The 57,671-nt window shown below is 71.7% G+C and carries 41 protein-coding genes and 1 pseudogene (1 of these 42 running past the window's edge); 19 read left to right on the plus strand and 23 right to left on the minus strand.

The genetic code is table 11. The annotated features are described in order from the left end of the window. The coding region (locus ACRDTB_RS08505; protein ID WP_431429465.1) for an MFS transporter at positions 1 to 446 on the minus strand (446 nt) is incomplete at its 3' end. Between the two features lie 103 nt (positions 447 to 549). Between ACRDTB_RS08505 and ACRDTB_RS08510 the strand changes: the two genes are divergently transcribed. After that, positions 550 to 1,407, plus strand: coding sequence for a sugar phosphate isomerase/epimerase family protein (locus ACRDTB_RS08510; RefSeq protein WP_431429466.1), 858 nt, complete (start codon positions 550 to 552; stop codon positions 1,405 to 1,407). Between the two features lie 111 nt (positions 1,408 to 1,518). Further along, positions 1,519 to 2,880 (plus strand): M20/M25/M40 family metallo-hydrolase, encoded by a 1,362-nt coding sequence (locus ACRDTB_RS08515; RefSeq protein ID WP_431429467.1) that lies wholly within the window; start codon positions 1,519 to 1,521, stop codon positions 2,878 to 2,880. Between the two features lie 59 nt (positions 2,881 to 2,939). Here ACRDTB_RS08515 and ACRDTB_RS08520 read toward each other — a convergent pair whose 3' ends face one another. Beyond that, positions 2,940 to 3,386 (minus strand): FxsA family protein, encoded by a 447-nt coding sequence (locus ACRDTB_RS08520; RefSeq protein ID WP_431429468.1) that lies wholly within the window; start codon positions 3,384 to 3,386, stop codon positions 2,940 to 2,942. A 411-nt stretch (positions 3,387 to 3,797) separates the two neighbouring features. Between ACRDTB_RS08520 and ACRDTB_RS08525 the strand changes: the two genes are divergently transcribed. Then, positions 3,798 to 4,235 (plus strand): hypothetical protein, encoded by a 438-nt coding sequence (locus ACRDTB_RS08525; RefSeq protein ID WP_431429470.1) that lies wholly within the window; start codon positions 3,798 to 3,800, stop codon positions 4,233 to 4,235. Between the two features lie 265 nt (positions 4,236 to 4,500). Here the strand turns inward: ACRDTB_RS08525 and ACRDTB_RS08530 are convergent, their stop codons facing one another. The 3 genes from ACRDTB_RS08530 to ACRDTB_RS08540 all read right to left on the minus strand — a co-directional run bounded on the left by ACRDTB_RS08530 (position 4,501) and on the right by ACRDTB_RS08540 (position 7,633). After that, positions 4,501 to 5,391 carry a hypothetical protein gene (locus tag ACRDTB_RS08530; RefSeq protein WP_431429471.1) on the minus strand — a complete coding sequence of 297 codons (891 nt, stop codon included), beginning with the start codon at positions 5,389 to 5,391 and terminating at the stop codon, positions 4,501 to 4,503. Between the two features lie 258 nt (positions 5,392 to 5,649). After that, on the minus strand, positions 5,650 to 6,558 hold the full coding sequence (locus tag ACRDTB_RS08535) for a GNAT family N-acetyltransferase (RefSeq protein WP_431429472.1): 909 nt from the start codon (positions 6,556 to 6,558) through the stop codon (positions 5,650 to 5,652). 160 nt (positions 6,559 to 6,718) lie between these two features. Further along, entirely contained in the window at positions 6,719 to 7,633 is a 915-nt protein-coding gene (locus ACRDTB_RS08540) for a Kelch repeat-containing protein (RefSeq protein ID WP_431429473.1), read from the minus strand. 71 nt (positions 7,634 to 7,704) lie between these two features. Here ACRDTB_RS08540 and ACRDTB_RS08545 point away from each other — a divergent pair, with 71 nt between their 5' ends. Continuing rightward, positions 7,705 to 7,914: a hypothetical protein gene (locus tag ACRDTB_RS08545; protein ID WP_431429474.1), complete on the plus strand. Its 210-nt coding sequence runs from the start codon at positions 7,705 to 7,707 to the stop codon at positions 7,912 to 7,914. Between the two features lie 609 nt (positions 7,915 to 8,523). Here the strand turns inward: ACRDTB_RS08545 and ACRDTB_RS08550 are convergent. The 8 genes from ACRDTB_RS08550 to ACRDTB_RS08585 all read right to left on the minus strand — a co-directional run bounded on the left by ACRDTB_RS08550 (position 8,524) and on the right by ACRDTB_RS08585 (position 15,271). After that, entirely contained in the window at positions 8,524 to 9,363 is an 840-nt protein-coding gene (locus ACRDTB_RS08550; protein ID WP_431429475.1) for a PaaX family transcriptional regulator, read from the minus strand. Positions 9,364 to 9,420: 57 nt separating this feature from the next. Further along, on the minus strand, positions 9,421 to 9,966 hold the full coding sequence (locus ACRDTB_RS08555; protein WP_431429476.1) for a methylated-DNA--[protein]-cysteine S-methyltransferase: 546 nt from the start codon (positions 9,964 to 9,966) through the stop codon (positions 9,421 to 9,423). Positions 9,967 to 10,013: 47 nt separating this feature from the next. Then, positions 10,014 to 10,253: a helix-turn-helix transcriptional regulator gene (locus ACRDTB_RS08560; RefSeq protein WP_431429477.1), complete on the minus strand. Its 240-nt coding sequence runs from the start codon at positions 10,251 to 10,253 to the stop codon at positions 10,014 to 10,016. 152 nt (positions 10,254 to 10,405) lie between these two features. After that, a complete protein-coding gene (locus tag ACRDTB_RS08565) occupies positions 10,406 to 11,260 on the minus strand; it encodes an ABC transporter permease (protein WP_431429478.1) in 855 nt (284 codons plus the stop codon). Continuing rightward, on the minus strand, positions 11,257 to 12,180 hold the full coding sequence (locus tag ACRDTB_RS08570) for an ABC transporter ATP-binding protein (protein ID WP_431429519.1): 924 nt from the start codon (positions 12,178 to 12,180) through the stop codon (positions 11,257 to 11,259). The genes ACRDTB_RS08565 and ACRDTB_RS08570 overlap by 4 nt, the downstream gene beginning before the upstream one ends. Positions 12,181 to 12,310: 130 nt before the next feature. Further along, positions 12,311 to 13,120: an enoyl-CoA hydratase/isomerase family protein gene (locus ACRDTB_RS08575; protein ID WP_431429479.1), complete on the minus strand. Its 810-nt coding sequence runs from the start codon at positions 13,118 to 13,120 to the stop codon at positions 12,311 to 12,313. Between the two features lie 10 nt (positions 13,121 to 13,130). Beyond that, on the minus strand, positions 13,131 to 13,958 hold the full coding sequence (locus tag ACRDTB_RS08580) for a siderophore-interacting protein (RefSeq protein ID WP_431429480.1): 828 nt from the start codon (positions 13,956 to 13,958) through the stop codon (positions 13,131 to 13,133). Next, positions 13,955 to 15,271: a lysine N(6)-hydroxylase/L-ornithine N(5)-oxygenase family protein gene (locus ACRDTB_RS08585; protein ID WP_431429481.1), complete on the minus strand. Its 1,317-nt coding sequence runs from the start codon at positions 15,269 to 15,271 to the stop codon at positions 13,955 to 13,957. The genes ACRDTB_RS08580 and ACRDTB_RS08585 overlap by 4 nt, the downstream gene beginning before the upstream one ends. Before the next feature lie 71 nt (positions 15,272 to 15,342). Here ACRDTB_RS08585 and ACRDTB_RS08590 point away from each other — a divergent pair, with 71 nt between their 5' ends. Further along, complete coding sequence (locus ACRDTB_RS08590) at positions 15,343 to 16,347, plus strand: methionyl-tRNA formyltransferase (RefSeq protein ID WP_431429520.1); 1,005 nt, start codon at positions 15,343 to 15,345, stop codon at positions 16,345 to 16,347. Here ACRDTB_RS08590 and ACRDTB_RS08595 read toward each other — a convergent pair. The 3 genes from ACRDTB_RS08595 to ACRDTB_RS08605 form a co-directional block, all read right to left on the minus strand. Continuing rightward, positions 16,266 to 16,493, minus strand: coding sequence for an MbtH family protein (locus tag ACRDTB_RS08595; protein WP_431429482.1), 228 nt, complete (start codon positions 16,491 to 16,493; stop codon positions 16,266 to 16,268). The two genes, ACRDTB_RS08590 and ACRDTB_RS08595, sit on opposite strands and share 82 nt — an antisense overlap. A gap of 1 nt (position 16,494) precedes the next feature. Beyond that, complete coding sequence (locus tag ACRDTB_RS08600; RefSeq protein WP_431429483.1) at positions 16,495 to 32,421, minus strand: amino acid adenylation domain-containing protein; 15,927 nt, start codon at positions 32,419 to 32,421, stop codon at positions 16,495 to 16,497. Between the two features lie 245 nt (positions 32,422 to 32,666). Further along, on the minus strand, positions 32,667 to 33,899 hold the full coding sequence (locus ACRDTB_RS08605; protein ID WP_431429484.1) for a glycoside hydrolase family 18 protein: 1,233 nt from the start codon (positions 33,897 to 33,899) through the stop codon (positions 32,667 to 32,669). 172 nt (positions 33,900 to 34,071) lie between these two features. Between ACRDTB_RS08605 and ACRDTB_RS08610 the strand changes: the two genes are divergently transcribed. From ACRDTB_RS08610 to ACRDTB_RS08630, 5 genes are all read left to right on the plus strand, one after another. Beyond that, the gene (locus tag ACRDTB_RS08610; RefSeq protein ID WP_431429485.1) at positions 34,072 to 35,232 is read left to right on the plus strand and encodes an iron-containing alcohol dehydrogenase; all 1,161 of its coding nucleotides are present in this window, start codon (positions 34,072 to 34,074) and stop codon (positions 35,230 to 35,232) included. Further along, positions 35,219 to 36,448, plus strand: coding sequence for a histidine kinase (locus ACRDTB_RS08615; protein WP_431429486.1), 1,230 nt, complete (start codon positions 35,219 to 35,221; stop codon positions 36,446 to 36,448). The genes ACRDTB_RS08610 and ACRDTB_RS08615 overlap by 14 nt, the downstream gene beginning before the upstream one ends. After that, positions 36,441 to 37,052 carry a response regulator transcription factor gene (locus tag ACRDTB_RS08620; RefSeq protein WP_431429487.1) on the plus strand — a complete coding sequence of 204 codons (612 nt, stop codon included), beginning with the start codon at positions 36,441 to 36,443 and terminating at the stop codon, positions 37,050 to 37,052. The genes ACRDTB_RS08615 and ACRDTB_RS08620 overlap by 8 nt, the downstream gene beginning before the upstream one ends. 160 nt (positions 37,053 to 37,212) lie before the next feature. Next, positions 37,213 to 38,427 carry a formaldehyde dehydrogenase, glutathione-independent gene (fdhA, locus tag ACRDTB_RS08625; protein ID WP_431429488.1) on the plus strand — a complete coding sequence of 405 codons (1,215 nt, stop codon included), beginning with the start codon at positions 37,213 to 37,215 and terminating at the stop codon, positions 38,425 to 38,427. A gap of 183 nt (positions 38,428 to 38,610) precedes the next feature. Then, positions 38,611 to 39,681: an MBL fold metallo-hydrolase gene (locus ACRDTB_RS08630; RefSeq protein ID WP_431429489.1), complete on the plus strand. Its 1,071-nt coding sequence runs from the start codon at positions 38,611 to 38,613 to the stop codon at positions 39,679 to 39,681. 24 nt (positions 39,682 to 39,705) lie between these two features. Here the strand turns inward: ACRDTB_RS08630 and ACRDTB_RS08635 are convergent, their stop codons facing one another. From ACRDTB_RS08635 to ACRDTB_RS08655, 5 genes and pseudogenes are all read right to left on the minus strand, one after another. Beyond that, positions 39,706 to 39,915, minus strand: a complete 210-nt coding sequence (locus ACRDTB_RS08635; protein ID WP_431429490.1) for a hypothetical protein — start codon at positions 39,913 to 39,915, stop codon at positions 39,706 to 39,708. Positions 39,916 to 40,236: 321 nt separating this feature from the next. After that, the gene (locus ACRDTB_RS08640; RefSeq protein ID WP_431429491.1) at positions 40,237 to 41,046 is read right to left on the minus strand and encodes an SWIM zinc finger family protein; all 810 of its coding nucleotides are present in this window, start codon (positions 41,044 to 41,046) and stop codon (positions 40,237 to 40,239) included. A gap of 147 nt (positions 41,047 to 41,193) precedes the next feature. Continuing rightward, positions 41,194 to 43,635: a DEAD/DEAH box helicase gene (locus tag ACRDTB_RS08645; RefSeq protein ID WP_431429521.1), complete on the minus strand. Its 2,442-nt coding sequence runs from the start codon at positions 43,633 to 43,635 to the stop codon at positions 41,194 to 41,196. A gap of 56 nt (positions 43,636 to 43,691) precedes the next feature. Then, positions 43,692 to 44,447: an ABC transporter permease gene (locus ACRDTB_RS08650; RefSeq protein ID WP_431429522.1), complete on the minus strand. Its 756-nt coding sequence runs from the start codon at positions 44,445 to 44,447 to the stop codon at positions 43,692 to 43,694. 186 nt (positions 44,448 to 44,633) lie between these two features. Beyond that, positions 44,634 to 45,572 (minus strand): annotated as a pseudogene (locus ACRDTB_RS08655) (ATP-binding cassette domain-containing protein); the annotation flags it as partial. A 69-nt stretch (positions 45,573 to 45,641) separates the two neighbouring features. On the opposite strand from ACRDTB_RS08655, the gene ACRDTB_RS08660 reads away from it, so the two are divergent. The 5 genes from ACRDTB_RS08660 (at position 45,642) to ACRDTB_RS08680 (ending at position 52,853) form a co-directional block, all read left to right on the plus strand. Next, positions 45,642 to 46,454, plus strand: a complete 813-nt coding sequence (locus ACRDTB_RS08660; protein ID WP_431429492.1) for a TetR/AcrR family transcriptional regulator — start codon at positions 45,642 to 45,644, stop codon at positions 46,452 to 46,454. A gap of 77 nt (positions 46,455 to 46,531) precedes the next feature. Then, on the plus strand, positions 46,532 to 47,416 hold the full coding sequence (locus tag ACRDTB_RS08665; RefSeq protein WP_431429493.1) for a bile acid:sodium symporter family protein: 885 nt from the start codon (positions 46,532 to 46,534) through the stop codon (positions 47,414 to 47,416). Between the two features lie 147 nt (positions 47,417 to 47,563). Continuing rightward, entirely contained in the window at positions 47,564 to 49,849 is a 2,286-nt protein-coding gene (locus tag ACRDTB_RS08670) for a heterodisulfide reductase-related iron-sulfur binding cluster (protein WP_431429494.1), read from the plus strand. A 56-nt stretch (positions 49,850 to 49,905) separates the two neighbouring features. After that, entirely contained in the window at positions 49,906 to 51,804 is a 1,899-nt protein-coding gene (locus ACRDTB_RS08675; RefSeq protein ID WP_431429495.1) for a 2-oxoacid:acceptor oxidoreductase subunit alpha, read from the plus strand. Continuing rightward, positions 51,801 to 52,853 carry a 2-oxoacid:ferredoxin oxidoreductase subunit beta gene (locus ACRDTB_RS08680; protein ID WP_431429496.1) on the plus strand — a complete coding sequence of 351 codons (1,053 nt, stop codon included), beginning with the start codon at positions 51,801 to 51,803 and terminating at the stop codon, positions 52,851 to 52,853. Before ACRDTB_RS08675 ends, ACRDTB_RS08680 begins: the two co-directional genes overlap by 4 nt. Here the strand turns inward: ACRDTB_RS08680 and ACRDTB_RS08685 are convergent. Next, positions 52,846 to 53,040 carry a hypothetical protein gene (locus ACRDTB_RS08685; protein WP_431429497.1) on the minus strand — a complete coding sequence of 65 codons (195 nt, stop codon included), beginning with the start codon at positions 53,038 to 53,040 and terminating at the stop codon, positions 52,846 to 52,848. The genes ACRDTB_RS08680 and ACRDTB_RS08685 overlap by 8 nt on opposite strands. Positions 53,041 to 53,247: 207 nt before the next feature. On the opposite strand from ACRDTB_RS08685, the gene ACRDTB_RS08690 reads away from it, so the two are divergent. From ACRDTB_RS08690 to ACRDTB_RS08705, 4 genes are all read left to right on the plus strand, one after another. Beyond that, positions 53,248 to 53,787 (plus strand): aromatase/cyclase, encoded by a 540-nt coding sequence (locus ACRDTB_RS08690; protein ID WP_431429498.1) that lies wholly within the window; start codon positions 53,248 to 53,250, stop codon positions 53,785 to 53,787. Beyond that, positions 53,784 to 54,605, plus strand: coding sequence for an AMP-binding protein (locus ACRDTB_RS08695; RefSeq protein ID WP_431429499.1), 822 nt, complete (start codon positions 53,784 to 53,786; stop codon positions 54,603 to 54,605). Before ACRDTB_RS08690 ends, ACRDTB_RS08695 begins: the two co-directional genes overlap by 4 nt. After that, on the plus strand, positions 54,602 to 55,105 hold the full coding sequence (locus tag ACRDTB_RS08700) for a flavin reductase family protein (protein ID WP_431429500.1): 504 nt from the start codon (positions 54,602 to 54,604) through the stop codon (positions 55,103 to 55,105). Before ACRDTB_RS08695 ends, ACRDTB_RS08700 begins: the two co-directional genes overlap by 4 nt. 94 nt (positions 55,106 to 55,199) lie before the next feature. After that, on the plus strand, positions 55,200 to 57,005 hold the full coding sequence (locus tag ACRDTB_RS08705) for an AMP-dependent synthetase/ligase (RefSeq protein ID WP_431429501.1): 1,806 nt from the start codon (positions 55,200 to 55,202) through the stop codon (positions 57,003 to 57,005). Positions 57,006 to 57,220: 215 nt separating this feature from the next. On the opposite strand, the gene ACRDTB_RS08710 is transcribed toward ACRDTB_RS08705, so the two are convergent. Further along, positions 57,221 to 57,671, minus strand: partial view of an enoyl-CoA hydratase-related protein gene (locus tag ACRDTB_RS08710; RefSeq protein WP_431429502.1) — the 3' portion only. The gene runs 380 nt beyond the window's last position; the window shows 451 of its 831 coding nt (coding positions 381–831); its start codon lies beyond the right edge, outside the window — the gene reads right to left on this strand; it ends in the stop codon at positions 57,221 to 57,223.

A 57,671-nucleotide genomic window follows, 5' to 3' on the forward strand; every position in this document is an offset into this window, starting at 1 on the left:
GCGTTGCCGCCCAGGCCGACGAGCGAGTTGGCCGCCGGCAGGTCCTCGTCGCGCACGAGCGCGGGCACCGCGGCACGCGAGGCAGGCAGGAACACCTGCCCGGCGGCCGCCCGCAGGCCGACGAGCACGAGCAGGACCGGCAGCGGCGGCAGGGTCAGCGCGATCGCCACGATGAGTCCACCTTGGACAACCTCGCTCACGATCATGACGCGGCGTAGGTCGAACCGGTCGGACAGCGCGCCGGCGAGCGGGCTCAGGAGCGAGGGGGCGAAGTCGCCGACGAGCAGCAGCAGGGCGACCGCGAGCGCCTCGCCCGCGGTGCTCGCCGTGTACACCATCAGCGCGACGAGGCTCAGCGCGTCACCGGTCAGCGAGACGACCCGGGCCAGCGCGAGCGCGCGGAAGGCACGGTTCGCGCGCAGCAGGGCAACGGGTCGCGTCGGCACGCGCGCACGATAGCCCAACCGTGATCCGGCAGGCTCGACTATAGCAGGAAAGCGCTTTCTCCGGTACTTTCCCAAACGGACACCCGAGGAACGGAGGCATCGCATGGGATCGACGAGACGAAGAGTCCTGCAACTGCTCGGCGTCACGGCGCTCGCCACCTCGGCCGGCGCCGCGCTGCCCGGGCCTGCCGCCGCGGACACCGTCGGGAGCGGCAGGGGGATCCCGGCCGGCGGCATCGGCATGCACCTCTACACCGTCCGCGACATCCTCGCCGCCGACCCGCTGGGCACGCTGCGTGCGCTCGCCGGGATCGGCTACAAGTGCGTCGGGGTAAGCGCATTCCCTCGCTCGGCTGCCGAGATCCGGGACATGTGCCGCGAGGCCCGGCTGAACCCGGTGATCCTGCACGTCGGGCATGGCGACATCGTCGGCGACTGGGCGGGCAAGGTGGCCGACGCGAAGACGATCGGCGTCCGGTGGCTCGTGCTCTCCTCCTTCCCGGGCGACATGTACACGGTCGAGGGCATGCGGCTGGGCGCGCGGCAGCTCAGTGACGCGGGCGCGGCGGCCCGGGAGCTGGGCATGGGCGTGCTGCACCACAACCACGACACCGAGTTCCGCGTGGTCGACGGCCAGGTGCTCTACGAGATCCTGCTGCGCGAGACCGACCCGCACGCGGTCGGCTTCGAGCTCGACATCGGCTGGGCGCACCGGGCGGGGGCGGACTCGCGGCGGCTGTTCGACGAGAACCCCAAGCGGTTCCCGGTGCTGCACGTCAAGGACCACGACGGTGCCGGCCACTGGACCGACGTCGGCGCCGGCGTGGTCGACTTCCCGCACATCTTCGAGAAGGCGGACCGCGGCGGCGTGCGGTACTGGCTCGTGGAGCGCGACGACCAGCCGGCTCCGCTGGACACCGCGCGCAACAGCTTCGCGTACCTGGACGCCGTCCGTTGGTGAGGTCTGTACCACGCCCGCCGGGCGGTGTATGCAGAAGTGATGACACAGAATCCCGAGCAATCCAGGTCATCACGGCGAACGTTCCTTGCCGCCTCGGTGGCGGCCGGCGGTGTGTCAGTCGTCGGGGTCCCGGGCGTCGCGGGCGCTGAGCCCGGCCGCGGCGGCGACTCGGACCGGCCCCCGCTGGCCCAGCGGCCGAGCAAGGAGCTGTTGCGCGTCCTGCGTGAGATCGACCAGCGGCGGATCGAGGCGACGGTCCGCAAGCTGGTGTCGTTCGGCACCCGCCACACGCTGTCGTCGCAGGACGACCCGGCACGCGGGATCGGCGCCGCACGCGACTGGATGTTCGCCGAGATGTCCACGTACGCGGCGGACTCCGGTGGCCGGATGACCGTCGAGCTGCAGTCCTACATCCAGGAACCGGACGGCGAGCGGATCCCCGTGCCCACCAGGATCACCAACGTGGTCGCGACCCTGCGCGGCTCGGTGACGCCGGACCGGGTGTACGTGATCACCGGGCACTACGACTCGCGGGTCAGCGACGTCATGAACGCCACCGACGACGCGCCCGGTGCCGACGACGACGCGTCGGGCGTGGCGGTCGTGATGGAGCTGGCGCGCATCATGGCGAAGCACGAGCCCGAAGCGACCATCGTGTTCGCGCCGGTGGCCGGGGAGGAGCAGGGCCTGTACGGCTCCGCCCACATGGCTCGGCTGTTCAAGGCGGCCGGCACCGACGTACAGGGCATGTTCACCAACGACATCGTCGGCGCCAGCACCGCCGACGACGGCACCCGCGACCCGCGCACGATCCGGCTGTTCGCCGAGGGCGTGCCCACCGCGGAGACCCCGGAGGAGGGGAACATCCGCCGGGCGGTCGGCGGGGAGAACGACTCGCCGGCGCGCCAGCTGGCCAGGTTCGTGCGGGAGGTGGCCGACAACGACGCGACCGGCATGCGGGTGCGCGTGATCTACCGGCGCGACCGGTACCTGCGCGGCGGCGACCACATCTCGTTCCTGGAGCAGGATTATCCCGCGGCCCGGTTCACCGAGCCCAATGAGGACTTCGCGCACCAGCACCAGGACGTCCGGGTGGAGGACGGCAAGCAGTACGGCGACCTGATCCAGTTCTGCGACTTCGCGTTCATGACACGGGTGGCCAAGGTGAACGCGGCGACACTGTGGTCGCTGGCCAACGCACCGGGCACGCCGAAGAACGTCGGCATCCTCACCGCGGCCCTCACGAACAGCACGGACCTGGTGTGGGAGCGGGGGCCCGAGCCCGACCTCGCCGGCTACGAGGTGGTCTGGCGGGAGACGACGGATCCGGAGTGGACACACGCCATTCCGGTCGGCGACGTCACGTCGACGACGATCGACATGTCGAAGGACAACGTGTTCTTCGGCGTGCGGGCGGTCGACCGGGCCGGACTGCGCAGCCCGGTCGCCTTCCCGACTCCGCGGTTCTCCTAGCGTCTCCTGGAACCACACGAGCCCTGCTCTCGTGTGCGGGAGCGGGGGACTCGCGGGATTTAGGGGCGGTCCTCGCGGGTGGAGTCGATCACGATCGGCTCCGGGGGCTCGGGGTGGACCACCTCGGAGTCGACCACGAACACCTGCGTCGGCCTGCGCTGTTCGGCGCGGCGCAGCACGCGGCGCCGTACGACGGCCCGGGTCGGCGGGAAGAGCAGGAGCAGGGCGAGCACGTCGGAGACGAACCCGGGGAAGAGGACCAGGCCCGCGGCGACGCCGACGAGCATGCCGTCGACCATCTGCGGCTGCGGGTCCCGCCGGTTGCGGACCGCGTCGCCGAAGGCCGCCAGCGTGCGGGTGCCCTGCCGGCGCAGCATCGCCACCCCCACGACGGACACCGCGACCAGCAGCCCCACGGTGACCAGCGCACCGATGGCCTGCCCGACCGCGACGATCACCGCGATCTCGGCCAGCATCATGACCAGCAGGAGCACGAACACAGGCACGACGGTGCCTCCCTATCCCGAGATGACCTCTACCCCCGTCAACGTACGAACCGCCCGGATTGCTCCCGATCACCCATCGCCCGACGCCACGGGCTGCGCGACCAGCGGGGACGGGCCGGTCGTGGCCTCCGGCCCCGAATCACCAGCCTACCGGCGAGCACCGACGTTCTCGGCCGAAGTCGATCAAGCCGGACACCTCTGGACGACCTGTGGGCCGAGGGTGCGACGCACCGGCACGGCTGCGTCCGCGACGCCGCCGAGCTGTGCGGGACCGGGTGCTCGGCGTCCGGCCGGACGACCGGTGTCTGTCCCGTGCTGAGCTGGTCTTCGCCCACGGGCTGGGCAGCTCGGCGTTCGTCCCGCTCGCGGGCGGTGCGACGACGATCCTGGAGCGCGCCCGCCCCGCAGCTGATGGCCTCGCCCATAGAGGAGGCCGGCACGCCCCGGCGACCTGTTCCGGTCCGGTCCGTCGGTCCGGCGCCCGCCGCGCTGGACGCGCTGTTCGAGTCGGAGGGCGTCGACCGTGTGCTGCTGTTCTGCGGCTACAGCCCGCGGGCCGCCGGCATCCAGCCGATCGCGGCGCACGACCCGGTGCGGTTCCGGCTGGTGGTCAACGTGAACCCGCACCTGCGCCACCCGCTCGCGTCCGAAGTGGAGCGCCAGCGGTCGCTGGATGCGGTGGGGCTGAAGCTCCACCCGGTGGAGGACTTCCCGACACTGGACGTGCTCGTCGCGCACGGCGGCCGCGGCTGGTGGTACCTGGCGGGCCTGCCGGACGGGGTGCTTCGCGCCGTCCTGGGCGGCTACTCCGCGAAGCTGGGTTTTCGGCATCGGCATCTAGACTCCTGACCACACCGATCACTCGACCAGGCTTCGACGTGTAGTCCTGTGCGCATCGCTCATCTGAGCATTGATAGCGTTTCGCGTGCTGCGGCCAGGGGAGGTCGATCCCGCCCTGGCCGCGTGTGTTCGATGACCAGGTGTTGTCGCCATCGTTGTATCGGGGCGACCGGTATCGGCGATGTCATATGAGCAGGCGGCAACCTGAACGAGAGAGCTTGCCAAATGGGTGGCGAAGAAGGCGATTCATAGTCAGCGATGAGTTGGTCCCGGCTCAGGGCCGGGACCCACTCAGTTCAAGCCTGATCCCGACTACCTTCCCGGCGGGGACGAGATCGGTGCGCCAGGTGAACACTCTTCTTCCTTCCTGGTCATACTCGCCTTCGACTGAAAGATGTACATCGGGTTCCAGGTGGCCGATCGGCTCGTGCACAGCATCAAATTCGCCTGGCAAGACGATTTTGTATGCGACGTGTCGAATGTCGTGAAGCTTCGAAGCGCTGTAGGTAAAGCTCTCTGCGACGTTGTCCCGCATCAGTGGCCGGCATTTCGCCGGCCAGGTTCGGACGACCTCGTAGCGAATTTCCTCGCCTTGTTTGATTGGCTCATGAAGATGAAGTATGGCGGTCAGTTTTCGTGCTGAAATCCACGAGGTCGTCACTATCCATCGAGGACCTGCACTGTGGTTGACAGTCAAGCTCCTCGCGACGACCTGGACGTTGCTGCGGTACCGTTCTGGCTGATCCCAACGGCTTCCCGCCGGCATGCGGATGAAGTAGACCCTCTCGCGAATCGCGGTGGCCTTGATCGTGATGACCTCGTTCACGTCACCGTTGGGCTGGATGTATACGACCTGATTCCACGCCTCCACCGAGACGAGCGGTTTGGAGCTGTTGTCGACGACGAAGTCGCAATATCTTGTCAGGAGCTCTCGGGTCACGCCATAGCGCTGCTGGAGATGGCGGCGGTCTGCGAGCAGGAGGAGAATTACCAACACTACGAAGACGATGACGACAACAAAGGCGCCTACACGAATGGCCTGATTACCGAAGATTGTTCCGAGTAGACCGGCGAAGGCCATCAGTCCGACGAGACTCTTGAGGACGGATGCGGGCGTCTCGCGGGAGATGTAGAAATCCAGCCAGGCAATGAAGCTCTTGAACATGGTCTCACCCCTCCGGCAGACTGACCCGTGAGTTGACTCGCGCGGCGACTACGTCTCAGGGTAGATCGTTCAACAATGTGCCCAACTGGGCCGTTTGAGTGATTCAGAGCGGGTATGTCTCACTGTCGGCTCCTTTGAGACCGCGCCGTTACGGTGTCGTGGCACGACAGGAGCTTGCCGCTCGCCTCCCGCTGCCGGTGTCGCTTTAGCTTTAGCTCAAACAGTGCGGCACGAGCCGCGGGCGGCGAGCGGACCGGGTCACTTCAAGTAGATCCGCTCCTGTGTGATCGGATAGCCGGCCCGCGCGAACGTCGCCGCCATCGGCGTGTTCGTCGTATCGGTCTCCGCGGTCACCTGCCCGGCGCCCTCGGCCACGAGCAGGTGCGTGGCCTCGGCCAGCAGGTCGTAGGCGTAGCCGTGCCCGCGCTGCCCGGGCACCACGCCGACGATGCCGATCACGGGCCCCTGGTAGTTGCGGCCCGGTGCCGTGAGCCCGGCCAGCTTACCGTCCACTGTGTACGCGAGGCGCCACCACTCGCGCGGCGATGGCATCCAGCGCAGGAAGTCCAGCTCGTCGCGCGCGGCGGCGTCCGGCCCGCCCTGCTCCATGGCGCGCCGCTCGTGCGCGTCCAGCGAGCCGTGCGCGATCCGGCGCAGGACCTCGAAGATCCTGCCGTCGTCCGGCTCCGGCTCGAACCGCAGCCGGCCGGGACGGTCCGGCAGCCCGTCGGTCGGCGTCCAGGCGTACCGGAGCCGCTCGACGAACCGGCGCATGCCGGCCCGCTCGGCCACTTCGATCCGGCCCTCGCCGGCCTTGCGGACCGCCGGATCGTCGCGCCAGTGCGGCGGCAGGACCAGACAGTACTCGGCATCGATCCCGGCCGCGCCAAGGATCTCGACGGCGGCGGCGGACTCGCCGTCGGCGAAGTCCAGCCAGTCCAGCGCGATCGGCTTGTCATCATCCGGGCCGGCCCACCACGCCGCACGGGCCACCACCCGGTCGTCCCGCAGCGCCACCCATGTCCACTCGGGACGGTACTGGCCCAGCCCGGCCAGCTCGCGGTAGTCGCGGCCGACCGACTGGATGCCGACCAGCGCGGGCTCGACCAGAGACAGGAACAGATCTTCCTCACCCGCGACGAGCGGGCGTACGACCAGATCGGTCATCGTGAATTCCTTCGGGTTCGCGCGCTCTCAGCTCCGCGCGAACGCCCGGGCAGCGGAGTGAGAGCGCATGATCCAATCGGCGAACATCGCGCTCACCTCCTCTCGCTCCTCGGGGCGTGCCGACGACCCAAGCACACGGGCAGCGCGCCGTCCACCCGATTTAGAGGGGGAGCGCCTCGACGTCGTCCGCGACCGACAGGCCGGGCTCCGGTCCGCCGAGCAGCGTGTACGCGACACCGTCGACGACCGCCGCGCCCAGCCCGTGGCGGCTCCTGCGCAGCCCCGGCAGGCTCGACCCGTTGCCGTCCGCGTCGACGCACTCGACCTCGTCGAACGTGCCGCCGGTGCCCTCGCCACCGGCGACGCAGCCGCCGCGGCCGGGCGCGTGGAATCCGGCGACGCCGCCGCGCGGAGTGGGGACCTCTCCGGCCTTGTGCACATCGGTACCCGTGACCACGTCGACGTCCGCGAGGTTGGTGTCGAGCCCGGCGGTGCGGCCCGCGAGGAACCACGAGGTCCCGTCGCCGTCGGACGCGGCGGCGAGGTGCTCGCGCGGTGTGCTGAGCCCGCCGATGCGCTGCCACTGCTCGTCCTGCAGTACGAAGACGTCGCCGGCGAGACCCTGGGGACCGGCGCCGCCGGCGTAGACCAGGCGGGCGCCGTCCCAGGCCAGCGCGCCGGCCGCACGCGGCTCGGGGAGGGCGGGGCCGCTGGTCCAGGCGTCCTTCTCGATCATCCAGACGGTGTCGGACGGCTCGTTGTCGCTCGTGTAGCCGCCGACCACCCACAGCCGCTCGCCGTCCCCGGCGACGGCCGTGTGGTGGCGCGGCTCGGGAAGGTTCGGGCCGTCCTCCCAGCGGTCGGCGGCGGGGTCGTAGACGGTGACCTCGGCGGAGGCGCCGGACTCCGTCAGCCCGCCGGCGACCCAGATGCGGGCGTCGAGCACGCCGGCTCCCACCTCGGTCCGCTTCGACGGGGCCGCGGCCTTCTGCTGCCAGCCCTCCGGTGCCGGCTCGGGTTCGCTCGCGCAGGCGGTGGCCGTGAGGAGGAGCGCGGCCGCGATGAGGTGGCGCATGGCGTCGAGCCTAGGGGTCGCGCGCGCCGGCGGAGCCGATCTTGTCGTACCCCCGTGGCACAGTGCCTGGTATGCCGAACTTGACCCGACACCAGCCCGCCACGACTCCTGACGACCTGGCGCACCTCTTCGCCGAGCGCGCCAATGCCGGGGACGCGGCGGGGCTGGTCGCGTTGTACGAACCCGAGGCCGTGCTTGCCTTTCCGAGTGTCGCGTTCGCTCACCGCCAGCGTGACGGCTCGTGGTTATGGGCCATCGACAACCCGAACATCACCGGCTGACCCGGCCGCGTCGCCTGACGCCCGCACGAAATCGGTGGGGGCGACATGAGCGAGCCGTCGCTCGCGGTCAGGCGCCGCCTGGAACGACTCCGCCGACGCCGTGCCGCGATGGCCGCCGCTCGTGCGGCATTCGAGGAGCGGCGCCGATACGGCCTGGCCGCCCGCCATCGGGCCAAACTCGCTCACCTGACCCGACGCGAGACCGCACCAGCCGCCGAGACCCTTGACGAGCCCGACAACAACAAGGAGGCGCCCACCACAACCGAATCACACGACGACGCTGCCTGATCGCCGGTTGCCGCCACCCATGGCGGCGGCCACCGGCGACACCCCTGGCCTCCAGTGGGAAACCGCCGTACCGCCAAACGGTTGCGCCGCAATGGGTTGGTGGCCGAGCGGTATGCGTCGCGGGGCCGGCACCGCTCGGTGGCCGCGGCCACACAGGTTGGCAGTCCTGCGGCGCGTCAGTGCGCCGTGTTGCTCAGGGGCCGGCCTACCGGTTTGCGGCTTCGTGGCGATGTGGCGCGTCGCGGCCCAGCGGCGCGGGACAGTCGTCGCGGCGGACGGCCGCGGCTGGCAGCCGTGCGCGAGCGGCGGGACGCGGGCGGGCTACTGGCCGGCCAGTTCGGTCCAGCGTTCCTGTGCCGGTGCGCGCCAGCGGACGTGCTTGTCGTTGAACAACGCCGTCGCCGTAGTGCCGCTCCAGGTCGGTGGTAGCAGCTCATTCGGCAACTGCGGGTCCAGGAAGGGAAAGCGGCGCCACTCGTGCACCAGCAGGGTCTGCGCGCGCAGCACGCCATCCGTCGTGTCCGGTGACAGGGAGGAGAACTCGTCGATGAACGCGTCGTAGCGCTCGGCCACCTCGGTCAGGTTCCACGCGCTCGTGACCATGTCGCGCTCCTCGCCGAGCGCGCCGTAGTTCGCCAGGAACGACATCGCCTGGCCGGACAGGTCCAACTCGTCGAGGATCAGCTTCGCGTCGGCCTCCGCGCCGGGGTGCGGCGTGATCCACACGCCGGCCGTCGGCGAGCCGAAACCCGCCCAGCTGAGCCGAGTTCGCAGCTTGTGCCGCAGATCCCGCATGGTCTCGGGCACGGACACGAACAGCACCAGCCACCGCCCGTCCCACCGGCGCTCGCCGCTGCCGAAGCCGTAGATCCGCTCCGCGCCCTCGGCCAGCAGCCGCCGGCCCGGGCGGGTCAGGCTCCAGCGCACCCGCCGGCCGACGCGGTCCGAGCTGAGCCAGCCCTCGGCCGCGGTTCGGGCCAGGGCCTGGCGTGCCGCCTTCTCCTCGACGCCGAACAGCGCGAGCACGTCGACGAGCGTCGCCGTCCACACCGGCCGGCCGTGTGGCAGCACGAACTCTCCGAGCACGGTCGTCAGCAGCGAACGCGCGCTCCCGCCAGCAACCTCCCGCCGCCGGCTGACCACCGGACGGGAACCAGCCATGGATACTCCCCTTATTCGTGTCACTCCGTCACGAATAAGTATCGCATCAACGTGCGGCTACCAGAGGCTCGGCGGGAGATACCCCTCGAGTGTCAGCAACCTGCGCTTGGACTCCACACCGGTCCCGCCGCTGAACCCGCCGAGCCCGTCGCTCGCGACGACCCGGTGGCACGGCACGACGATGGGAATCGGGTTGCTGCCCATGATCGAACCGATGCCGCGCGGCGGGATCCCCGAACCGCTGCGCGCGGCCAGCTCGCCGTAGGTCACGACCTTGCCGTACGGCACCGTCTCGTACAGCGTGCCGAGCACCCGGCGCTGCGCCGCGGACATCAGGCGCCAGTCGACCGCGACGTCGAACACCCGCCGCTTGCCGTGGAAGTACTCCCGCAGCTGCGTGAGAACGCCGGTGGTCGGCGCCGAATCCCCGGCGTCCGTCAGGTCGAGCCGGGCCGCGATCGCCGCCCGGATGTGCGGCGAGTCCGTGAACGCGGTGGCCACGAGCCCGTCGGCGGTGACAGCCGCGAGCACGTCCCCCAACTCGGTGGGCACACTCCCGAACGCCACGGTGCTGGTGCTGGTCGCCACGCTGCTGTCCACCATGTCAGCCATTATGCGGACCGCACCGGCCGAATTGGCCAGCCCGAGAGTCACGCGGACTGCTCGGAATCACCGATTCGGGGGAACGGCGAGGTGGAGAAGACCACCTCGACCGCCACCCCGAAGTACTCGGCGATCCGCAGTGCGAGGTAGAGCGACGGGCTGTACTCGCCCCGCTCCAGATAGCCGACCGTCTGGTAGTGGACGCCCAGCGCCTCCGCGAGTTGCCGGCGCGAAACCCCACGCTCGACCCGCAGGACCGCGATCCGGTTGTAGATCGCCTCACTCATCCAACCCGCTCACCTGTTCATGGTTCGCCCGCTCACGGTGCTCATGGTTCGCCCGCTCACGGTGCTCATGGTTCGCCCGCTCACGGTGCTCATGGTTCGCCCGCTCACGGTGCTCATGGTTCGCCCGCTCACGGTGCTCATGGTTCGCCCGCTCACGTTGGCATCCGCTGCATCGCCTTCTCGCGTCGCTGCGCCACGCTCGACCCCGACTCCCGCCGGGCCATCCGGCGCAACACGATGGGCGCCACGAGCAACCCGACGGCCGCCCAGGCACCCAGCACGCCGATCGTCTCCAGGTGCCGCCACGACTCGCCGATCTCCACCGCCGCGAGGTCGTCGGGCAGCAGGGCCGAGCGCATGCCGAGGCCGAGCCAGTAGATCGGGAACACCTGGCCGACGCCCTGCAGCCACTCCGGCAGGCTCTGGATCGGGTAGAAGATCCCCGAGATCGCGACGAGTCCCATCACGGGCATCATGATCACGCCCGCGTTGCGGGGATTGCTGAACAGCGAGCCGAAGATCGCGCCGAGCGGCAGCGTGGCGACGAGGCCGAGCACCATGACCCAGAGCAGGATGAGCCACGAGGTCACGCTGCCCAGCGCCAGGCCGTCGAGCATGAACGTGCTCGGCACCAGGATGATCATCATGCTGGCGATCGTCATCCCGGACACCAGCACCAGCTTGCCGACCAGATACCCGAGCATGCCGTTCGGCACCGCCTTGGCGCGCAGCAGCGTGCCGTCCTCGCGTTCCAGCGCCAGCCCCATCATCAGCGTCACCAGGCCGCTGAACGCCACGCTCATGCCGAGCAGGCTGGGCAGAGTCCGCGCACCGAGGTTGAAGCTCGTGCCGGGCACCGCCGCACCCTTCATGAAGAACAGCACGACCAGGAAGATCACCGTGGGGAACACGTAGTTCCACAGGTCCTGGGCGTTGGTGAACGTCTGCCGCAGCTCGATCCGGCCGCGGATCACGCCGGACCGCGCGGCGACCACCGTCGGGCTCATCGGGTCACCTCCGCGAACTGGCGGACCGCGGCGTCCGTGCGGCCCGACTCGAACTGGCGGACCATGGCCATGTACACGTCCTCCAGGCTTGCCCGGCGCACCTCGAGGTCCGCGATCGCCGTGTCGTGCTTGCCGAAGAGCTCTCGCACGAACCCGGTCGCGTCGTGCGTCGAGTGCACGAACCGCTGGCCGTCGACGGTCCACTTCACCTCGGCCTCGGTCGACATCCGCCGCGCCAGCTCCTCGGCCGAGCCGTCCGCGATGATCGTGCCGCCGGCCAGGATCAGGAGCCGGTCGGCCAGCTTCTCCGCCTCGTCCAGGTCGTGCGTGGTGAGCAGGATCGTCGTGTCCTCGTCGGCGAGCCGGTGCACCAGGTCGTGGAACTCGCGGCGCGCCTCCGGGTCGAAGCCCGCGGTCGGCTCGTCCAGGAACAGCAGTTCGGGACGCCCCACGATGCCGATCGCCACGTCCAGCCGGCGCCGCTGGCCGCCGGACAGCCTGTTGATCTTCTTGTCCGCGTGCTCCGTGAGGCCGACGACGCGAATCAGCTCGTCGACGTCCCACGGCCGCCGGATCCGCGTCGTGGAGTACGGCGCGTAGTACAGGCCGAGGTGCTCGAGCAGCTCGCGCACCCGCCAGCGCCCGTGGTCCCGCCAGGACTGGAGCACCACCCCGAGCCGCGCCCGCCAGTTCTCGTCCCCGTGCGCCGGGTCGACGCCCAGCACGGACACCTCGCCGGCCGAGCGCATCCGGAACCCCTCCAGGATCTCGATCGTGGTCGTCTTGCCGGCGCCGTTCGGTCCCAGCAGCGCGACCACCTCGCCGGGGCGCGCGACGAAGTCGACCCCGGTCAGGACATCCGTTGTGCCATACCGCATCCGCAGGTCACGAACTTCGAGAACGACGTCCTCCTCCGCCATGCGCACCTCCCGCGCCGGCGCGTTCGCCTCGTCTACCACGGCCACGGTCCCACCTCCCATCGAATGTGTCAGCCAAACGATAGCAGGTGTGCTACATACGGTCGCAAGACTCGTATCAGTAGCCGGCCGGTTACTCCGACGTCGGGCCGGAGAAATCGGGGCGTCGCTTGCCGCGGATGGCCGCCACGCCCTCGGTGACGTCCGGGCCGCCGAAGCCGAGGAACTCCAGGCCCAGCGACGTGTCGAAGATCGGCCCGGCCTGGCGCAGCCAGTTGTTCAGCGCGTACTTGGTGAACCGGATCGCCGACTGCGAGCCCGAGGCGAGTCTTCTGGCCACCTTGAGGGCCGTCGCGTGCAGCTCGGACTGCTCGACGCACAGCGACACCAGCCCGATCCGCTCGGCCTCCGAGCCGGACAGCGGCTCGCACGTCAACAGGTGGTACTTCGCCTTCGCCATGCCGCACAGCAGGGGCCACATGATCGCCGCGTGGTCACCGGCCGCCACGCCGAGCTTGGTGTGGCCGTCGATGATCCGGGCGTCCCGGGCGGCGATCGAGACGTCCGCGAGCAGGCCGGCGACCAGGCCGGCGCCGACCGCCGGGCCCTCCATCGCCGACACGATCGGCTTGGCGCAGTCGATCATGTTGTAGACGAGGTCGCGGGCCTCGCGCAGCACGCGGATGCGCACGGCGAAGTCCTCCGCCATGTCGGAGACCAGGTCGAGGTCACCGCCGGCGGAGAAGACCCCGTCCTCGCCGCGGATGATCGCCACCCGCACGTCGGGATCCTTGTCGATCGTCCGCCACACGTCGGCGAGATCGCGGTGGCCCTGGTGGCCGACGGCGTTGAGCCGGCCGGGCGCGGACATGGCTACCTCGAGGATCCCGTCGCCGAGGTCGGCGAAGCGCAGGCTCGAGTACTGGGTCGCGTAGTCGTACACGCCCCCATGCTTACTCGATCGCACTCCCGAGCAGCCAGTAACCCGAGAAGTACACGAGCTCCTTGTCGATGTCGCGCTCGTTCACCAGGTGCCGGCGCAGGTCGGTGATCGCGCTGGACTCGCCGGCCAGCCACGCGTACGGCCGGCCCTGCGGAAACGTCGTGCGGCCGATCGCCGCGCGCAGCAGCCCGCCCCCGACCGCCGGCGCCCCGGCCCGGGACAGCCAGGTCAGCACCACGTCGGCGGCCGAGGGCATCGGCGTGACCTCGGCGAGCGAGTCGACCTCGACGAACACCAGCGCCTGCCGGCCGGACGGCAGCGACTCGACGATCGCGGTGATGGCCGGCAGTGCGGTCTCGTCACCGGCGACGAGCGACCACGCCGTGTCGGCCGGCGGCTTGAACTCGTAGCCGAGGATGGGCGTGTGCCGGGCGTCCGGCGCGAGGATCGCCACCCGGTCGCCCACGGCGGCCCGGCCGGCCCAGCTCGCCCCGGGCCCGGAGCCGGCGTGCCCGTCGCCGTGCAGCACGATGTCGACGTCCAGCTCGAGCGCGTCCGGGCGGAAGTCGCGGACGGTGTAGGTCCGGATGGCCGGCCGCACGTCGTCGGGCATCGCCCGGAACTCGGCGTACCAGTTCTCGCCCTCGGGTACGACCGGCTCGTCGTGGCCGGGCGGCGGGAAGAACAGCTTGATCCGCTGGTCCAGCCCAGCGCTCGCCATCCCCGCGAGGTCCGGCCCGCGAAACGTGATCCGCCGCAGGCGCGGGGTGACCTGGCTCGTCCGCACGACCGTGGCGCGGAAGAGTGCGTAGGGCTCGACGGTCTCGGTGGTGGTCACGGCCGGCTCCAGGCGCTGAGGGCGAGCGGGGTGTCCCGCCGCGTGGTGATGGACCGCAGGATCTGGCCCGCGCGCACCGCCGTCGTGGACAGCAGCGAGGACGAGATCCCGTGCGTGTGCTCGGTGCTGCCCTGCAGGTACAGGCCGGCCCGCAGCTCGTCGTCGGTGTCGACGCGGTAGTCGCGGGCGACGACCGGCCGGTCCTGGTCGTCGCGCCGGCACAGCGCGGCGAGGTCGCCGAGCAGCCGCAGCGGGTCGGCGGGCCGGTAGCCGGTGGCGTAGACGAGGACGTCGCAGTCCAGCACGGTCTTCTCGCGCGTGGTCAGCGACTCGATCGTGGCGCGCACGCCGTCGCCGGTCTCCACCGCCTCGGCCACGCGGGAGACGTTGAACAGCCGCAGCCGGGGCGTGCCGAGGACCTTCTCCTGGTAGGTACGCCGGTACAGCTCCTCGATCAGGTCGGTGTCGACGACCGAGTAGTTCGTGTTCGCGTGGTAGTCGAGGATCATCTCCTTGACGTGCTCCGGCGCGGTGAAGTACTGGTCCACCGCCTCGGGGTCGAACACCCGGTTGGCGAACGGCGAGTCGTCCGACGGGCTGTAGCCGTAGCGGGAGAACACCGCGCACACCTGGGCGTGCGGGAAGCGGTCGTGCAGGAACTTGGTGACCTCGGCGGCGCTCTGCCCGGCGCCGACCACCGCGAACCGCTCGGGCGTCTCGCCGAGCCGCTCGATCCGGGCGAGCAGGTCCCGGTTGTGCCAGACGCGGTCGGACAGCCGTGCGCCGTCGGGCAGGCGCGGCTCGAGGCCCATGCCGAACACGAGGTCGCGCGCGCGGTAGGTCGTGGTGTCCGCACCGTGCCGGGCGGTCACGTCGAAGCTCCCGACCACGCCGTGCTCGGTCACCGGGTCCACCGCGATGACCTCGTGGTCGTACCGCACGGCGTGCGCCAGCCGGGTCGCGGCCCACGCCAGGTAGTCGTGGAACTCGACGCGCAGCGGGAACAGCGACTTCTGGTTGATGAAGTCCACCAGCCGGCCCACGCTGTACAAATAGGACAGAAAGCTGAACTCGCTGGTGGGGTTCCGCATCGTGACGAGGTCCTTGAGGAACGACACCTGCATGGTCGCGTCTTCGATGAGCATTCCGCGGTGCCAGCCGAAGTCCGGCTGCCGCTCGAGGAACAGCCCGCGCACCGGCCCATCGTGCCCGGCGGAGTGCCCGGCGGAGTGTTCGGCGATGGCGATCGCCAGGGCGAGGTTCGACGGTCCGAAGCCGATTCCGATCACGTCGTACACCGGGTTCGCTGGCATCCGCATCCTTTCCCTCGAGGCGACAGCTAGGTTAGCCTAACCTAAATATTTCGCCGATGGGAGAGATCCTCATGCGCGTGGTCGTCTTCGGGTACCAGACATGGGGGTACCGCACGCTCGAGGCGTTGCTGGCATCCGAGCACCAGGTCGTGCTCGCGGTCACCCACCCGGCGAGCGAGCACGCGTACGAGTCGATCTGGAGCGACTCGGTGGCGGAACTGGCGCGGGCCAACGGGATTCCGGTGGTGGTGCGCGACCGGCCGGACGAGGACGTGGTGCGGGCGCTCGAGGACGTCGACCCGGACCTCATCGTGGCGAACAACTGGCGGACGTGGATCCCGCCGCGCGTCTTCGAGCTGCCACGGCACGGCACGCTGAACGTGCACGACTCGCTGCTGCCGGCCTATGCCGGGTTCGCCCCGGTGATCTGGGCGCTGATCAACGGCGAGTCCGAGGTCGGGGTGACCGCGCACCTGATGAACGAGACCCTCGACGCGGGTGACATCGTGCTGCAGCGCGCGGTCCCGGTGGGCCCGGCCGACACGGCGACGGACCTGTTCCACCGCACGGTCGACCTGATCGGCCCGATCGTGGTCGACGCCCTGGACGTCATCGCGTCCGGCCGCCGCGACTTCGTCAAGCAGGACCCGGCAAGGGCGAGCTTCTTCCACAAGCGGTCCATAGAGGACAGTCGGATCGACTTCGGCTGGCCGGCGGCCGACCTGGAGCGCCTGGTGCGCGCGCAGTCCGACCCGTACCCGAACGCCTTCTGCTACCACGGATCCACGCGGCTGCGGATCGTCTCGGCGGCGGCGTCGACCGGCCGCTACGGCGGCACGCCGGGCCGGATCTTCATCAGGGAGGGCGACGGCGTGGTGATCGTCGCCGGCGCGGACGCCCGCTTCGGCCGCAACCACGGCCTGCTGCTCCGCCGCGTGCGCACCGACGACGACGCGGAGCTGGCGGCGACGGAGTACTTCCGTGGCATGGGCGGCTACCTGACCTCGCACCCCGTCTCGCCCATCCGCTCGCGGAGCGACCTGGGCCGCAGGTCGGTCCAGTTGGACTCCACATAGGACATACAGGCGTCGCGGGGCTCGGGCCCGAAGGCCGCGTGCCAGCCGGCCGGGATCTCGGCGAAGGACGGCCACAGGGAGTGCTGCTCCTCGTCGTTCACCAGCACGTAGTAGCTGCCGTCCGGGTCCTCGAACGGGTTCGTCATCTCATACCTCCGATTGCAGGATCGTCACGAGCTCCCGGCCCAGGGACTCGATCGTGGTGCGGTCGAACAGGTCCGTGCGGTAGTGCAGGTAGCACACCACCGGCTCGCCGTCCGGCGGCTCGTAGAACGCGAGCGTGAGGTCGGCGGCCGTGCGGCCGGTCGGGAGTGCGGTGATCCCGCCGGGCAGCCGGGCCCGCTCGTGGTGGACCAGCATCACCTGTGGCCGGTCGGGCAACACGTCGGCGAGTGGGACGTCCTGGTGATCCAGGTCGTCCAGGTTGGACTCGCGGATCCGGGCCAGCAGCGAGGAGAAGTCCGGCTTGCCGGCGGTGTCGGTGCGCAGCACGACCATGTTGAAGAAGCAGCCGACCAGGTCGGCGAGTGCCGGCTCGGACCGGCCGGCCACCAGCGTGCCGATCGGCAGGTCGGTGCCCGCTCCCCGGGCGGTGAGCAGCCGGGCCAGCGCCGCCTGCAGCACCATGAACATGCTCGTGCGCGTGGCGCGCGCGAGCTCGTCGATCCGCGCGTGCAGCGCGGAATCGAGCGTCACGCCGACGAAGTCCGCCGCGTCGCCCGCCGGGCCGGGGCGGTCCACCGGCAGCGACAGCCGGGGGAGGCCGGCGAGGCGCGCGCGCCAGTACGCGAGCTGCTCGCCGCCCATCGCGTCGAGGACCTCGCCGGCCCACGCGGCATAGTCGGAATAGGTGACCGGCAGCTCCGTCCACTCGGGAGCGTGCCCGGCACGGCGGGCCTCGTACGCCCGGTGCAGGTCACGCAGCAGCGGCACCACGGACCACTCGTCGACCGCCCGGTAGCTCATGGTCAGCTCGAGCGTCGACGAGTCCGCGAGCCAGCGGGCGTGGAACAGCGAGCCGTCGCGCAGCGGCTCGTGCCGGGCCACCACGTCGTCGACCGCCGCCATGAGCGTGGCAGTGTCCACATCGGACCACTGGATCGCGAACGCCTGGTCGATGCCGCCGGAGTGGTTGCGCCGCACCGGTGCCTCCACCGGCCCCGACCCCGTGCGGCGGCGCAGCGCCGGGCGCGCGGCCGCTGCCCCGCCCAGCCGGTCGGCCAGGGCGGCGACCGTGGGCGCGTCGAAGACGTCCCGGATCGCCAGGTCCACACCGAACACCGCGCGTACCCGGCCACACAACCGCATCGCCGCCATCGAGTGCCCGCCGAGGCCGAAGAAGTCGTCGTGCACGCCCACCGACGGCAGGCCGAGCACCTCCGCGAACACCCGGGCCAGCCGCCGCTGCGCCGGGGTGGCCGGCCGGTCGGTGCCGGCCAGGGTCGACCAGTCCACGGCCGGCAGCGCCCGCCGGTCCAGCTTTCCGTTGGTGGTCAGGGGAAGCGGGCCGTCCAGCGGCACGATCGTCGCGGGCAGCATGTGCTCCGGCAGGAACCGCGCCAGGTGTGCCCGCAGTTCGACGGGGTCGACCACACCGTCGACCACACCGGACGCCGGCGCGACGTAGCCGACGAGCCGGGTGACCTGGTTGGCACGGTCGGCCACCACGGCGGCCTGGCGGACCGACGGGTGCCGGGCCAGCGTCGCCTCGATCTCGCCCAGCTCGATCCGGAACCCGCGCACCTTCACCTGGTCGTCGACCCGGCCGAGGAAGTCCAGCACCCCGTCCCGCCGCCACCGCGCGCGGTCGCCGGTCCGGTACATCCGCGTGCCCGGCTCGAACGGGCACGCCACGAACCGCTCGGCGGTCAGCACGGCCCGGCCGAGGTAGCCGCGCGCCAGGCCGCGACCGGCGACGTACAGCTCGCCGGTGACCCCCGGCGGCACCGGCCGCAGCGTCTCGTCCAGGACGTACACCCGGGTGTTCGGGTCCGGCACGCCGATCGGCACCGCTCCCGTCCAGGTCGGGTCCGCCTGCCACAGCGTGGAGTTCACCGTCGCCTCGGTCAGGCCGTACGCGGCGAGCACGTTCAGCCGCCCCGCCCACCGGCCGATCAGGTCCGACGGCACGGTCTCGGTGCCCACCAGGATCGTCGCGCCGGCCGGCGGCTCGCAGCCATCCGGGAGCGCGGACACCAGCGACGGCGGCAGGATCAGGTGCGTGACCCGCTCGCGGCGCAGGAACTCGGTCAGCTCCCGCCCGGCGGTGCGCACCTCCTCCGGCGCCAGCACGAGCGTCCTGCCGACGCACAGCGCCATCGTCAGCTCGAACACGGCCACGTCGAAGCCGACCGAGGCGTACTGCAGCACCCGGCTGTCCGCGCGCAGCCGCATCCGGTCGATGGCGGTCGCCGCGAGCGAGGCGATGCCGTCGTGCGGGACGACGACGCCCTTGGGGCGCCCGGTCGAGCCGGACGTGTAGATCACGTATGCCGCCGAGTCCAAACCGAGCGGTACGGTTTCGACCGGGGTCGGGTCGTCGAGGGTCACGCCCGGGGCGTCGAGCACCAGGCGGGTGGCGTCGGTGTCGGGCACCTTGCCGCTCGCCGCCTCGGTGGTGAGCACCAGGCGGGCCCGCGCGTCGGCGAGCAGGTATGCGAGGCGGTCGGCCGGGTGGGACAGGTCCAGCGGCAGGTACGCGGCGCCCAGCCGCACCACGGCCAGCACGGCGGCGACCATCTCTGCCGAGCGAGGTACGGCCAGGCCGACCACGTCCTCGGCGCCGACCCCGTGTCGCCGCAGCAGGTTCGCGATCCGGTTGGCCCGGTCGTCGAGCTGCGCGTAGGTGAGCGTGACCGGTCCGTCGACCACCGCGTCGGCGTCCGGCTTCGCGGCCACGCGGCGGGCGAACAGCTCCGGCATGGTCAGCTCGGGCACGGTCCGGTCGGTCGCGTTGAAGCCCTCGACGACATCGTGGCGCTCGGCGCCGGTCCGCAGGTCCATATCGGACAGACGGGTGGCCGGGTCGGCGGCGACCGTGGCGAGCAGGCGGCGCAGCCGGTCGCCGAGCAGCGCCACGGTGTCCGCGTCGAACAGGTCGGTCGAATACTCCAGCCGGCAGTCGATCCGGCCGCTCGCGGTGTTTGATGGCTCGCTTCGGTTCTCCGCTACTGGCCGTCTTCCCTCCTCCCGTGCTCGGCGTTGACGCGCCTGCGCGCGCTCGTCAGTCCAGCCGGCCAACGCTCCGTCACTCCCGCTCGCGGTGTGCTCGGCGAAGCTGAACACGAGGTCGAACTTGGCCGTCCCGGTCCGCGACGGCAGCGGCTCGACGGTCAGCCCGGTCAGCCCCAGCCGCTCCCCGGTCACGGTGTGGTAGCCGACCATGACCTGGAACAGGGGGTTCCGGGACGTCGAGCGGGCCGGGTTGAGCCGCTCGACGACCGCCTCGAACGGCACGTCCGCGTGCGAGAACGCGGCGAGGTCGGTCTCCTTCACCGAGGCGACCAGCTCGGCGAACGACTGCCGCCCGGACACGGATGTCCGCAGTACCAGGGTGTTCACGAAGAACCCGACCAGCTCGTCCAGCGCGTCGTCCACGCGCCCGGCGATCGGCGCGCCGAGCGGGAGGTCGGTGCCGGCGCCCAGCCGGTGCAGCAGCGCCGCGACCGCCGCGTGCAGCAGCATGAACATGCTCGCGCCGGTCTGGCTGCCCAACGCGCGCAGGCCGGCCGACACCTCGTTCGGCAGGGTCAGCAGCTCCTCGCCGCCGCGGAACGTGGGGCGGGCGGGCCGGGGCCGGTCGGTGGCGAGCTCCAGCTCCTGCGGTACGCCGTCGAGCGCGCGCTGCCAGTACGCGAGCTGCGTGCCGGCCACACTGTCCGGATCGGACGGATCGCCGAGGAGCTCCCGCTGCCACAGCGTGTAGTCCGCGTACTGCACGGCGAGCGGGGTCCACTCCGGCGCCGTGCCACGAACGCGGGCGGTGTAGGCGTCGGCCAGGTCGCGCAGGAACGGGCGGTCGGACCACTCGTCGGTCGTGATGTGGTGCAGCAGCACGACGACCACGTGCTCGGAGTCCGTCACCCTGGCCACGGTCACCCGCAGCGGCAGCTCGGTCGCGAGTTCGAACGGCCGCGCCACGGCGTCCGCCACCGTGTCCGCCACCGTGTGCTCGGTGCGGTCCACGACCTCCACCACCGGGTCCATGGCGGGCACGATCCGCTGGTACGGCACGCCGTCCCGCTCCACGAAGACAGTACGCAACGCCTCGTGGCGGGCGACCACGTCGGCGAGCGCGGCCCGCCACGCGTCCAGGTCGAGCGCGCCGCGCAGCCGGAACACGAGCGGGAAGTTGTACGTGGCCGAGTCGCCGAGCTGCTGGAGGAGCCAGAGCCGTTGCTGCGCGGGGGAGAGCGGCAGCTCGTGCGGCCGTTCGCGGGCGGTCAGCTGCGGCTGGGCCGGGGCGATCGCCGCCGCGACCCGGTCGGCGAGCCCGGCCACGGTCGGCGCCTCGAACAGGTCGCGGATGGCCAGGTCGACGCCGAACGCGGTACGGGCCCGGCTGATCAGCCGGGTCGCGAGCAGCGAGTGGCCGCCCAGCTCGAAGAACCCGTCGTCGGCGCCGACCCGCTCGACGCCGAGCACGTCGGCGAACAGTCCACACAGGACCTCTTCGGTGCGGGTCGCCGGCTCGCGGCCCGGGGTGAACTCGGGTGCGGGCAGCGCGCGGACGTCCAGCTTGCCGTTCACGGTCAGCGGCAGGCCGTCCACGGGCACGATCGCGGCCGGCACCAGGTAGTCCGGCAGCCGCCGCGTCAGGTACCCGCGCAGGTCCGCCTCGCCGGCCACGACTCCAGCCACGACGTAGGCGACCAGCCGGCCCTCGGCCGCGACCACCGCGGCCCGCGTGACGGCCGGATGCGACGTCAGGACCGTCTCGATCTCGCCCGGCTCCACCCGGTAGCCGCGGATCTTCACCTGGTCGTCGGTGCGGCCGAGGAAGTCCAGGTTCCCGTCCTGGCGCCGGCGGACCAGGTCGCCGGTGCGGTACATGCGCGATCCGGGCGGGCCGAACGGGTCGGCCACGAACCGCTCCGCGGTCAGGCCGGGCCGGCCGTGGTAGCCGCGCGCCAGCCCGGTGCCCGCGATGTACAGCTCACCCGGCGCGCCCGGCGGGACCGGCCGCAGACGGGCGTCGAGCACGTAGCCGCGGGTGTTCCAGATCGGCCGGCCGACCGTCGGCGTCTCACTGTCCATGGTGGACGCGCCGAGCGTGTTGATCGTGTACTCGGTGGGCCCGTACAGGTTGTAGCCGTGAGTGCCGTCGGTCTCGCGGAGCCGGCGCCACACCGCGTCGGACACCGCCTCGCCACCGAGCAGCACGAGCGGCGGCACGTGTCCGGCCAGCAGGCCCTCCTCGAACAGCAGCTGCGCGTAGGTCGGGGTGACGTTGACGACGTCGATCTCGTGCGCCGCGCAGTAGGCCACGAGCGCCTCGGCGTCGCGGCGCAGCTCCTCGTCGCAGACGTGCACCTCGTGCCCCTCGACGAGCCAGAGCAGCTCCTCCCACGACATGTCGAACGCGAACGACACCGTGTGCGCGATCCGCAGCCGGCGCCCCGCCCCGGCGACGGTGGGGCCGAAGATCTTCGCGCGGTGGTTGTGCTGCATGTTGGTCAGGCCGCGGTACGGCGTCACCACGCCCTTCGGCCGGCCCGTCGAGCCCGACGTGTAGATGACGTACGCCGGGTGCTCCAGCCGCCCGGGCACGCCGTGCGCGAACGCGGGCCGCTCGGAGTCGGCGATCTCCGTGCCGGGCAGGGACGCCAGCTCGGCGAGCACGGCGGGGTCGTCGAGCCGCACGGCCCCGGCCGACAGCACTGGGTCCACAGTGGACATCGACAGGAGGCACACCGGGACGGCGTCGTCGACCATCAGGCGCAGCCGGTCCACCGGGTGGTCGAGGTCCAGCGGCAGGTAGGCGGCACCGGTCCGCAGCACGGCGAACAGCGCGACGACCATCTCGATCGAGCGCGGCAGCGCCAGCGCGACCACGGTCTCCGGCGCCGCGCCACGCGCGAGCAGCAGCCTCGCCAGCCGGTTGATCCGCGCGTCCAGCTCGGCGTAGGTGAGCGTGGTGCCGCCGAAGACCAGCGCGCTCTCCTCCGGGGTGCGTGTTGCCCGCGCGGCAAGGAGGTCCGCGATCGTGTCGTCGGGCAGCGGGTGCTTGCCCGCCGCCCACTCGGCCGCGAGCAGCTCGGACTCGGGTGGCAGCAACAGGTCCAGCCGGCCGACGAGCGCGTTCGGGTCGGCGGCCAGGCGGTCCAGCAGCGTGGTGAACCGGGTCAGCCGCGACTTCGCGGTGGCCTCGTCGACCACGTCGGGCCGGTACTCGAGCTTGACCCGCAGCGTCGGGCCGGGCGTGACGACGAGCGTGAGCGGGTAGTGGGTGGCGTCCACACCGCTCGCGTCGGTGATCCCGTACCGCTCGCCGAGCGTGGCGAAGGAGTCCGCGTCGACGAAGTTCTGCAGGACGAACAGCGTGTCGAACAGCGGCGCGTGGCCGGCGGCCTGCTGCAGCTCCCCCAGTCCGAGGTACTCGTGCGGCATCAGCGCGGTCCGCTGGTCCTGGATGCGCCCCAGCAGCCGGGCGACCGTCTCGTGTGGATCGAGCGCGACCCGCACCGGCACCGTGTTGAGGAACAGGCCGATCGCGCTCTCCACGCTAGGCACCTCGGTGGGCCGCCCGGCCACCGTGGTCCCGAACACGACGTCGTCGCGTCCGGTGGCACCGGCCAGCACCAGCGCCCAGGCCGCGTTGAGCAGCGCGTTGAGCGTGACGCCGGCGTGGCGCGCGGCGGCCCGCAGGGGTTCGGCGTCGATCTCGACCACGAGCCGGCGCGGGATCACCGGGCGCATCGCGACCTCGGCCCGGCCGACCAGCGTCGGCTCGGCGAGCCCCGCCAGCGCCTCCCGCCAGGCAGCTCGCGCCGCGTCGTTGTCCTGAGTGGACAGCCAGGTCAGGTAGTCGCGGTAGGAGCCCGGGGTGGGCAGGTCGCGGTCGTCACCGGCCCGTTCGTAGAGGGCCAGTAGCTGGTCGAGGAAGTGGCCCTGCGACCAGCCGTCCCACAGGATCAGGTGGTGGCTGATGACGAGCCGGTCGCCGGCGGCGTCGTCATCGGCGAAGCGGAGGACCAGCATCCGGCACAGCGGCGGGTCGGCGAGGTCGAACCGCCGCGCGCGGTCGGCGTCCATCAGCTCCCGCGCGCGGGCGTGCGGGTCCGGGCTGCCGGTGAGGTCGACCACCTCGATCGGCAGCGCGGGCGCGGTCGCGATGAACTGGACCGGGTTCGCCACGCCATCACTCGTGAAACCGGCGCGCAGGCTGGGGTTGCGGGCGAGCAGCGTCGCGCACGCCGCGCGAAGCCGGCCGACGTCGAGGCGCCCGGCGAAGTCCATGGCGCTCTGCGCGGTGTACACGTCGAGCCCGCTGGTGTCGTAGCCGGCGTGGAAGAACAGGCCCTCCTGCAACGGGGACAACGGCCAGACGTCGTCGACCGGCTGCCCGGCGACCGCCGAGACGTGGTCGAGCACTGCGGACTCCGTGCCCGCCAGCTCGTACAGCGCGCCGTGCCACAGGTCGGCGAGCCGGTGCACGTCCGCCGCGTCGAGCCCGCCGGCCCAGCTCCACGTGGCCCGCAGCCGCGCCCCGTCCGGAGTCTGCGCGCACATCGTGTCCAGCGCGAGGACGTGCGACAGCCCCAGGTCCGGGTCGGGCAGCGGGTCGAGCGCGTCGGCCTCGGGTGCCGGTGCCCAGTCCTGCCGCGCCTCGGCGGGGAAGCGGCCGAAGTAGTTGAACAGCACCTGCGCCGCGGGCAGCCCGGCGAGCAGCGGGGCCGCCTGCGCGTTGAGGTGGCGCAGCATGCCGTAGCCGATGCCGTGGTCCGGTGCGGCACGCAGCCGTTCGCGGACCAGCTCGGCCGTGTTCGCCGACGCCGGCAGCCGGACGGGCTGCACGCTGGTGAGCCAGCCGACCGTGCGCGACAGGTCGAGGTCGCCTTCGCGGCCGTGCCGCTCGACGTCGACCAGGAGATCGGCCTTGCCGCGCCAGCGGGTGACCGCGACGCGCAGGGCGGCGAGCAGCACCTCCGTGAGATCACCCGCCCGCAGGAGCGGCTCCGTGTCCTCAGTGGACAGATCGACGACGTGCGTCCGCAGCTCGCGGACCGTGCCGGGCCGGGCGCCGGGCACGAGTTCCGCCCCCGGGGCGTGTGTGTCGGTCCAGTGCGTCAGCTCGGCGAGCCGGTGCGGGGACTGGGCCTGCTCGGTGATCGTCCGGGCGAACCGGCGCAGCGACGTGGGCACCGGGTCGAGCGGCCGCCCCTGCCACGCGGTGGCGAGGTCGGCGAACAGGATCCGCCAGGACACCCCGTCGACCACGAGGTGGTGGGCGACGATCAGCAGCCGGCCGGGTTCGTCACCCGCGTCGAACCAGACGAACCGCAGCATCGCGCCGTCCTCGGGCGCGAGCCGGTTCGCCTCGGCGGCGGACTCCTCGGCGACCGCGGCCCGCAGGTCGGCCTCCCGGACGTCGACCCGGCGCAGCTCGGCGGTCGCGGCGGGCAGCGTCTCGAGCGACCAGAGGACCGGCGCGATCCTGATGAGCTTGAGCCGCAGGCCGTCGTGCCGGTCGAGGATCGCCTGCAGGGTCGCGGTGAGCCGCTCCCGCGTGGCGCCCGCCGGGGTCCGCAGGAGCATCGAGAGGGTGAAACGGTCGATCGGTCCGCCGCGCTCGCGCAGCTGGTGGACGACCGGGAGCAGCGGGACGTCACCGATGCCGTCGCCGATGTCGTCGTCGTCCGCGCGCGGTAGCGGGTCGGGCATGGTCGTGGCGGCGAGTGCCGCGGGGGTGCGGCGTTCGAACACGTCCTTGGGGCTGACGTCGATGCCCGCCCGGCGTGCCTGGCCGGACACGGTGATCGAACCGATGCTGTCGCCGCCGAGCGTGAAGAAGTCCTCCCCCGGGCCGACCCGGTCGAGCCGCAGGACGGTGGCGAAGATGTCGCACAGCACGCGCTCGCGGTCGTCGCGCGGTCCGTCCGTGCTGCGCGGGGCCTCCGGGACTGGCAGCGCGGCGCGGTCGAGCTTGCCACTCGGCGTGCGCGGCAGCTCCGTCAGCGCGACGACGTCGTCCGGTGGCATTGGCAGTGTCCGCGCCAGCGCCGCCGCCACCGCACTTGTGTCCACTGTGGATGGAGTGACGTAGCCGACCAGTCTGGTGCCGTGCACGGCCGCCGCGGCCTGGCTGACGTCGGGCCGCGCGGCGAGGTGGGCCTCGATCTCACCCAGCTCGACCCGGTTGCCGCGGACCTTCACCTGGCTGTCGGCTCGTCCCAGGTGGACGAGCGCGCCGCCGTCGAGCCGGCGCACGAGGTCGCCGGTGCGGTACATCCGGTCGCCGGGCCCGCCGAACGGGTCGGCGACGAACCGCTGCGCGGTCAGGCCCGGGCGGTCGTGGTAGCCGAGGGCCAGCTGCGCGCCGGCGACGTAGAGCTCGCCGGTGCCCCCGGGCGGCGTCGGCCGCAGGTAGCGGTCCAGCACGTACAGCCGGGTGTTCGCCACCGGATGTCCAATGGGGACGGTTCCGTCCGATGTGGTGCCGTCGTGGCGCCACCAGGCGACCTGGACGGCCGCCTCGGTGGGGCCGTACACGTTGTACAGCGGTCCGTGCCACCGGTCGGCGACCTCGCCGGTGAGGGGATCGCCGCCGGCGAGCACGCGCAGCCCGTCAAGCCCGGCCTCGTGGAGCGCGGGCAGCATCGAGGAGACGGTCAGCAGGGTGGTCACGCCGTGCTCGCGGACCGTGGCGGCGAGCCGCGCGGGGTCGCGGTGCGCGTCCGGCTCGGCGAGCACGACCGTGGCGCCGGTCGTGAGCGGCCAGAGGACCTCCAGCAGCGAGGGGTCGAAGCTCGCCGAGATCTGGTGCAGGACCCGGTCGTGCGCGTGGAGCGGGAGCTCGTGGTGCAGCCAGGTCAGCTGGTTCACGATCGCCCGGTGCGGCACCGGCACACCCTTGGGCAGGCCGGTGGAGCCCGACGTGTAGATCAGGTAGGCGGGATGCCCGGGGGTCGCCCCGGCCGGCCGCCGTGTTGGGACGCCCCTTGCGGAGCGGATGTCCGCGGCCGTCAGGGTGGTTGTCGCGCCGGAGTCGGTGCGCAGGAACGCGCGGCGGTCGGCGGGGTAGTCGGGGTCGACCGGAACGTAGACGGCGCCGGACTTCAGCACACCCAGCAGCGCCACGACCAGCTCCACCGACCGTGGGATCTCCACGGCCACCACGTCACCGCGCACCTCGCACGCGACCGCGTCGGACCACGCGGCCAGCTCCCGGTAGGTGAGGGACTCGGTACCGATCACGGCCACCGCGTTCGGCGTCTCCGCGGCCTGGGCGTCGAACAGGTCGGCCGTCGTCATGGGTGGAACATCCAGGTCGGGACCCGTCAGCGCGGTCGCCGAGGTGAGGTCCAGTCGGGACACCGGGCGGGTCGGGTTCTCGGCGAACGCAGCCAGCAGGCGGGTCAGGCCCTCGCCGATCCGCGCCGCCGCGGCGGCGGGCACCCGCGCGCCGTCGTACTCCAGGTGGATCGTCAGGTGCTCGCCGGGGACCACGACGACCGCGAGCGGGTAATGGCCCTTCCCGTACGCCGACACCCCGGCGACCTCGATCGTCTCGGCCGGGTCGGTGAGCTTCGCGACGAGCGGGTAGTTCTCGAACACCAGCAGCGTGTCGAACAGCTCGGGCAGGCCGGTCAGCCGGTGCAGCTCCGCCAGGCCGACGTGGTGGTGGTCGGTCAGCTCCGACTGCGCCGCCTGCAGCCCGGCGAGCGCCTCGACGGCCGGCTGCTCCGGACGCCACCTCATCCGTACCGGGATCGTGTTGGCGAACAGGCCGATCATCCCGCCGATACCGTCCACTTCGGACGTACGGCCGGACACGGTCGTGCCGAACACCACGTCCTCGCGGCCCGTCAGCCGGCCCAGCAGCAGCCCCCACGCGCCCTGCACGACCGTGCTCAGGGTCAGCTCGTGCGCCCGCGCGCCGGCGGTGAGCTCGCCGGCCGGGACCTCGACGGTCAGCGAGGCGGGGGACCAGGCGGTCGCCGCCGTCGTGTCGGGCAACAGGGTCGGCTCGTCCACATCGGACAGGGCCGCCGCCCACGCCGCACGGGCCGCCTCGCGGTCCCGGCTCGCGAGCCAGTCGTGGTAGCGGCGGTAGGGCGGGACCGGCGCGAGCCGTGGCGGTTCGCCGCCGGGCGCGTAGTGCGCGAGCAGCTCGTGAACCAGCAGCGGCGCGGACCAGCCGTCCGTCGCGATGTGGTGCAGGGTCAGCACCACCCAACACCGGCCGGCGTCCCGTACGAGCGCCACCCGCAGCATCGGCGGCCGTGCCAGGTCGAACCCCGTCGCGCGCTCGTCGGCCGCCACCGGCTCCGGGGTGCCGGCCGCCTCCCGCCATGGCACCGCGACCCCGTCCGTGACGACCTGGACGATCCGCCCGTCGGGCAGCTGCCGCAACGACGCACGCAGCGGGGCGTGCCGGTCCAGCACGGCCTGCGCGGCTCGCCGCAGTGCGCCCGGGTCGACCTCGCCACGCAGCTCGACGGTCTGCTGCACGACGTAGACGTCCTCGACCTGGGCGTGGAAGTAGAGGCCCTCCTGCAGCGGCGTGGCGGGCAGCACGTCGGCCACGTCCGGGCCCACCTCGTCGACCTGCGCCGCCTCCAACGTCACGAGCGGGAAGTCCGACGGCGTGTGCCCACCACCGTCCACACGGGACACCTCGACGAGCGCGGCCCGCCACAGGTCGGCGAACCGGGTCACCTCGGCCTCGTCGAGCACGCCGGGCGGCCAGGTGAGCGTGGCCGTGAAGGTGCCGTCCCGGACCAGCGCGTCGATCGCCAGCACGTGGCGCAGCGGCATCGCCGGGTCCGCGCCACCGCCGAGGGTGTCGGCGCCCGTGAAGCGGCCCAGGTAGTTGAACAGCAGCTCCGGCGCCGGCCCGGGCACGCGGTCGCGGACGAGCCCGTAGCCGATCCCGTTGTCCGGCACCGCGCGCAGCGCCTCCTTGACCCGCCGCACCGCCGTGCCCGGGTCGCCGTCGCCGGCGCTCAGTCCGACCGGGAACGTGCTGGTGAACCAGCCGACCGTGCGCGACAGGTCCGCGCCGGGCACCAGCTGCTCCTCGCGGCCGTGACCCTCCAGCTCGACGAGGACCTCGTCGCCGCCGCGCCACCGGGCGACCGCGATCGCCAGTGCGGCAAGGAGAACGTCGTTGGCCGAGCCGTGGTAGGCGGCCGGCACCGTGGTCAGCAGCGGCCCGGTCACCTCCGGCGGCAGCGACACGACACGGGTTCGCGCCGTCGCCGCCGTGTCGCCCGGACCCGGCCTCCGTGTCCCGAGTGGACGGACCGGGCCGGCGAGCTGGGTGCGCCAGAACGGGATCTCGGCGGTCCGGTCGGCGGCGAGCAGGCCGGCGGCCCAGGCACGGAACGACGTGCCGACCGGTAGGGGTTCCTCCCCGGCCGCGAGGCGCGCGAGATCCTCGGCCAGGATCCGCCAGGACACGCCGTCCACCACGAGGTGGTGCGCGACGAACAGCAGCCGCCGGTCGTCCGCGAACCACACCGCGCGCAGCATCCGCCCCTCGGCGGGCGCGAGCCGGGCGACCGCACGCCGCCGCGCGAGCACTGGGTCCGCGCCGGCCTCCGCCCGGTCGAGCAGGTCGGCGTCGGCGGGGCCGGGTGGCGGGACCTCGAGTGTCCACTCGGGAGTGAGCCGGGCGCGCAGCAGGTCGTGGTGGTCGACCAGCCGCTGGAGGATCGCCGCGAGGCGGTCGGCAGTGAAGTCGGGGAGGTCGGGGACGGGCAGCACCATCGACTGGTGGAAGCCGTCGACAGGGCAACCGAGGACGCGCAGCCAGCCGATGATGGGCGTCGCCGGCACGACCCCGATGCCGGTGCCGTCCTCGCCGTGCCGGGTGGTCAGGGGTTGCGCGGTCGCGGCCAGCGCGGCGACCGTGCGGTGGCGGAACACGTCGCGCGGGGTGATCAGCAGGCCGGCCGCGCGGGCCCGGCTCACCAGCTGGATCGCCACGATGCTGTCGCCGCCGAGGGCGAAGAAGCTGTCGTGCACGCCGACCGACGGCAGGCCGAGCACGCTCGCGAACGCCCCGGCCAGCTCCCGCTCGGCGTCGGTGCCCGGTGCCGTGTCCCCGGCGAGCCCGGCCCAGTCCGGCTCCGGCAGCGCGCGGATGTCGAGCTTTCCGTTGGGCGTCAACGGAAGTCGACCGTCCACGGCGACCACCGCGGACGGCACGAGGTACTCCGGCAGATGCTCGCCCGTGTATTCGCGCAGTCCCTCGGCGGGCCCTACGACGTAGGCCACCAGCCGCAGCCCGCCGCGCTGGTCCGGCCGGGCGACCACCGCCGCCTGGCCGACCTCGGGGTGGCGCAGCAGCACGCTCTCCACCTCGCCCGGCTCCACCCGGTGCCCGCGGATCTTGACCTGGCTGTCCGACCGGCCCAGGAACTCGAGGTTCCCGTCCGAAGACCTGCTTGCGGGGTCGAGCATCGGCACCGCGCGCCAGCGCACCCGGTCACCCGTCCGGTACATCCGCGTCCCGGGCTCGCCGAACGGGTCGGCGACGAACCGCGACGCGGTCAGGCCGGGCCGGCCCCGGTAGCCGCGCGCGAGGCCGCGACCGCCGACGTACAGCTCGCCGGTCACCCCGACGCCGACCGGCCGCAGTGCGTGGTCGAGCACGTAGAGCCGCGTGTTCGGGTCCGGCCCGCCGATGGGCACCGGACCGTCCCAGCCGGGGGCGGCCGGCCACAGCGTGGAGTTCACCGTCGCCTCGGTCAGCCCGTACGCGACCACCACCCGCATCGTCGACGACCAGCGCGCCACCAGCTCGGCCGGCACCGCCTCGGTACCGACCACGAGCACCCCGCCCGCGGGCAGCCGACACTCCGGCGGCAGCGCGGCCACCAGCGACGGCGGCAGGATCATGTGCGTCACGCCCTGCTCGGCGAGGTAGTCCGTCAGCTCCGGCCCGGCGACGCGCCGGTGCTCGGGCACCAGCACCACGCGCGCGCCGGTGCCCAGCGCCATGCACAGGTCCCACACGGCCACGTCGAAGCCGGCCGACGCGAACTGGAGCACGCGGCTCGACGCGGTGACCCCGAGGCGGTCCACCGCGGTCGCGACCAGGCTGCCGATGCCGTCGTGCGGAACCACGACGCCCTTCGGCCGGCCGGTCGACCCCGACGTGTAGATCACGTATGCCGCCCCCCGCAACGGCACCGTGACGTCCACATCGGACGGATCGAGGGCGGAGAGGTCGGCGTCGAGGTCGGCCGGGGTGAGCACGAACCGGGCGCCCGCGTCGGAGGTCAGGTAGGTGAGCCGCTCCGCCGGGTCGTCGGGGTCCAGCGGCAGGTAGGCCGCCCCCGCCTTCATGACCGCCAGCAGCGCCACGACGAGGTCGGTCGAGCGGGGCAGCGCCACGCCCACGACGTCCTCGGGGGCCACGCCGCGCGCGATCAGCCGCCGCGCGAGCCGGTTCGCCGCCGTGTTCAGCTCCGCGTAGGTCAGCGCCTCGTCCTCGCACACCAGCGCCACCGCGTCCGGCGTGCGGCGCGCCTGCCGCTCGACCAGCGCCGGCCACGTGAGGTCGTCCGTCTCGCGCGGGGAGGTCCCGAAGGCCAGCAGCGGGGCCATGTCCGGCACCAGGGCCACGTCGGTCAGCCGCGCGTCCGGTGTGGTCACGATCGCGTCCAGCATGGCGTGCAGGCCGGCCTCGTGCGTGGCGAGCTCCGCCTGCCCGCACACCGATGCGTCCGCGTCCAGGTCGAGCAGGAACGCGCCGCCGGGGTGTTCGAAGACGTTGACCGTAAGGTCGGGCACCGGTCCCGGCCACACGTCGTGCATGGTCGTGGTGGCCGTGCCGAACCAGAGGTCGGACGCGTAGCCGATGACGTTCACCGCCGGGCCGGCGAGCCCCGCGACGCCGTCGGCCACGCCGAGCTCGCGCGCCAGCTCCTCGGCACGGAACCGGCTGTGCGCCACGACCTCCCACACCTCGTCCGCCGCGGTGGCGACCACGTCCCCGAGCGTGCCCCGTGCCGGGACTCGCACCCGCAGCGGCAGGACGTTGGACACCATGCCCGGCACGGTCCGCTGGGCCACCCCGGCCCGCCCGGTCACCGGCAGCCCCAGCACGACGTCGGCGGCACCGGTCACCCGGTGCGTGTAGCCCGCGACCGCCGCGATCAGCACCCGCGACAGCCGCGTCCCGGCCCGCTCGGCGTACGCGCGCAGCCGCGCGGCCCGCTCACCGTCCAGTGTGGACCGGCGGCGCTCGATCCGGTCGACCGGCGCGCTCGCCCGGTCCAGCAGTCGGGCCGGCTCCGGCGCTTCGGCGAACCGGGCCAGCCAGTACGCGCGGTCCACGGCGTACCGCGGGCTCGCGCGGTATGCCTCGTCGGCCGCGGTGAGCCGGGCCAGCGGCCAGTCCACCGCCGGCGGACCGGTGCCGGCGTAGCGCTGCGCCGCGCGCCGCGCCAGGAGCGTGACGCCCACCCCGTCGATGACGATGTGGTGGTACCGCTGGTGCCACCACACCCGGTCGTCGCCGACCCGCAGCAGCGCGTGCCGGAACAGCGGGCCCCGGGTGAGGTCGATCGGTCGGGCGCGGTCCTCGAAGGCCCAGGCGAGCGCGGCGGCCTCCGGGTCGGCCACCGAGCGGAAGTCCAGCAGCGGCACGGAGATCTCGCCCGGCGGCCCGGGGTGCTGCCGCGGGGCGTCGTCGAACCGTGTCTCGAAGCACACGTGCAGGCACTCGGCCTCGGCCACCGCCGTCGCGATCGCCGCGGCCAGCCGGTCGAGGTCGACCGCGCCCCGGATGTCCAGGTACAACGCGATGTTGAATGCCGTGGTGTCCGGCTCTACCTGCTGTGCGTACCAGACGCCGGCCTGCGCGCCGGTGAGCGGCAGTCCCGCCTCCCCGGAATTCAATGTGTCGGTTGCGTTGGGGGGCGGAGGTTCTGTCTGGGCGCGTACTTGTGGCTGGGTTGCGTCACTGTCCCCTGAGGTGCGGTTGCGAAGCGCTCGGCTTGATTCGTACTTGGGTGCCATCGCTCCTCGCCAGCCCAGGGTTAGGTTAGGCGAACCTAACACACGACTCGGGAGGGGGGCAGTCTCGAATGCCGCATTCGAGACGTTCGGCCGTCTCGAATGCGGCATTCAGAGCACGACGGAGGTCAGCCGAGGCCGCTCGCCATCGCGGTGATCAGCTCGCCGTTCGCCGTGTCGCCGGAGAGCTCCCAGAAGAAGGCGCCGCCCAGGCCCTGCTCGTTGGCGTAGCCCATCTTGCCGCCGATCGTCGACGGCGTGTCGTAGCTCCACCACTGGTCGCCGCAGTACGCGTACGCCGTGCCCGCGATCGTGCCCGTCGCCGGGCAGCGGGTCTTGAGTACCTTGTAGTCCTCGATGCCCGCCTCGTACGTGCCCGGCGCCGCGCCCGTGGCCGCGCCGCCCGGCTCCGCCTGCGTCACGCCGGCCCAGCCGCGGCCGTAGAAACCGATGCCCAGCAACAGCTTCGAAGCCGGCACGCCCTTGCCCTTGAGCTTCTGGATCGCCGCGTCGGAGTTGAAGCCGGCCGCCGGGATCCCGTCGTAGGCCGTGAGCGGCGAGTGCGGGGCCGTGGGACCGTCCGCGTCGAACGCGCCGAAGTAGTCGTAGGTCATCACGTTGTACCAGTCGACGTGCTGCGCGGCCGCGCCGTAGTTCGCCGCGTCGAGCTTGCCGCCGTCCGAGCCGTCCGCGGTGATCGCCGCGGTCACCAGGTTGTCCGCGCCGAACCGGGACCGCAGCGCGCCCATCAGTGCTCCGAACGCGTCCGGGCCGCTGGTGTCACACGTCAGGCCGCAGGCGTTCGGGTACTCCCAGTCGATGTCGATGCCGTCGAACACGTCCGCCCAGCGCGGGTCCTCGACCAGGTCGTAGCAGGACTCGGCGAACGCGGCCGGGTTCTGCGCCGCCTGCCCGAACCCGCCCGACCAGGTCCAGCCGCCGAAGGAGAACAGCACCTTCAGGCCCGGGTGCATGGCCTTGAGCTTGCGCAGCTGGTTGAAGTTGCCCCGCAGCGCGCCGGGGTCCCAGGTGTCCGCCGTGCCGTCCACGCTGGACGCGGCGTCGTAGAACCTGTCGTAGTCGGCGTACGCGTCCCCGATCGCGCACTGCCCGTTCGTCACGTTGCCGAACGCGTAGTTGATGTGGGTCAGCTTGTCGGCCGAGCCGGAGGTCTCGATGTTCTTCACATGGTAGTTGCGCTGGTAGACGCCCCACTGGACGAAGTAGCCGAGGTTGATCTTCGCTGCCGACCCGCCGGGGCTGGGTTCGGGACTCGCGCCGTGGGCGGGAGCGGCGACCAGGCCGATCGTCGTGGCGAGGACCGCCACGAGCACCGGCAGACGCCATCGGATGCCGGACATGGTTCTCCTCAGGGATGCAGGGTGGAGAGATACGACCTCAACTATGTGGTCTAGACCACCTGTCGTCAAGAGGTCTGGACCAAAATGCCAGGAAGGACGCCTTCCAGACGCTCAGTGACAGGATGGCGTCCTTCCTGGCTTTGCGATTACGCTGGCGGCGAGGTGGGAGCCGATGGAGCAGCGCGGCAAACTGGAGAAGTTCCTCATTCCGGAGACCATCTTCGGCGTCGGCAGCCTGGCCGAGGTCGGTGCTGCGGTCCGGCGGGCCGGCGGTTCCCGCGCGCTCGTCGTCACCGACCCGGGCGTGCTCGAGGCGGGCTGGGTCGACCGGGCCATGCCCCACCTGAAGGATGCCGGGTTGTCCTGGCAGGTCTGGTCCGGCGTCACCCCGAACCCGAAGGACCGTGAGGTCGAGGCCGGGTTCGGCAGTTACCGGGACAGCGGCTGCGACGTGCTCGTGGCCATCGGCGGCGGCAGCCCGATCGACGCGGCCAAGGCCATCGCCGTGCTGTCCGGCAACGGCGGGCACATCCTCGACTACGAGGGCATCGACACGGTCGCCAAGCCGATCCCGCCGATGGTGATGGTGCCCAGCACCGGCGGCTCCGGCGCGGACGTCTCCCAGTTCTGTGTCATCACCGACACCCGTCGCCGGCTCAAGGCCACGATCGCCGGCCGCGCGCTCGTGCCGGACATCTCGGTCACCGACCCCAGCCTGCTCACCACGATGTCGCCGGAGCTCTCCGCGCACACCGCGCTCGACGCGCTGAGCCACGGCATCGAGGCGTACGTGTCCAAGGCCGCGAGCTTCCTGTCCGACGGTCACGCGCTCGCCGCGATCCGCGGCGTCCTCGAGCACCTGCTGGCGACCATCGACGACCCGGCCGACCTGCGTGCCCGCGAGGGCATCGCCCGGGCGAGCCTGCAGGCCGGCATCGCGTTCACCAACGCGCTGCTCGGCGCCACGCACGCGATCGCCCACCAGATCGGCGGCTACCTGGAGCTGCCGCACGGCCTGCTCAACGCGATCCTGCTGCCGCACGTGATGCGTTTCAACGCGGCCACCTGCCCCGAGCGGTTCGTCGGCGTCGCGGGCGCGATGGGCGTGGAGACCGCCCGGCTGACGCCGATGGAGGCGGCCGAGGCGTCGATCGCGACCGTGCAGCGGCTGCGGGAGAAGGTCGGCATCCCGCCGGGCCTGGCCCAGGTCGGCGTGCGCCGCGAGCACCTCGGCCGGTTCGCGGAGAACGCCCTGAACGACGCGTACATCACGACCAACCCGAGGGCGGTGAGCAAGGAGGATGTCGAGCGGATCTGCCTTGCCGCGCTCTGACCCCTGGCTCGAGCGGCTCACCGGGGCACGGTCGTCCAAGCAGTCCTTCTACGCGGAGTGGCGGCGCAAGAGCCACGGGCTGGACCGGGCCGTCGAGGCGCTGCGGGCGATCTCGGCCGCCCTGTGCACGACGACCAGCGGGCCCGACGCCCTGTGCGACGCGGTCGTCGCCGCGCTGGCCAGGCACTTCGGCGCGCCCGCGGTGTCGCTGACGCTGGTGGCGCGCCCGGAGTTCCGCCGGGGCGTCGTGCCCGACGGCTTCGCCGGGCTGGCCAGCCGTACTCGTGTGGAGGCCCGCCCGGTCACCACGGCCGGCCTGGTCGGCGTACCGGTGCTGCTCGACGGCGAGTGCACCGGCTCGCTGCTGGTGGAGCTGCCCGGCGAGTTCGACGAGAGCGACGTGGCGATCCTGCAGACCGTCGCCAACCAGCTCGCGGTCGCGCTCGAGAACGCCTGCCTGTACCAGGAGGCCGGCCGGCGCACCCGCGAGCTGGAGGAGCGCAACCGCCAGCTCGAGGTCGCCCACCGCCGGCTCGGCGAGGCCGGGCAGCGGCAGCTGATCAGCCAGGAGCGCCACCGCATCGCCCGCGAGCTGCACGACAGCGTCGCCCAGCACCTGATCAGTATCGGGATGAACCTGGAGTGGTGCCGCAAGCAGGAGCCGTCCTCGCCGGTCGGCCGCCAGGTGGCGGTGACCAAGGAGCTCGCCCGCTCGGCGCTCACCCAGATGCGTGCGGCGATCTTCGAGCTGTCCGAGCTCGACACCCAGCACAGCGGCATGCGTGGCGTGCTGCTCGACCTGGTGCACGAGTTCCGGGCGATCACCCCGCTGCGCGTGCGGTTCCGGGTGCGCGGCGAGCCGGTCACGCTCTCCCTCGCCACCCAGCACGCGCTCTTCCACATCGCGCAGGAGGCGATGTTCAACGTGGCCCGGCACGCGGCCGCGCGGAGCATCTGGGTGGCGCTGACCTACCGCCCGGGCGCGGTGACGCTGACCGTCGCCGACGACGGTACCGGCGACCCGCGCGCCATCCAGCGCCGGCTGATCCGCGCCGCCGCGCCCGGCGGGCTGGGCAACATCCGCGAGCGAGCCCGCGAGCTGGACGGGACCGCGCGGGTGCTGCCGCGCCGGGGCGGTGGCGTCCGGGTCCGGGTGGACGTACCCGTGGACGGTTCGGACGGCCCGGTGGACGGCCTGGTCGATCGCGATGGCTGACCGCATCCGGGTGGTGATCGTCGACGACCACACCATCGTGAGGGAGGGGCTCCGCTCGATCCTGGAGCTGGAGAGCGACATCGCGGTCGTCGGCCACGCGGCGCGCCCCGCGGAGGCGCTGACGACGATCGCCGCGACCCGGCCGGACGTGGTGCTGCTCGACCTCAAGCTCAGCGAGGCGGGCCCGGCGACCGGGCTCGAGCTGTGCGGCGACATCGTGGCGCGTCACCCGAAGGTGGGCGTGATCGTGCTAACCACGTTCCACGACCAGACCCTCGTGCTCGACGCGCTCCGCCGCGGCGCCAAGGGATATGTCCTCAAGGACGTCGACGTGGTCGACCTGCTGAAGATCATCCGCAAGGTCCGCGACGGCTCGCTCATGGTCCACTCCCTGTCCGAACAGGATGGACAACCACGGCTGACGCCGCGCGAGCTGGAGATCGTCCGGCTGCTCGCGCGGGGACTGACCAACCGCGAGATCGGCAAGGCGGCGCTGATCAGCGACAGCACGGTGAAATTCCACGTCCGGGGCATCATGCGCAAGCTCGCCGTGCACCACCGTGCGGAGGTCGTCTACGCCGCCACCAAGCTCGGCATCCTTTAGTACCGCTTGGAAGGACGCCTTCCGGACGTTCAGCGCCCGGAAGGCGTCCTTCCAGGCATACCTGACCATTCGGGTAGGTCGGTAGCTGCCCGGTCAGGCAGTTACGTCGCGGTCCGCTCGCCTCGTACTTTCGTTGTGTGAAAAGGGAAAGGTGAGTGAGATGACAGGAAACCGCGTAGTCGTCTACCAGGGCCCCGGCAAGGTCAGCGTCGAGGCGATCGACTATCCCAAGCTGGAGCTGCCCAATGACGTCGTGAGGGGGCTGGGGATGGACCGGCGGGCGCCGCACGCCGCCATCCTGAAGATCGTCACCACCAACATCTGCGGCAGCGACCAGCACATGGTGCGCGGCCGCACGACGGCTCCGGTCGGTCAGACGCTCGGCCACGAGGTCACCGGCGAGATCGTGGAGACGGGCGACGACGTGCTGTTCCACAAGGCCGGTGACATCTGCTCGGTGCCCTTCAACATCGCCTGCGGGCGGTGCCGGATGTGCAACGAGGGCAAGACGGGCATCTGCCTCAACGTGAACCCGGCGCGCCCGGGCGCGGCGTACGGGTACGTCGACATGGGCGGCTGGATCGGTGGCCAGGCCGAGTACGTGATGGTGCCCTACGCCGACTTCAACCTGCTGAAGTTCCCCGACCGCGACCAGGCGCTCGAGAAGATCCTCGACCTCACGATGCTGTCGGACATCTTCCCGACCGGCTACCACGGCGCCTTCACGGCGGGCGTGACCACGGGCTCGACGGTGTACGTGGCCGGCGCGGGCCCGGTCGGCCTCGCCGCCGCGCACGCGGCCCAGCTGCTCGGCGCCTCCGCCGTGGTCGTCGGCGACATGATCCCCGAGCGGCTCGAGCAGGCTCGCAGCTTCGGCTGCGAGACGGTCGACCTGACCCGGGACGCCGAGCTGCCCGACCTGATCGAGCAGGTCGTCGGTGAGCCGGTCGTCGACGCCGCGGTGGACGCGGTCGGCTTCGAGGCGCGCGGCCACGGTGCCGGCGCCGGCGAGCAGCCGGCGACCGTGCTGAACGACATCATGACGATCGCCCGGGCGGGCGCGTCGCTGGGCATCCCCGGCCTGTACGTGACCGGCGACCCGGGCGGGGTCGACGAGAACGCCAAGGTCGGCCAGCTCGGCGTGCGGATCGGTCTCGGCTGGGCGAAGTCGCACCAGTTCACCACGGGCCAGTGCCCGGTGAAGCGGTACAACCGGCTGCTGATGAACTTGATCCTGAGCGACAAGGCGCAGATCGCCAAGGCGGTCAACGCCGCGAAGGTCAAGCTCGACGAGGCACCCACCGGGTACCAGGACTTCGACCGCGGCGCGGCGAAGAAGTTCGTGCTCGACCCACACGGGATGGTCCCGGCATAACCCGCGAGTCCCCGTTCTCGCACGCGAGTCCCCCGTTCGCACCGGCGCGAGCGGGGGACTCGCCGTCGGGAGCGCGGACTCGCGTGCGGGCGTGGGGACTCGCGGTGTGAGCAAGTGAACGCGCCGTAGCGTCGTCCGGGGACGTAACGTCGGTTCAACGGACCGACGACGAGGGAACCCAGCATGTCGAAGTACGTCTGGAGCGACCCGGGGGCGTTCGAGGTCGCACCCGGCGTCCACCGCATCCCGCTGCCGCTGCCGACCGATGGGCTGCGCGCGGTGAACGTGTACGCGATCGAGAGCGCGGACGGCCTCGTGCTCGTCGACTCCGGCTGGGCCCTCGACGTGGCCCGCGAGCAGCTCGAAGACGCGCTCGGCACGCTCGGCCACGACCTCGGCGACATCCAGCGGTTCCTGGTCACCCACATCCACCGCGACCACTTCACGATGGCCGTCACGCTGCGCCGGACCTTCGGCGCGAAGATCGCGCTGGGCATCGGGGAGCAGCCGTCGATGAACACCGTGCTGTCCGGCCGGGGGCGGGAGAAGGTCGCGGAGATGGTCCGCTGGGGCGCGCACGTGCTCATCGACCAGTGGCGCGACGTGTACGGCAAGCAGGACGAGAACGAGAGGCGCGAGGCCTATGAGCCGCCCGACGAGTGGCTGGAGGGCACGACCAAGCTCGACCTGGGCGACCGCAGGCTGATCGCGCTGCCCACGCCCGGGCACACCCAGGGGCACGTCGTGTTCGTGGACGAGCAGGCAGGCGTGCTGTTCGCGGGCGACCACGTGCTGCCGCACATCACGCCGTCGATCGGGTTCGAGCCCGTGCCCGCGAAGCTGCCGCTGGGCGACTACCTGGAGAGCCTGCGGCTGGTCCGCTCGTACCCGGACCTGCGGCTGCTACCGGCCCACGGCCCGGTCGCGCCGAGCGTGCACGCCCGGGTCGACGAGCTGCTCGCCCACCACGAGAACCGTCTCGCCGAGACACTCGCGGCGGTGCGCGACGGGGCCGGCACCGCGTTCGACGCGGCGCGCCGGCTCGGCTGGACCCGCCGGCACCGCCGGTTCGACGACCTCGACCTGTTCAACCAGACGCTCGCGACCGGGGAAACGGCGGCACACCTGGAGGTACTCGTCGTCCGAGGCGAGCTGTGCTCGTCCACGGTGGACGGCGTGGTCGAGTATTCGAGCACTATTCAAAACAGGCCCGCGGCGTGCCCGGGTGCTGCTGATCCGGAGTGTCTTGAATAGTGCTCGTCGACTGCCTGAACCAGATCAGTCCGTTGTGGACTGAGGGGGGTCGTCCAGGGAGTCCAGTCCGAGCATGGCGAGCAGGTTCGCGCAGTCCTGCGCGTCGGACGAGTGGATGGCGACGGTGCGCGCTGCCTTGCGGTTCTGTACCGCGTAGTGGATCCTCTCGCTCGCCCGTGCCTCGGCGAAGCGGCCTTGCTCGATCGTCGGACTGGGGTGTCTTGCCCAGGTCATGCGGCACCTTTCTGCTCGGCTGGCCGCGTCGGCGAGCGCCTCGCGGCAGCGTCATCGCCGATCCGTGCCAGACGGGATGTCTCGGGGGATTCGTTCGGCACGGCCCGCCGGGGGGAACCCGGCACAGTTCGAATCCTGGCACCTGGCGCGTGGGCCACACCACCCCGCGCAGGTCTGGAACCACCCGCCGACCTGCCGTTGTGGCGGGCGCATACCAGGTGAAAGCCCGCTTTGCAAAGGTGATTCACGGTTTTTCCCAGTGTTCCCGGAATAACTCACGAGTACGGATCGGGATCGGGCGGTCACGGGCAGTGCCAGGCCTCAGTCACGCAGCAGCTTGCCGAGCGCTGCGGCCACCTCACTCTCCGCACCCGACTCATCGCGGACCAGCAGGTCGCGGGCGCGCCGGGCGGCCCGCGCGGCGGCCGCGGCGAGTGCGTCGGGATCGACCCCGGGCGCCGGCGGGACCGCCAGCGGCGGCGGTGGCTCGGCCGGGACCTCCCTGGGTGGCAGCGGCTGTGGCGTTGACGATGCCGGCGGCTCGTGGGTTGACACGTGCGGGGCGGGTGTGCTTCGTCGGCCGATCTCGGCAAGTACCTCGCGCTGTCCCCGGCCGCGCAGCAGGAGCAGCAGGAACGGGTCGGCGTCGAGCAGCCAGGCCGCCTGGAAGCACAGCGCCGTCGCGTGCACGCAGGACAGCGAGAACTCAGGGCAGTCGCACTCGGGCTGCAGGTCGCCGATGCCGGGCAGCAGCGGCACGTCGGCGTCCGCGGCTGCGGCCACCAGGTCGTGCGGCATGTCCCGGTCCAGCAGCGCGGCGAGGTGGCCGGCCTTCGCGGCGACCTCGTCGAGGAACCGGCGCCACTGCTCGTCGGAGAGCCGCTCGACGAACACCACGGTGTGGTGCACGGCGTCGCCCTCGTCGTAGACCTGAGCGGCGATCCGGCCGGGGCTGACCGTGATCGGCCCGACCCGCCCGGCGACGGCGTAGCGGCGGCCGTGCTTGAGCAGGTCCTGGTCGAGCGCGGTGTCCTCCAGGGCCTGCAGCCACGCCCGGCCCCACCAGGTTCGGGCGAACCGGCCCCGCCGCCGGCTCGCCGGAAAGGCCGGAAATCCCAACGCGGTGTTCATGGCTCCTCCGCTACTCGCCGTCTCTCATGGCTGGCCGCCAATGCCCGGAAGGCGTCCTTCCGGGCGTCGAGTGTCCGGAAGGCGTCCTTCCAGGCTCGCGAACGCTGCGTCGCAACGCTCCGTCGCTCCGCTCACGGTCGGTCACCGTCACGGCGTACCCCGCAGTTCCACCAGCTCGGCGAGCTCGGCGTCGGTCAGCTCGGTCAGCTCGGCGAGGTCGTCACCGTCCTGGCTGCCGAGCACGGCCTCGGCGATGTCCTTCTTGGACTCCAGCAGGGCGGCGATCCGGTCCTCCACGGTGCCCTCCGTGATGAGCCGGTGCACCTGGACCGGCCGCTGCTGCCCGATGCGGTGTGCCCGGTCGGTGGCCTGGGCCTCGACGGCCGGGTTCCACCACCGGTCGTAGTGCACGACGTGGTCGGCGCGGGTCAGGTTCAGCCCGGTGCCGGCGGCCTTGAGGGACAGCAGGAACACCGGCGGCGCGGCGCTGTCCTGGAACCGCGCGACCAGCTCCTCGCGCCGGGCGACCGGGGTGCCGCCGTGCAGCACCAGGGTCTCGACGCCGCGGCCGGCGAGGTGGGTCTCCAGCAGCCGGGCCATCGTGACGTACTGGGTGAACACGAGCAGGCCGCCGTCCTCCGCGCGGATCGTGTCGACCAGCTCGTCGAGCAGCTCCAGCTTGCCGGACCGGCCGGCGAGCGGGCCGGGCTCGCCGAGGTACTGGGCCGGATGGTTGCAGACCTGCTTGAGTCCGGTGAGGAGCTTGAGCACCAGCCCGCGACGCTGCATGCCCTCGGCCGCGCGGATCTCCGCCATCGTCTCGCGCACCACCGCCGCGTAGAGCCCGGCCTGTTCGCGGGTCAGCGCCACCGGCTGGTCCGTCTCGGTCTTCGGCGGCAGCTCCGGTGCGATGCCGGGGTCGGTCTTGCGGCGCCGCAACAGGAACGGGCGTACGAGGCGGGACAGCCGCTCGGCGTTCTCGCCCGCCTCGACGGGCCGCGCCCACCGGGAACGGAACATGGCGAGCGAGCCGAGCAGGCCCGGCGTGGTCCAGTCGAGGATGGCCCACAGGTCGGTCAGGTCGTTCTCGACCGGCGTACCGGTCAGCGCGACGCGAGCGGTGGCGGGAATCCGGCGCAGTGCCTTCGCGGTGTCCGAGCGCGGGTTCTTCACGTGCTGCGCCTCGTCGGCCACGACGAGATCCCAGTGCGCCCCGCCGAGCCGGTCGGCGTCGACGCGCATGGTGCCGTAGGTGGTGAGCACGAAGCCCTCGTCCGCCAGTTCCCGTTGGGTGCCGTGGAACCGGCTGACCGGCACGCCGGGCGCGAAGCGGTGGATCTCGCGCTCCCAGTTGCCGAGCAGCGAAGCCGGGCAGACGACGAGCGTCGGACCGGCCCTCGTCGTCGCCGCGCGGTGCAGGTGCAGGGCGATCACCGTGATCGTCTTGCCCAGGCCCATGTCGTCGGCGAGGCAGCCGCCGAGGCCGAGGTCGGTCATCCGGGCGAGCCAGCGCAGGCCACGCAGCTGGTAGTCGCGCAGCGTCGCGGCGAGCGCGTCCGGTTGCGGCACCGGGGTCTCGGCGAGCCGCTCGCGGAGCCGTTCGAGCGGTGGGCTCGGGGCGACCGGGACCCACTCGCCGTCGACGCGGGCGGTGCCGGTCAGGGCGGCACCAAGCGCCTCGATCGCGGGGAGGGGCTTGAGGATCCGCTCGCGTGCCCTGCGGGCGAGGCCCGGCTCGACGAGCGTCCACCGGCCGCGCAACCGCACGACCGGGCGCTGGGCCTCGGCCAGGCGGTCCAGCTCCTCGTCGGTGAGCACCTCGCCCGCCGTGGCCAGCTGCCAGCGGAAGTCGAGCAGTGTCTCGGCGCCGAACGTGCCGGGCGCGTCCGGGCCGTCCACCGCGGCCCGTACGGTGACGTCCCGGGTCAGCTCCCGCGGCCAGTGCACGTCGATGCCGGCCTCGCGCAGCGTGGCGCCGCCCGGGCCGAGCAGGTCGAGCACCTCGTCGTCGCCGAGCACGACGCGGTCCGGGACGGCGAGGTCGAGCAGCCGGGCGAGCGGCGGCCAGATCCGGGCCGCGTGCCGGACGGCGACCATCGCGTCGAGCCGGGCCCGCTCGTCGGTTCCCTCCCCGGCCCAGAGCCGGTCGGCGTCGAGGACCGTGGTGCCCGTGGTGGCGTCGTGCACCTGGACCACGGCGGTGAAGGAGCCCGTCTCGAAGTCGCCGCCGGGCACCTCGAGCCGCAGCGACACCCTCGTGTGCCGGGCCAGCCCGTCCGCCCACGCTCGCAGCCCGGGCACCCGCCGCGGGGGCATCCCGAGGTACGCCGGGCCGTCCGCGTCGCGGGCGAGGACGTCGGCGACCGCGTCGTAGAACGACCGCACGAGCGCCACCTCCGCACCCGCCAGCCGGTGCAGACGGTCCACATCGGACGGTTCGAGCGGGCCCACCCGCCACGCGTCGTGTCCCGCCTCGGTCACGGCCGGGCGCAGCCGGCCGCGGGCCACCAGGTGCAGGGCCTCGCGGGCGGCGGCCGACCAGGATGTGGTGTCGTCGAGCAGGCCCGGCAGCGCGTCCGCGATGGGCACCCCGCCGAGCCGCCCGTGCCGGGGTGGGTCGGCCGGTGTCCAGGTCGGCGGCTCGGTCACCGGCCCAGCCTCTGGTAGCGGCGCACCGACAGCGGGAAGAAGATCGCCACGAGCACCAGCGGCCACACCACGGCCATCAGCGTCGCGTGCTGCGCGATCCATGAGTCTCCTCCCCATCCCGGGTTGCCGAACAGCTCGCGTGCCGCGGCCACCGTCGAGGACAACGGATTCCACTCCGCGATCGTGCCCAACCAGCCCGGCATCGTGCCGGGTGCGGCGAACGTGTTCGCGAGGAAGCCGACCGGCCAGATGAGGATCTGCACGGCCATCACCGCCTCGGGGTTGCGTACCACCAGCCCGAGATAGATGCCGACCCACAGCAACGCGAACCGCAGGAGGAGCAGCAGCCCGACCGCGGCCAGCGTGGCGCCCACGCTGCCGCGCGTCTGCCAGCCGACGAGCAGGCCGCTGGCGATCATCACGGCGAGCCCGGCGGCGGAGTTGAGCAGGTCCGCACCGCACCGGCCGACGACGACTGCCGACGGGGCCATCGGCATGGACCGGAAGCGGTCGGTGACGCCGCGCCGGACGTCCGTGCTGATCGCGACCATCGTGGCCTCGAGCCCGAAGGCCATGGTCATGGCGAACATGCCGGGCAGCAGGAACTCCTTGTAGTCCCCGCCGCCGGGCACGGTCATCGCGCCGCCGAACAGGTAGCCGAATATCAGCACGAGCATCACCGGGAACAGCAGGCCGACGACGACCGGAGCCGGTTGGCGGACCCAGTGCAGCAGGTCGCGGCGGGTGATCATCCACCCGTCTGTTCCGCCTCCCCGGAATTCAAACGTGTGGTTGCGTTTGGGGGATGGAGGGTTCTGTTTGGTCACGTGCTTGTGGCTGGTCTGCGTCACGTTCCCCTGAGGTGCGGTTGAGGAGCGCTCGGGCTGGTTCGGTCTTGAGGTCATGCGTGCGTCTCCTCCTTCCTCCTCGGTCGCGTGGCCCGTGAGGTGCAGGAAGACCTCGTCCAGGGTCGGCCGCCGCAGGGCGATGTCCTCCACCGCGTCCTCCGCCGCCATGCCGTCCCGCAGGGCGTGGGCGGCCTCGGTCAGCGCACTGACCCGGTCCCGCACCGGGGCGCTGACGCGGCGCGTGTCGGGGTCGGTCTCCGGCACGGCCCCGGTGACCCGTTCGAGCACCGCCGCCGCCCGGTCGAGATCCGCCACGTCGCGCAGGACGACGTCGAGCCGGTCGCCGCCGAGGCTCGACTTCAGCTCGGTCGGCGTGCCCTCGGCGATGACCCGGCCGCGGTCCACGACCGAGATCCGATCCGCCAGCTGGTCGGCCTCGTCCAGATACTGGGTGGTCAGCAGCACCGTCGTGCCCTCGGCGACCAGCGCGCGCACCACCGCCCAGACCTCGTTGCGGCCGCGTGGGTCGAGGCCGGTGGTCGGCTCGTCGAGGAACAGCACGCGCGGCGCGAGGATCAGGCTGGCCGCCAGGTCCAGCCGCCGCCGCATGCCGCCGGAGAACCGGGCGAGCGCCAACGTCCCGGTGTCGGCGAGGTTGAACTGGTCGAGCAGCTCGCCCGCGCGCGTGCGTGCCGCGGCCTTCGACAGGTGGTAGAGCCTGCCGAACAATTCGAGGTTCTGCCGCCCGGACAGCGCCTCGTCGACCGCCGCGTGCTGGCCGACCAGCCCGATGCTGGCCCGCACCCGGTCCGGCTCGCGGGCCACGTCGTGGCCGGCGACCTCGGCCCGGCCACCGTCCGCGCGCAGCAGCGTGGTCAGGATCCTGACGGCCGTGGTCTTGCCGGCGCCGTTCGGGCCGAGCAGGCCGCACACGGTGCCCGCGGCGACGGTCAGGTTCACCCCATCGAGAGCGGTCTTGTCGCCATAACGCTTGCGCAAGCCCTCAGCGGTGATCAACAGCCCTCCAATATCGTACGATGTACGGAGTAGTCCAGACAATACCGTACGTCGTACGGAGAAACTAGGATGTTAGCCGCGATGGCGAAGAAATCTGACGACGCGCAGACCGACCGGCACTACGGCGGCCGTGGCGACCCGGTCCGCAGCATGGCGCTGCTCTGGCGCGACGGCACCGAGCCGGCGAAGGGCCGCGGCCCGAAGCCGGGTCTCACGGTGGACCGGATCGTGGCCGCGGCCATCGAGCTGGCCGACGCCGAGGGGCTCGCCGCGCTGTCGATGCGCCGGGTCGCCGAGCGGCTGGGCGTCGGCACGATGTCGCTCTACACCTACGTGCCGTCCAAGGCCGAGCTGATCGACGTCATGTTCGACACGACCTGCGGCGAGGTCCTGGAGGACAAGGCCGCGGGCGACGGCGGCTGGCGTGACCGGCTGGCGGGGATCGCGCGGGCCAACTGGGACCTCTACCACCGCCACCCGTGGCTGTTGCAGGTCATGGCCATGTCCCGGCCGCCGCTGGGCCCCAACGCCATCGCGGGCTACGACCACGACCTGCGCGCGGTGGACGGCATCGGCCTCACCGAGCTCGAGATGGACTCGGTGGTGAGCCTGGTCTCCGTGTTCGTGCAGGGTGCCGCCCGCGTCGCCATCGAGGCCGCGTCGTCCGCACACGACACCGGCGTGACCGACGCGGAGTGGTGGGAGACCTACGGCCCGCTGCTGGAGAAGGTCTTCGACCCGGAGAAGTACCCGGTCGCCGCCCGGGTCGGCGCGGTGGCCGGCGAGACCTACCAGTCCGCGTACGACCCCGACCACGGCTTCCAGTTCGGCCTGGCCCGCCTCCTCGACGGGATCGAGGCGCTCGTCGAGTCCCGCCGCACCTCGCAGCCGTGACGGCGGGGTGAGCCCGGCGGCAACATCGGCCGTCCGGGCTATTGCCAATTTGTCCGAGTCTTGCGACTGTCCGGCTCATGAACTCGTCGACGGCGACCACGGTCTTCCTGCCGATCGCGCTCGTGGTGATCATGCTCGGCCTCGGATTGTCGTTGACCGTCGCCGACTTCACGCGTGTCGCGCGCTACCCGAGGGCGACCGTGATCGCGCTCGGCTGCCAGATCCTGGTCCTGCCCGCGCTGTGCCTCGGGCTCGTCCTGCTCTTCGACCTGGACCCGGCTCTCGCCGTAGGCATGATGCTGCTCGCCGCGTCGCCCGGCGGCACCACCGCCAACCTGTTCAGCCACCTCGCCCGCGGGGACGTGGCGCTGAACATCACGCTCACCGCGATCAACTCGATCCTCGCCGTGGTCACGCTGCCGATCGTGGTCAACCTCGCGCTCGACGGGTTCATGGACGGCGAGGACGCGATCGGGCTGCAGCCGGACAAGATGCTGCAGGTCTTCGCGATCGTGCTGGTTCCGGTGGCCATCGGGATGCTGATCCGCCGCCGGGCGCCCGAGTTCGCCGCGCGGCTCAACCAGCCGGTCCGGATCGCGTCGATCGTCGTCCTCGTCTCGGTCATCGCGGTCGCGGTCTTCCAGGAGCGCGGCAACGTCATCGACTACGTGCAGTCCGTCGGGATCGTCGCGCTGATCTTCTGCCTCGCGAGCCTCACCGTCGGGTACTACGTGCCGCGCGCCTTCCAGGTGCCGCGCGGGCAGGCGGTGGCCTCGTCGTTCGAGATCGGCATCCACAACAGCACGCTCGCGATCACGATCGCGCTCAGCCCGGCCCTGCTCGACAGCGCCGAGATGGCGATCCCGGCCGCGGTGTACGGCGTCCTGATGTTCCTGCCCGGCGGCGTGCTCGCCTATGTGATGAACAAGCGCCGGGAGACGCCTGCGGAAATAGGTACCTGACCGGTCAAGGAACCGAGCGGCACATATCACACCCCGTTGCGCGCCGCGCGCCGTCATCAGAAATACTGGCTGGTAATCGGCGGTGGTAGGCGGGGTAGTTGGCAAGGACGCCGTCACTTCGCCGGAGCCTGATGCGGAGGCGTGCTCGTGGTCGTTCGAATGATGCTCGGTGTGCTGATCACCCTCGGGGTGCTCGCGTTCGCCGGGCGTCGGGCGAAGTTCCTGTTCGACCTCATCAAGGCCGGCCAGCCGGTGGACCGGTTCGACCACCTCGGCAGCCGGCTCTGGGCACAGGTCAACGAGGTCTTCGGGCAGCGCAAGCTGCTCAAGTGGTCCATCCCGGGCGCGGCTCACTTCTTCACGTTCTGGGGCTTCGTCATCCTCGCCTCGGTCTACCTCGAGGCCTACGGCACGCTCTTCGACCACGACTTCCACATCCCGTTGATCGGCCGCTGGGCCGTGCTCGGCTTCGCGCAGGACTTCATCGCGGTGATGGTGGTGGTCTCGCTCGCGGCGTTCGCGATCATCCGCATCCGCCAGGCGCCCGAGCGCAAGCAGCGCGGCTCCCGGTTCTACGGCTCGCACGCCAGCGGTGCCTGGCTCATCCTGTTCATGATCTTCAACGTCATCTGGACGATGTTCCTGTTCCGCGGCGCGGCCGCGGCGCTGGGCAACTTCCCGTACGACTCCGGCGCGTGGGTCTCGCTCGGCGTGGGAGGGCTGCTGGAGCCGGCCGGGCAGACCACGAACGAGTGGATCGAGTCGGCCGGCCTGCTGGCGCACATCGGCGTGATGCTCTCGTTCGTCGTCATCATCCTGCACTCCAAGCACCTGCACGTGTTCATCGCGCCGATCAACGTCTCGACCAAGCGGCTGCCCGACGGCCTCGGCCCGCTGCTGCCGATGGAGTCGCACGGCAAGCCGATCGACTTCGAGGAACCGGACGACGACGACGTGTTCGGCCGCGGGAAGGTCGAGGACTTCACCTGGAAGGGCATGCTCGACTTCGCCACGTGCACCGAGTGCGGGCGTTGTCAGAGCCAGTGCCCCGCCTGGAACACCGGCAAGCCGCTGTCCCCGAAGCTCGTGATCATGGACCTGCGCGACCACCTGTTCGCGAAGGCGCCCTACCTCATCGGCGGTAAGGACATCCCGACCGACGTCCCCGACCACAGCGGCGTCGACGTGCTCGCGCTCGCCGAGTCCGGTGGCAACGGGGCTGGCCACCACGTGCCCGAGTCCGGCGCGGGGCGGGTCCCGGTCGACAGCCCCGCGCAGGCGACCCGGCCGCTGGTGGGCACGGCCGAGGTGGGCGGCGTGATCGACCCGGACGTGCTGTGGTCGTGCACCACGTGCGGCGCGTGCGTCGAGCAGTGCCCGGTGGACATCGAGCACGTCGACCACATCGTCGACATGCGGCGCTACCAGGTGATGATCGAGTCGGAGTTCCCCTCGGAGCTGGGCACGCTGTTCCGCAACCTGGAGAACAAGGGCAACCCCTGGGGCCAGAACAACTCCGAGCGTCTCGATTGGACGAAGGGGCTGGGCTTCGAAGTCCCGGTGTTCGACGGGGAGCTGGCCGACGACGTCGAGTACCTGTACTGGATCGGCTGCGCGGGCGCGTTCGACGACAACGCGAAGAAGACCGTGCGCGCGACCGCCGAGCTGCTGCACATCGCGGGCGTGAAGTACGTCGTGCTCGGCAAGGAGGAGACCTGCACCGGCGACCCGGCGCGCCGGTCGGGCAACGAGTTCCTGTTCCAGATGATGGCCCAGCAGACCGCGGAGATGCTGAACTCCGTGTTCGCGGGCCGCGAGCCGGTGCGGCGCAAGATCGTCACCACGTGCCCGCACTGCATGAACACGCTCGGCCGCGAGTACCCGCAGCTGGAGGGCATGATCCCGGCGTTCGAGGGGACGAGCGGCCACTACGAGGTCGTGCACCACACGCAGCTGCTGAACCGGCTCGTGCGCGAGGGCAGGCTGACCCCGGTCAAGCCGGCCGCCGGTGACAAGGCGGCCGGGGCGCCGGTGACCTACCACGACCCCTGCTACCTGGGCCGGCACAACAAGGTCTACGAGCCGCCGCGTGAGCTGGTCGGCGCGGCCGGCGCGGAGCTCACCGAGATGCCGCGGCACGCCGACCGGTCGCTGTGCTGCGGCGCGGGTGGCGCGCGGATGTGGATGGAAGAGCACATCGGCAAGCGGATCAACCTGGAGCGGGTCGACGAGGCGCTGGACACGAACGCGAAGGAGGTCGTGACCGGCTGTCCGTTCTGCCGCGTCATGATCACCGACGGCCTGGTGCAGCGGCAGAGCGAGGACAAGGGCGCCGGCGTCCAGGTGCGCGATGTCTCGCAGATGCTGCTGGAGTCGGTCAAGCGCGGTGAGCGAGCGACGGAGGCCACCCCGAAGGCCCCGACTGGCGGCTGAGCGGCTCTCCAGCGGGACTCGTCCGCGCCGCGGTTCGGCTTGCCCACACTGGCCCGGTGACCACCCAGCCGGAACGCCTCGGGAGATCGCCGGTCAAGCTGGACCGGGTGGTGATCCGGTTCGCCGGGGACTCGGGCGACGGTATGCAGCTGACGGGTGACCGGTTCACCTCCGAGGCGGCGGCGTTCGGCAACGACCTCGCGACGCTGCCCAACTTCCCAGCCGAGATCCGCGCACCCGCGGGCACCCTGCCCGGCGTGTCCAGCTTCCAGATCCACTTCGCCGACTACGACATCCTCACCCCGGGCGACCGACCGGACGTGCTGGTGGCGATGAACCCGGCCGCGCTCAAGGCGAACCTCGGCGACGTGGCGGCCGGTGGCACGGTCATCGTGAACACCGACGAGTTCACCGGGCGCAACCTCGCGAAGGTCGGCTACGCCGCCGACCCGCTGGAGGACGGTTCCCTCGACTCCTTCCAGGTACACGCGATCGCGATGGCGACGCTGACCAGGGGCGCGCTGGAGGAGACCGGGCTGTCGAAGAAGGACGCCGAGCGGTCGAAGAACATGTTCGCGCTGGGTCTGCTGTCGTGGATGTACCACCGGCCGACCGAGGGCACGGAGCGGTTCCTGCGGGAGAAGTTCGCGCGCAAGCCGGAGATCGCCGAGGCGAACGTGCTGGCGTTCCGGGCGGGCTGGAACTACGGCGAGACCACGGAGTCGTTCGCCAGGACGTACGAGGTGGGGCCGGCGCGGGACCTCGCGCCCGGGCGGTACCGGCAGATCACCGGGAACACGGCGCTGGCGTACGGGATCGTGGCCGCGGGGCAGTGCTCGGGGTTGCCGGTGTTCCTCGGTAGTTATCCGATCACGCCGGCGTCGGACATCCTGCACGAGTTGTCCCGGCACAAGAACTTCGGCGTCACGACGATGCAGGCCGAGGATGAGATCGCCGGTGTCGGCGCGGCGTTGGGCGCGGCCTATGGCGGTTCGCTGGGCGTCACCACGACGTCCGGTCCGGGTATCGCGCTGAAGTCGGAGACGATCGGGCTCGCGGTGATGTCGGAGCTGCCGTTGGTGGTGATCGACGTGCAGCGTGGTGGTCCGTCGACCGGGCTGCCGACGAAGACCGAGCAGGCGGACCTGTTGCAGGCGATGTTCGGCCGCAACAGCGAGTCGCCGGTGCCGATCGTGGCGCCGCGGTCGCCGGGTGACTGCTTCGACGCGGCGCTCGAGGCGGCCCGGATCGCGCTCGCCTACCGCACGCCGGTGTTCGTGCTGTCCGACGGCGCGCTGGCGAACGGTTCGGAGCCGTGGCTGATCCCGAACGTCGAGGACCTGCCGGACCTGCGGGTCACCTTCGCCACGGAACCCAACGCGCCGGACGGCAGCGGCGAGCACTGGCCGTACCTGCGCCACCCGGACACGCTCGCGCGGGACTGGGCGTTGCCGGGTACGCCGGGTCTGCAACACCGCATCGGCGGGCTGGAGAAGGCCGACGGGCGGGGTGACATCTCCTACGACCCGGACAACCACGACCGCATGGTCCGGCTGCGTCAGGACAAAGTGGACGGTGTGGTGGTGCCGGACGTCGTGGTGGACGACCCGTCCGGGATGGCCGGCGTGCTGGTGCTGGGCTGGGGTTCCACGTACGGCCCGATCGGCGCGGCCTGCCGATTGTTGCGCACCCAGGGCTACCGCGTGGCGCGGGCACACCTGCGGCACCTGAACCCGTTCCCCGCCAACCTCGGTGAGGTGCTGCGCTCCTACGACCGCGTGGTGGTCCCGGAGATGAACCTGGGGCAGCTCGCGACCCTGCTGCGGGCGAGGTACCTGGTGGACGCGATCTCGTACACGAAGGTCGCGGGGCTGCCGTTCATGGAGGACGAGCTCGTCGAGGTGCTCACGCGGCACATCGACGAGACGGGAACGTGGCTCGCGGAGGCAGCATGACCATCGACCTGGGGTTCCCGAGTGGACTGTCCCTCGTGCCCACCACCGATGAGTCGCAGCGGGCGAAGGATTTCAAGTCGGATCAGGAGGTGCGGTGGTGCCCGGGCTGTGGTGACTACGTGGTGCTGAACGCGATGCAAGCCTTCCTCCCCTCCCTGGGGTTGCGGCGGGAGAACATCGTGTTCGTCTCCGGGATCGGCTGCTCCTCACGGTTCCCGTACTACATGAACACCTACGGCATGCACTCCATCCACGGCCGCGCCCCCGCGATCGCCACCGGCCTCGCCATCACCCGCCCCGACCTGTCCATCTGGGTCGTCACCGGCGACGGCGACGCCCTCTCCATCGGCGGGAACCACCTGATCCACGCGTTGCGGCGGAACGTGAACCTGAAGATCCTACTGTTCAACAACCGCATCTACGGCCTGACCAAAGGCCAATACTCCCCCACATCAGCGGAAGGCACACTCACCAAATCCACCCCCATGGGCTCCCTCGACCACCCCTTCAACCCCCTCTCCCTGGCCCTGGGCGCCGAGGCCACCTTCGTCGCCCGCACCCTGGACAACGACCGCAAACAACTCACCGAGATCCTCACCGCCGCCGCCACCCACCGCGGATCAGCCCTCGTGGAGATCTACCAGAACTGCCCCATCTTCAACGACGGCGCCTTCGACGTACTCAAAGAACCCGGCCACAAAGAACAACGCCTCATCCCGTTGACACACGGGGAACCCATCGTGTTCGGCACCAACGACGACCACGCCGTCATCCGCACCGACTACGGACTCGACATCACCAAAACCGCCGACCTCAACCCCTCCGACATCGTCAACCACAACACCACCCTCGACGACCCCTCCTACGCCTTCGCCCTCTCCCGCCTCTCCACCCAAGACCTCGGACACGCCGTCACCGGAATCTTCCGCAACACCACCCGACCCACCTACGACGACGCCGCCCGAGCACAAACCACCCACGCCACCCACACCAAACCCCCCAACCTCCAGGCCTTGCTCGACGGCAACGACACCTGGACGGTCAGTTAGCGGCAGGCAGGTCCGGGTACCGGGCCGGCGCCTCGGCACCCTGCTGGGCCGGCCGCGCCTGTTGGTGGCACGGCCGCACCACCAGCGTCAGGAACCGCGGCGATAGCGCGCCGGTAGAGCCCGTGTCGACGGTCAGCAGAGTCCGCACCCGCTGCCGAGTGATCGCGTGGTGTGCACGATGCGACATCTCGCTCTCCTTCCGCTCGACGCCGAAGGCGCGCTGTGGCGGGGAAATCCCAAGCATGCGAACGCCGGCTCGAAGCCCGCTCGAAGCGGTCTCGAGCCGATCTTCGAGTCCTTTATGGATTCCGCGTCGACCTTTCCTCGACCGGCCCTCCAGAACCGGTGAGGAAACTCACAGGCAGGCGCTCACCGACCCGAGGGGGCGACGACCATGGCAGAGCTCAGAATTCGGACCACCCGGCACACCATCAGGGTTGCCGCGCCACCACAGCAGATCTACCAGCTGATCGCGAACGCCGACCGCTGGCCGCACATATTCGACTCGGTGCTCGCGGTCGAGCACATCGGCTGGGGCGGCTCCGGCGAACGCGTGCGGTTCTGGGGCACGTTCGGCGACCGGCGGGGCAGCTGGGTGTCGGCGCGAGAGGTCAACCCGAAACGGATGCAGCTGCGGTTCCGGCAGGAGCGGGCCGCGCACCCGCTGGCGTCGCTCGGCGGCGTGTGGATCGTGCGCCCCAAGGGAGCCGGCGCCCTGGTGGCACTCGACCACTACTACACGGTCGTCGACGACGACCCGGTCCACGTGCGGCACGTCGACGACATGATCGAGCACAACGGCACCAGCCTGCTCGCCGCGTTGCGCCGGGCCGCGGAGCTCGACGAGCCCGACCAGGGGTTCGACGAGATGTGGTCTCCGGACGGTCTGTACGTCGGCATGCCCGATGGCGTTGGGGGCGTGATCTCGCGATGACCACCCCGTTACGCCGCCGCGCCCCGCACGCCGACCTGCCCGTCGGATCCGCCGATGTGCTGCCCCGGCTCGCGGCCACCGCCTGGCCGCACCGCGCCGCGCTGCGTGCGGGCGCCCGCACCGTCACCTTCGCCGAGCTCGACCGGAACGTCTCGCGGCTCGCGTTCGGCCTGCGCCAGCTCCTCGGCGGCGACGGCGTGCCGGTCGTCGTGTCGGCCGCGCCCGGGCTCGACTTCCCGGCCGCGTTCCACGCCGTGCTGCGCAGCGGGAACGTGGCCGCGCCGGTCAACCCGCGGATGCCGGCAGCGACCTTCGCCGGGCTGCTGGACGCCGTCCGGCCGTGCGCGGTCGTGCTCGACCGCGCCATGTACGAGCGGGTCCGCCCGGTGCTCACCGCGCACGCCGGCCTGGAGCGGACGCTGCTGCTCGACGCGCCCGCGGGGCGCCCGGCCGGCCTGCTCACCTGCGCCGAGCTCGCCACCGGCGGCGCTCTGCTCGTCGAGCCGCGGGACCGGGACGAGTACGAGCTCGCCGTGCTGTCCGGCGTGGAGCGGCTCACCCACCATCGGCTCAAGGCACGCGCCGTGGCCGGCGCGGTCGCCGAGGGGCTGGGCACGCGGTCGGTGGTGCTCCACGCGACGCCCGCCCACGACCTGACCCACCTGGGCGCCGGCCTCGCCGCGGGCGCCACCCAGGTCCTGTTCGGCAACCCCGACCCGGTCTCCGCCGTGCGCGAGGCGGAGCGGATCGGGGCGACCCACCTGCACCTGCCCGGAGGTGTGCGAGCGATGCCGACCCGTCCGGCGGTGGCGTCATGATCACCACCGCCACCGTCTACCCCTGCTCGGTCCGCCACGCGATGGCCCACTGGCCGACCGGGATGGCGGTCGTCACGACCGCCGACCGGGACGGCTGGTGGTGGGGCTTCACCGCCAGCTCGGTCAGCCAGGTCTCCGAGCGCCCGCCGCTGGTCTCCGTCTGCCTCGACCGGGACGCCCGCTGCCGCCCGGTGTTCACCTCCGCGGACGCCTACGCCGTGCACGTGTTGCGCGCCGGCCAGGAGGAGCTCGCCGAGCGGTTCGCCGATGACGCCGCGAACGACTTCGACGGCATCGCGGTCGACTGCGGGTACGAGGACGTCCCGCTGCTGTCCGACGTCGCCATGCGGCTCGAGTGCCGGCCGGTCGACGCGATGCCGGCGGGGGACCACGTGCTGCTGCTCGGCGAGGTCGTCCGCGCCCGCACCGGCCCGCACGACCCGCTCGTGTACCTCGACCAGGGCTTCCGCCGGCTCGCCCGGCGCGACCGGGTCGCCTGACGCTGCGTATCGATGGGGCGACGTTCGTTGATCGCCTGCCAACAACAGGGGTAGCGTCCCAACGTCGTATACGCCCTGTTCACGGAGCGTGCAAATGAACTCCGCATCCCCGGCACTTTCCTTCCCCACTTTATGTGCGGCATTCCAGGAATTCGTCGCGAAGACACCAGACGCGGTCGTGCTCCGGACACCCGGCGACGCCGTGACCGTCACCTGGCGACAGTGGGACCAGCGGGTCCGCGCGATCGCCGCCGGGCTCGCCGCCCTCGGTGTCGGTCGGGGCGACACCGTCGGCCTCATGCTCACCAACCGGCCCGAGTTCCACCTGGCCGACACGGCCGCGCTGCACCTGGGCGCGGCGCCGTTCTCGGTCTACAACACGTCCTCGGCCGAGCAGATCACCTACCTGTTCGGCAACGCGGGCAACAAGGTTGTCTTCTGCGCCGCGCGGTTCCTGCCGCGGATCCGCGAGGCGTCCGCGTCGGTCGAGCACATCGTGTGCGTCGACGGTCCCGCCGAGGGCGCGATGTCGCTGGCGGAGCTGGAGTCCCGCGGCTCGCCCGACTTCGACTTCGAGGCCAGCTGGCGCGCGGTCGGGCCGGGTGACCTCGCGACGATCATCTACACGTCGGGCACGACCGGCCCGCCGAAGGGCGTCGAGCTGACCCACGCCAACGTGATCGCGGAGACCGACGCGACGCGGGCGGTGTTCGACGTGACGCCGGGGGACCGGGGCATCTCGTACCTGCCGGCCGCGCACATCGCCGATCGGGTCACCGCGCAGTACTTCGCGATCCTGTTCGGCATCCAGGTCACCTGCGTCGCGGACCTGACCAAGCTGGCCGAGGCGCTGCCGGACGCCCGCCCGCACGCGCTGTTCGCGGTGCCCAGGGTGTGGCAGAAGATCAAGGCCGCCATCGACGCCGGCATCGCGGCGGAGTCGGGTGCGAAGAGGCGGATCGCGGAGTGGGCGATCCAGGCCGGCATCCGGGCGGCGCGGGCGGAGCTGGCCGGCCGCAAGCTGCCGCCCGTGCTGGCGGCCGAGCACCGGCTGGCGGACAAGATCGTCCTGTCGAAGCTGCGTGCGAAGCTCGGGCTCGACGAGTGCCGGGCCCCGTCGTCGGGCGCGTCCGCGATCTCGCCGGACATCCTGGAGTTCTTCTGGGGCCTGGGCATCCGCATCTACGAGGTGTGGGGCATGTCCGAGACGGGCGGAGCGACCACGGCCAACACGCCCGGCCACACGAAGCTCGGCACGGTCGGGCGCGCGTTCCCCGGCATGGAGGTCAGGCTGGCCGAGGACGGCGAGCTGCTGACCCGCGGGCCGACCGTGATGCGCGGATACCGCAACGAGCCGGAGATGACCGCGCAGGCCGTCGACGCGGACGGCTGGCTGCGCACGGGCGACGTCGCGGAGATCGACGACGACGGGTACGTGACGATCGTCGACCGCAAGAAGGAGCTGATCATCAACGCGGCCGGCAAGAACATGTCGCCGTCCAACATCGAGAACGCGATCAAGTCGACCACGTCGCTGATCGGCCAGGTGGTCGCGATCGGCGACGACCGGCCGTACGTGGCCGCGCTCGTGGTCCTCGACCCGGACGCGGCGGCCGGTTTCGCGGCGCGGCACGGGATCTCGTCGGCCTCGCCCGCGGAGCTGGTCGCGCATCCCGAGGTCCGGGCGGCGGTGCTGGCCGGCGTGACGGCGGGCAACGAGAAGCTGGCCCGGGTGGAGCAGCTCAAGCGCATCCGGCTGCTGCCGACCGCATGGGAGCCCGGTGGCGACGAGCTGACCCCGACGATGAAGCTCCGCCGCAAGCCGATCGTGGAGAAGTACGCCCACGAGATCGACGCCCTCTTCGAGGAGACCCCCACCGACGAGGTCCTCCAGCCCTAACCCCGCGAGTCCAACGCTCGTGACCCGCGTGTCCAACGTTCCGGACCCGCGTGTCCAACGCTCCGGACCCGCGTGTCCAACGTTCCGGACCCGCGTGTCCAACGTTGCCGGATCCGCGTGTCCAACGCTCCGGACCCGCGTGTCCAACGCTCCGAACGTCGAACTCACGGGTCCCCGGTGTTGGACTCGCGGGTTCCCGGTGTTGGACTCGCGGGTCAGGTGCGCCAGGGGAGGTGGTCGGGGAGGTCCGTCGAGGGCTTGCCGGACCACCGTGGGTCGCGGTGTTGCAGGAAGGACACCACGCCTTCCATCGCGTCGGGGCTCGTCGCGCAGCCCGCGATCAGGCGGGAGTCCACCCGCTGCACCGGGAACGGCGAGTCCAGCGGGCTCATCCGGAACAGCAGCTGCCGCGTCACCGCCACCGACACCGGCGCCGTCCGCACGATCAGCTCGCGCGCCAGCTCGTACGCGCGGTCCAGCACCTCGTCGGGCTCGTGCACCGACGTCACCAGCCCGGCCGCGAGCGCCTCGGACGCGTCGAACACCCGGCCGCTCACCATCCAGTCCAGCGCCCGCCCGAGACCCACCAGCCGCGGCAGGAACCACGTCGACGCGCCCTCCGGGTACAGCCCGCGCCGGACGAACACGAACCCGAACCGCGAGTCC

The sequence above is a fragment of the Actinophytocola sp. genome (assembly GCF_050699935.1).
Taxonomy (GTDB): domain Bacteria; phylum Actinomycetota; class Actinomycetes; order Mycobacteriales; family Pseudonocardiaceae; genus Actinophytocola.

What these genes read in the sequence shown, in the direction of transcription:
- ACRDTB_RS08510 (WP_431429466.1), top strand. Translation starts at nt 550, where the DNA reads ATGGGATCGACGAGACGAAGAGTCCTGCAACTGCTCGGCGTCACGGCG.
- ACRDTB_RS08525 (WP_431429470.1), top strand. Translation starts at nt 3,798, where the DNA reads ATGGCCTCGCCCATAGAGGAGGCCGGCACGCCCCGGCGACCTGTTCCG.
- ACRDTB_RS08530 (WP_431429471.1), bottom strand. Translation starts at nt 5,391, where the DNA reads ATGTTCAAGAGCTTCATTGCCTGGCTGGATTTCTACATCTCCCGCGAG.
- ACRDTB_RS08535 (WP_431429472.1), bottom strand. Translation starts at nt 6,558, where the DNA reads ATGACCGATCTGGTCGTACGCCCGCTCGTCGCGGGTGAGGAAGATCTG.
- ACRDTB_RS08540 (WP_431429473.1), bottom strand. Translation starts at nt 7,633, where the DNA reads ATGCGCCACCTCATCGCGGCCGCGCTCCTCCTCACGGCCACCGCCTGC.
- ACRDTB_RS08545 (WP_431429474.1), top strand. Translation starts at nt 7,705, where the DNA reads ATGCCGAACTTGACCCGACACCAGCCCGCCACGACTCCTGACGACCTG.
- ACRDTB_RS08550 (WP_431429475.1), bottom strand. Translation starts at nt 9,363, where the DNA reads ATGGCTGGTTCCCGTCCGGTGGTCAGCCGGCGGCGGGAGGTTGCTGGC.
- ACRDTB_RS08555 (WP_431429476.1), bottom strand. Translation starts at nt 9,966, where the DNA reads ATGGTGGACAGCAGCGTGGCGACCAGCACCAGCACCGTGGCGTTCGGG.
- ACRDTB_RS08560 (WP_431429477.1), bottom strand. Translation starts at nt 10,253, where the DNA reads ATGAGTGAGGCGATCTACAACCGGATCGCGGTCCTGCGGGTCGAGCGT.
- ACRDTB_RS08565 (WP_431429478.1), bottom strand. Translation starts at nt 11,260, where the DNA reads ATGAGCCCGACGGTGGTCGCCGCGCGGTCCGGCGTGATCCGCGGCCGG.
- ACRDTB_RS08570 (WP_431429519.1), bottom strand. Translation starts at nt 12,180, where the DNA reads ATGGCGGAGGAGGACGTCGTTCTCGAAGTTCGTGACCTGCGGATGCGG.
- ACRDTB_RS08585 (WP_431429481.1), bottom strand. Translation starts at nt 15,271, where the DNA reads ATGCCAGCGAACCCGGTGTACGACGTGATCGGAATCGGCTTCGGACCG.
- ACRDTB_RS08590 (WP_431429520.1), top strand. Translation starts at nt 15,343, where the DNA reads ATGCGCGTGGTCGTCTTCGGGTACCAGACATGGGGGTACCGCACGCTC.
- ACRDTB_RS08595 (WP_431429482.1), bottom strand. Translation starts at nt 16,493, where the DNA reads ATGACGAACCCGTTCGAGGACCCGGACGGCAGCTACTACGTGCTGGTG.
- ACRDTB_RS08605 (WP_431429484.1), bottom strand. Translation starts at nt 33,899, where the DNA reads ATGTCCGGCATCCGATGGCGTCTGCCGGTGCTCGTGGCGGTCCTCGCC.
- ACRDTB_RS08610 (WP_431429485.1), top strand. Translation starts at nt 34,072, where the DNA reads ATGGAGCAGCGCGGCAAACTGGAGAAGTTCCTCATTCCGGAGACCATC.
- ACRDTB_RS08620 (WP_431429487.1), top strand. Translation starts at nt 36,441, where the DNA reads ATGGCTGACCGCATCCGGGTGGTGATCGTCGACGACCACACCATCGTG.
- fdhA (WP_431429488.1), top strand. Translation starts at nt 37,213, where the DNA reads ATGACAGGAAACCGCGTAGTCGTCTACCAGGGCCCCGGCAAGGTCAGC.
- ACRDTB_RS08630 (WP_431429489.1), top strand. Translation starts at nt 38,611, where the DNA reads ATGTCGAAGTACGTCTGGAGCGACCCGGGGGCGTTCGAGGTCGCACCC.
- ACRDTB_RS08635 (WP_431429490.1), bottom strand. Translation starts at nt 39,915, where the DNA reads ATGACCTGGGCAAGACACCCCAGTCCGACGATCGAGCAAGGCCGCTTC.
- ACRDTB_RS08640 (WP_431429491.1), bottom strand. Translation starts at nt 41,046, where the DNA reads ATGAACACCGCGTTGGGATTTCCGGCCTTTCCGGCGAGCCGGCGGCGG.
- ACRDTB_RS08650 (WP_431429522.1), bottom strand. Translation starts at nt 44,447, where the DNA reads ATGATCACCCGCCGCGACCTGCTGCACTGGGTCCGCCAACCGGCTCCG.
- ACRDTB_RS08660 (WP_431429492.1), top strand. Translation starts at nt 45,642, where the DNA reads ATGGCGAAGAAATCTGACGACGCGCAGACCGACCGGCACTACGGCGGC.
- ACRDTB_RS08665 (WP_431429493.1), top strand. Translation starts at nt 46,532, where the DNA reads ATGAACTCGTCGACGGCGACCACGGTCTTCCTGCCGATCGCGCTCGTG.
- ACRDTB_RS08680 (WP_431429496.1), top strand. Translation starts at nt 51,801, where the DNA reads ATGACCATCGACCTGGGGTTCCCGAGTGGACTGTCCCTCGTGCCCACC.
- ACRDTB_RS08685 (WP_431429497.1), bottom strand. Translation starts at nt 53,040, where the DNA reads ATGTCGCATCGTGCACACCACGCGATCACTCGGCAGCGGGTGCGGACT.
- ACRDTB_RS08690 (WP_431429498.1), top strand. Translation starts at nt 53,248, where the DNA reads ATGGCAGAGCTCAGAATTCGGACCACCCGGCACACCATCAGGGTTGCC.
- ACRDTB_RS08695 (WP_431429499.1), top strand. Translation starts at nt 53,784, where the DNA reads ATGACCACCCCGTTACGCCGCCGCGCCCCGCACGCCGACCTGCCCGTC.
- ACRDTB_RS08700 (WP_431429500.1), top strand. Translation starts at nt 54,602, where the DNA reads ATGATCACCACCGCCACCGTCTACCCCTGCTCGGTCCGCCACGCGATG.
- ACRDTB_RS08705 (WP_431429501.1), top strand. Translation starts at nt 55,200, where the DNA reads ATGAACTCCGCATCCCCGGCACTTTCCTTCCCCACTTTATGTGCGGCA.